The following is a 57,671-nucleotide window of genomic DNA, read 5'->3' as shown; positions in this document are numbered from 1 at the left end:
GCTGACGGACGCGGGGACCGTACAGCGGCTGCTGACGGAGGCGGTACGCGGGGGCCACTGTGAACCGGCGGCGGTGGTACGGGAGTTGAACAACGCCAAGTTGCTGAGCCGCCCGCATGTGGTGGACGCGGTGGACTCGCTGCTCGCGGAGGGACGCGCGATCGCGGAAGAGCGGCTGTACGCGATGGTGTACGAGTACGGCCTTCCCGACCCGGTCTGGAACGTGGACCTCCGGCTGCCGGGCGGTCCGCCGCTGGGAGGTCTGGACGCGTACTGGCCGGACCAGGCGGTGGCGGTCGAACTGGACACCCGGGCGCCGAGGCAGGACGAGGACGCCCTCTGGTCGGAGTACGCCCGCAAGCGCGAACATCTGGAGCGGCTCGGCATCACGGTCGTGTACATCACGCCGAAGAAGCTGCGGGACACGATGGAACAGCAGGCGGCCGTCGTCCGCACGGCGTTGATGGCCTCGGGCGACCGGGACCCGGCCGCGTATGTCGTGGTGCTGCCCCGTTAGTGACGGACCGGGGCAGGGCCAGGAGGGGAGAGGAGGGGCCGTCGGGCGCGACCCGGCGGCCCCTCCTCATGACGTCATACCGTCACGCCCGTCACGCCCGTCACGCCGTGCGCAGCGGGCAGCCCGTGCCGACGCGGTCGGCGAGTTCGGCGCGGAGGGCGGCGAGTTCCGCCATGCGGGCGTCGACGATCTGGATCTTCTGCTCGAAGAGGGCGGAGAGGGCGTCCGCGGAGTCGGGGGCCTCACGGAGTTCCTCGCCGTGCCGGGCGATCTCCGCGAGGGTGAAACCCAGGGTCTGGGCGGTACGGACGTAGGCCAGCCACTCCACCGTCTCCGGCGCGAAGTCGCGGTACCCGTTGGGCAGTCGGCGGCCCTCGACGAGGCCGACCCTCTCGTAGAAGCGGATGGTGTCCCGGGTGGTGCCGGTGCGGGCAGCCAGCTCGCCGATGCGCATGCGGGAGCCTCCTCAGGTAGCGGTCCGACGCTTGACCTTGGAGCGTAGTCCAGTGTTTAGCGTCGCCCTCATGACCACTTCCGCCCCGTTCCTCGATCCCGCCGGCCCCTCCTTCCTCCGTGTCGTCCGCGCGAGCGCCTGGTACGACCTCGTCGTCACGGCCGGCTTCGCGACGCCGTGGACGTACGCGCTGGTCCATGACGTGCTGTCGTCGTGGAGCCGGGCGTGGGGGCTGGGCGCGTTCCCGCGGACCGACCCGATCCAGATCCTGTTCGCGAATCTGATGGGGTCGGTCGTCATCGTCTGGGCCGTCCTGCGCCTGGCCCGACCGCTGGCGGTGCACGGCCTGCTCGACGGCGTCGCCCGCGCGCTGTTCACGGCGTGGATGGCGTACGCGCTGGCCCAGGGCGCCCCGGGGGTGCTGTGGCCCTTCCTCTGCGTGGAAGCGGCCTGGGGCGTGGCGCAGTTGGTGCCGTGGCTGCGGAAGAGGTGACGCTCGGGACGGATCGCCTCGGGCGGATCACCTCGGGCTGGCGGATCACCTCGGGCCGTTCACCTCGGGCGGATCACCTGCGGCCGCCCTTCCTCAGGAGCAGCTCCGTATTGCGGTCCTTCGCGTCGCCCGCCAGCCGTGCCCCGTCGAAGCGGGCGTTCGCGGACAGCTCGCGGTAGAGGGCCGCCAGGCCGGTCTGGGAGAGGTCGGCGTGGTCCGTGCGGTGCGGGGCGGACGACTCGATGAGGGTGGTGTGGATCGAGAGGGTGCCGTCCTTGTTGTCCACCAGCTCGACGACCCGGGCGAGCTGCGGGAACTCCACGTGGGAGGCGGTGGAGATCTCCCAGAAGGTGCCGCCCGCGGCGGATCCCTCGCCGGAGCCCTGGTGCGGGGTGATGTCGTTGCGGTGGATGTGGCCGTTGATCCAGGCCAGCACGTTGGGGTGGCGGCCGAGCAGGGCCGTCAGCTCGGCTCCGTCGTGGCGGCGCTCGGCCGGACGGGCTGGGTCGGGGCGGGTGTTGGACATGCTCTTGCCGGTGTGGTGGCTGAAGACGAGGGCGTACGCGTCCTTGTGGGCCCGCAGGGTCGCGTCCAGCCAGTTCAGCTGTGCCGTGCCGATGGAGCCGTCGAAGTGGCCGCCGGGGTCGGTGGTGTCGAGGCTGATCCCGATCACGCCGTCGGCCACGGGGAAGGTGTAGTACTGCGTGCCCGCGTCCAGGTTCGCGGCCGTGTAGCCGTGGCCGACCGGTCCGCCCACGCCCTTGTGGGCCGGGTCCAGATGGGCCCTGAGGTGGTCGGCGGGGGTGTAGGGGGCCCGTCGTGCGTCGGGGGTGACCGCGCGGGACGTGCGGGTGTGCGACTTCAGCAGGTCGCGGATGACCTCGCCCCGGGGGTCCTTGTCCTGGCTGATGCTCTGCTGGAGCCGCGTGGCCTCGGCGGGGCTCAGCTCCATCAGTTTGCGGCCGCCCACCGCGTACTCGGCGAGCCAGGGGTCGCCGTGCGCGTAGCAGCCCAGCGGCATCGCGTCGTGGTTGCCGACGGTGGAGTACCAGGGCAGGTTCAGGCCGGGGCTGCGCACCTCGCGGATCGCGGCGGCGAGGAAGCCGTCCAGGTGCGGGAACCCGCGCTGTTTGTAGGCGTCACGGGTGGTGGAGTCGGGCTGCCAGTACAGGGGCAGGCCGCTGTTCTGGACGCCCTCGTAGTGGCGCGGGTCCCCGGAGTTGGGGGTGATGCGGCCGCCGCTCATCACCTTCAGGTACCACTCCAGCTCGGTGTGGGCGTTGTTGTCGGTGTTGTCGCCGGTGGTGACGACGAAGTCCAGCGGGGCGCCGGTGACGGGGGCCGTCCGGAGGGCGTTGACCCGCTCCACCAGCGCGACCGCGCCCTGCACGGTGAGCGCCTCCTGCGGACGCCAGGCGATCTCGTTCGCGGCCCGCAGGTACTCCAGGCGCAGCGGGTGCTGGCTGTCGATCAGGTGCAGGTCGGTGAGCTGGACGAAGGCGGCGAGGGTCGTACGGCGGCCCGCCCGGCCCGACACGGGCGCGGCCAGGTCACCGCGGACGACGCGCTGCCAGCCCGGCGCGCTGCGAAGGCGCCGGTACCCGGAGCCGGTTCGCGGGGCGGCGACGGAGGCGAGGGTGGTGCCCTTGGTGTAGGGGGCGGAGGGCGCGGCGGGCACGGCGACCGGCGGCGCGGCTTCCCTGGCGGGGGCGGCCGAAGCCGGTGCGGCGGCGGGCGGCACCGCGGGGGCCGCCTCGCTGTCGGTGGGGCGCAGGGCGTAGCCGACGCCCGCGGAGACGGAGACGGCCGCGGCGGCGGCGAGGACGGTACGACGGTCGACCCCCAGGACGGAGGACGTGACAGAGCGTGTGCGCGGCATGGCGCGATCTCCCCGAGTACGAACGCGTCGACGGTGGGCGCGGGCGGTCGCGGCAGCGAACATCCCGCTCCCTCGGATGCTCGGCACCGGGAGTGGCCTGCGCGTGAACGCCTTCGCAACGGGCAACGCCGATCGCGTACGTGGATCTCGGGGGCCCCGATCGGACCGGGGCGGACCTCGACTGCTCCGCACACCGCCCGGAGCCGGTCACTCCGCGTTCATCTCACGGGGTATCGGTCACGGGGTACGAGTCACGGGATATCGCTCGGCGGACAGCGGACAGCGGTCGGCGGTCAGCGGTCAGCGCTCGGCGGACAGCGGTCAGCGGTCAGCGGTCAGCGGTCAGCGGTCAGCGGTCGGGAGATATCGCTCACGGAGTTCGGTTCAGGCCCCGGGGCCGGTCGGCGGGGGCGCGAACACCCGCCCGTGCACGGGCCGTTCCTGCCACAGCCGCAGCGCGACGTCGACCAGCCGGATCCGGGTGAGGCCGGGGACCGCGTCCAGATCGTGCCAGGCGGCCAGGTCGGTGGAGCCGTTCACCTCATTGCGCAGTTCGCCTCCGACGACCCGGCCCTCGTAGACGATCCGGACGCCGTGGTGGTCCACGGGCCGGCGTAGTCCCCCGCGGCGGAAGGTGTGACGGGAGGAGTCGATGCCGAGCAGGCCGGTGACCTCGACGCGGTAGCCGGTCTCCTCGTCCAGTTCGCGCACGACGGTGTCGAGGGGGTCCTCGCCGTGCTCCATGCCACCGCCGGGCAGCACCCACTCGAGGGTGCCGTCGGGGGCCGGTGAACGGGCGAGCAGGAGCTGTCCGTCACGGACGCAGACGGCATAGGCCGCCACCCTCAACTTCTTGCGCATGGGGGGACGTTAGCCGGTCGGATCCGGGTTCGCAGGGGAGTATTCGGGCGCGGACCAGCGCAGCGGGAGCGCGGCGGGGGTGTCGACCGCCTCCGCGACGGTGAAGTGGACCGTACGTTCGCCGTCGGGCGCGAACCGGGTGCGGGCCTCGCCCGTGAGCTGGAGCGTGCGGCCCGTCGTCCAGTCGAGGAAGAGCAGGCCGGCGCGGGGGTCCGTGGCGAGATTGCCCAGGGTGAGGAACATCGAGTTGCCGGGGTGGTCGCGCCAGGTGAGCGTGCGCGGTGAGGCCACGTGCACGAAGCCGGGGGCGCCGCCGCGGTGACCGAGTTCGGCCCCGGCGCCGTCGGGGTGGAGGGTGGCGAGGAAGAAGGTGTCGGCGGCGGCCAGGAACTCCCGCTGCCCGGACGTCAGTTCGGTGCTGCGGCGCGGGCTGCCGGGCGTTCGGTCGACGGTCTCGTAGGTCTCCCTGCGTTGCACGTACTTGGGGCAGTTGGCGAACACCCGGTCGGTCTCGACGGCGAAGCCGCGCGGGGTGGGCCGCAGTCGGCCGTTCACCCGGACCCGGCGTCGCGTGCGCGGATCGAGAACGGTCGTGCCCACGGGGGTCCCGGGGGTGGCCAGTGCCGCCGCGAGGGGGTCGGCCGGGGGCGGCGCGTCCGCACCGTCCGACGGGCAGGCGTGGGAGACGCCGGTGGCGACCGAGATCCGGCGGGGTCCGGTGGCCCGGACGAAGCCGGGGGCGCCCGTGAGCGCCGACGCCCACACCCGGCCGTCCACCGGGTCGGCCGCGCCCAGGACCAGCAGCGGCTGGAGCTCCAGGAAGGCGGCGACGACCGGCCTGACGCCCTCGCCGATCGCCCGGCCCATGTGATCGGCGAGGTCGCGGACCCCGACGCGGTCCTGAACCGCACGCGAGCCGGAGTGGTAGACGTCCATGACCTGCTCGACCTCCTCGGCCCCGGCAAAGCCCCTCGGGCCCCGCACACCGATCGCGAATTTAACCGCTCACATCGAGGTTAAGGGTTAGAATCAAGCGTGTCAACCGGTCACGTACTCTTGAGCGGTTAGCCCGGAAGGAGCCCCCGATGTCCGCCACCGCCCCCGATCTCCGCCCCCTCACCGGCGAACCCCTCGCGCTCGACCTGCTCAACACGCGGTGGGTACGGGAGGGCGCCGTCCAGGATCTGCTGCGGGACACGGACGGGCTCGCCGTGTGGCTCGCCGCGAACGGGCTGGACGAGCGGTTCACGGCCGACGCGGCGACCCTGCGGCACACCCTCCGCGCCCGTGACGCGCTGAAGGCCGCGGTGGACGGCCCGACGGACGGCCCGACGGACGGCCCGACGGACACCACCGGCGTCGACACCGTGCTCGGACACGGGCGGATCCGGCCCACCCTCACCGCCGAAGGACCCGGCGAGCGGGCCGAGTTCAGGGACGACGCCTGGGGGCCCGGCTGGCTGGCCGCCCGGAACTACCTGGAGCTGCTCTCCGCCGCCCCCGACCGGATCCGCGGCTGCGCGCACGAGGACTGCGTGCTGCACTTCTTCGACACCTCACGCAACGGCACCCGCCGCTGGTGCTCCATGGCGGCCTGCGGCAACCGCGCGAAGGCCTCCCGGCACTACGCCCGCGCCAAGGACGCCTGACCGAAGGACGTCCGACCGAGGACGTCCGACCGGAGGACCGACCGAAACCCGCACAACCGGCGGACAGCCCTCGCACAGGGGGCTCGTAGAGGGTTTTCCCCATACATCCATATCGATTCGGTCAACTCTCCCCAAACAGCTGTCCCTTAGGTAAAGCTTTGCGGTCATCCGGGACCGCATTCCGGACGATCGTGATCAGGCAGGAACGGCCTGGTCACGTGGTGCTCGTTCCTTTACCTACAAGGGATGCCGATGACCCTCACCCCTCAGCGTGAACCGATATCGGGCGCAAGACGTGTGGCCCGGATAGCCGTGGCCGCGGGCCTGGTGGCCGCGCTGTCCGCGGCCGGCCCGATACCCATGGCCTTCTCCGCCGACGCCGGCCAGACCCCGGCCGCGGCCGACCCGGGCGCGAAGTCCGCCCACGACAAGCTCGGCTCCGACGACGCCGACCTCCTCGCCGAGGCCAAGGCCGCCGGCGACAAGAACGTCACGCTGATGGTCGCGACCGCCCCCGGCCAGACCGAGCAGGTCGCCAAGGAGCTGGACGCGGTCAAGGGCGGCTCCGTGGGCCAGTCCTACGACAAGGTCGGCTACGTCCGCGCCACCGTCCCGACGGGCAGGGCCGACTCGGCGATCGCCGCCGCCGCCAAGCTGTCCTCGGTGCACGCCATCGACCTGCGGCAGGACATCGTCCTCGACGATCCGACGCCGAGCGCGGACACCGCGAAGGGCGCCAAGTCCGCCGCGAAGACGAAGACCTACTCCGCGCCGAACAAGAACACCCCCGCCGAGAACCCGTACAACCCGTCCTTCGAGACGGGCGCCGTCGACTTCGTGAAGAAGAACCCGAAGGCGGACGGCCGCGGTGTCACCATCGGCGTCCTCGACTCCGGCGTGGACCTGGCGCACCCCGCGCTCCAGAAGACCACCACCGGCGAGCGCAAGATCGTCGACTGGGTGACGGCGACCGACCCGATCCTCGACGGCGACGCCTCCTGGCGTGCGATGACCACCTCCGTGTCCGGGCCGAGCTTCACCTTCGGCGGCCGGACCTGGACGGCGAAGCCCGGGGCCTACCAGGTCAACCTCTTCCGGGAGTCCGCCACCGCGGGCGGCGACGCGAAGGGCGACGTCAACCGCGACGGCGACACCACCGACGCGTGGGGCGTCCTGTACGACGCGGCCGCCGGCACGGTCACCGTCGATGTGAACAACAACGGCGACTTCGCCGACGACACCGCGATGAAGCCGTACAAGGACGGCTACCAGATCGGGTACTTCGGCACCGACAACCCGGCGACCGACGTCGCCGAGCGGCAGCCGTTCGTCGTGCAGATCCGCAAGGACGTGCCGATGGACCCGTACGGCGGCGACTGGGTCGGCAAGAAGGCCGACTTCGCCAACATCGGTCTCATCGCCAGCGAGCACGGCACGCACGTCGCCGGCATCACCGCCGCGAACGGACTGTTCGGCGGCAAGATGAACGGCGCCGCGCCCGGCGCGAAGATCGTCTCCTCCCGCGCCTGCGTCTTCGGCCCGGGCTGCACCAACGTCGCCCTCACCGAGGGCATGATCGACCTGGTCGCCAACCGCGGCGTCGACATCGTCAACATGTCGATCGGCGGTCTGCCGGGTCTGAACGACGGCAACAACGCGCGCGCCGAGCTGTACACGCGCCTCATCGACACCTACGGCGTCCAGCTGGTCATCTCGGCCGGCAACGAGGGCCCCGGCGCCAACACCATCGGCGACCCCGGTCTGGCCGACAAGGTGATCTCGGTCGGCGCGGCCATCTCCAAGGAGACCTGGGCCGCCAACTACGGCTCGCAGGTGACGAAGAAGTACGCGCTGCTGCCCTTCTCCTCGCGCGGCCCGCGTGAGGACGGCGGCTTCACGCCGACGCTCGTCGCCCCGGGCGCCGCGATCAACACCACCCAGACCTGGCTGCCGGGCGCCCCGGTCGCCGAGTCGGGCTACCCGCTGCCGGCCGGCTACTCCATGCTCCAGGGCACCTCGATGGCCTCCCCGCAGGCCGCGGGCGCCTCGGCGCTGCTCATCTCGGCCGCCAAGCAGGCCAAGGTCGCGCTCACCCCGGCGATCCTGCGCACGGCGCTGACCTCGACCGCCGACCACATCAAGGGTCTTCAGGCGTACGAGGAGGGCGCGGGCGCCATCAACATCGTGGACGCCTGGAAGTCCATCAAGAAGGGCGCCACCGCCCACGACTACGCCGTCAAGGCGCCGGTCGACACCGCGCTCGACTTCGCGCTGAAGACGCCGGGCTTCGGCACCGGCATCTACGACCGCGAGGGCGGCCTGAAGGCCGGTCAGAAGAAGACGTACGACGTCACCATCACCCGTACGTCCGGCGCCGACAAGGCGATCCGCCACGAGCTGCACCTCGAGAACAACGCGGCCGGCACCTTCAAGATCCTCGGCTCGGACGAGGTGAAGCTGTCGCTGAACAAGCCGGTGACGGTCAAGATCCAGGCCCAGCCGAAGGCCGCGGGCATCGCCAGCGCGATCCTGGAGGTCGACGACCCGAAGACCGAGGGCCTCGACAAGCAGATCCTCAACACGGTCGTCGTCTCGACCCCGGTGAACTACACGTTCCACGCGTCGAACACCGTGCAGCGCAACAGCTCGCAGTCCTACTTCCTGACCGTACCCGAGGGCGCCAAGGCGTTCGAGGTCGCGATCGGCGGGCTGAAGGACAAGAGCCAGACCCGGTTCATCTCGATCCACCCGTACGGCGTCGGGGTCGAGGACAGCTCCACGATCTACTGCTACAACAACTACCTCGACGGCAACGGCTGCAAGCCCGACGCCCGTTCGTACCAGGACCCGCAGCCCGGGGTCTGGGAGATCGAGGTCGAGTCGCGCCGCACCTCGCCGCTGCTCGACAACCCGTACAAGCTGGACGCCACCGTCTACGGCGCGGCCTTCGACCCGGCGACCGTGACCGTGCCCGAGGCGAAGGTCGGCACCCCGGCCCCCGTCTCGTGGAAGGTCACGAACAACTTCGCCGCCATCGACGGCAAGCTGGCCGGCGGCCCGCTCGGCTCGTCCAAGGCGACCCGCCCGACCATCGCGAACGGCGCGACCGACACCACCACGGTCGAGGTCCCGGCCGGCGCCAAGTCGCTGGACGTCTCCATCGGCAACGTCTCCGACGCCTCCGCCGACCTGGACCTGACGGTCTTCGACGCGGCCGGCAACCAGGTCGCCCAGCAGGCCGACGGTGACTCGGAGGAAGCGGTCTCCATCCCGTCGCCCGCCGCCGGCACGTACACCATCGAGGTCGCGGGCTACTCGGTCCCGGCCGGCACGACGGCGTACGACTACCTGGACGTGTTCTTCTCGTCCTCGCTCGGCACCGTCACCGTCGACGAGTCGACGCCGGTGAAGCTCGGCACGGGCGCCTCGGCGTCGGTCTCCGCGACCGTCACCGCCGCGGCCGCCGCGCCCGAGGGCCGCGCCTTCTTCGGCCAGGTCCAGCTGGTGAACGCGCGGGGCACCGTCGCGGGCATCGGCAACGTGGCCATCGAGAAGGTCACTCCGTAACCGGTACCGGTTGACCGGTCGACCGACGGTGGTCGACCGGTAGGGGCCGACCGGCAGCGGTCGACAGGGGCGGGCGTCCACCGGGGCGCCCGCCCTTCGCCGTGTCACGGCGTGCCCCGCCTACTCGCAGGTGACGCCCTCCGTCTCGGGCAGGGCCCGGGTGAGCGCCTCACGTTCCTGGGCGATGTCGGGCTCGCCGACCGCCCAGACGTCGGGGGTGGTGGACCCCTTCGACAGGGCGACCAGGACGTGGTCGCCCTCGCGCAACAGCGGGTCCATGTCCTCCTCCAGCACGAAGTCGACCTCGGGCCCGCTCCCGGCCGCCGGCCGGTAGGCGTGGGTGACGTGCACGGTGACCCGCTCCCGGGCGGTGCCCGCCACCCGGCCGACGGCGGTGACGTCCCCCTCGACGACGAGCCGGGCGCAGGCCAGATAGCCGGGATCGCCGAGGAGACTCGACCCGTCGCCCGCCGACGCGTCGGCCTTCTCGTCGGAGCCGGCCGCGCTGTCGGCGCTCTTGCTCGACTCGACGCCGGCCACCCCCTGGCCGATCTGGACGACCACCCACCCGCCTCCGAGCACCAGCGCACCGGCGGCGGCCACGCCGGCGAGGCGCAGGGCGAGGGGACGGACCCGGCGCGGTGGACGCGGCCGTCGTACCGGGGCCGGCGCGGGAGCCCGCCTCCGCCCCGGTACGGCGGCCGGGGCGGGCGCGGGGGCCCGCGTCCGCTCGCTCACCGGCTCGGTCAGGACGTCCGCGAGGACGCCGAGCTGCTCGCGCAGGAGCGCCACGTCGGCGGTCGCCGAGCGGTGGGCGGCCAGGTAGGCGGAATCGGCGCGGGCCTCCTCGGAGAGGTCGGAGAGGGGCACGTCGAGGACGGCGGCCATCAACGCGTCCATGCCGTCGTACCCCTCCCGCCCGTCGTGGTCCTCGTACCGATCGTCGTCCCCGTACCGGTCGTGGCTCTCATGCCGGTCCTGGCTCTCGTGAGCGTTGTGGCTCTCGTCGTGCGGTTCGTCTCCGCGTTCGGGTCGTCCGGGTCGGGCGGTCATGTCACACCACCTCGTCTTCGTGCAGGCGGGCGCGCAGGGCCCGGACCGCGGTGTGCAGGCGGCTTTTGACCGTGCCCTCCGGGACGCCCAGCTCCTGGGCGATCGAGCGCACCGGCAGGTCGGCGTAGAAACGCAGGACGAGAACCTGGCGCTGGGCGTCGGGCAGGTCGTCCAGGCCCTGCGCGACGGCGAGGGAGAGCACGCTGGTGTCCTCTCCGGAGGGGTGCTCGTGCTGGCGCAGCGAGGCCAGCCGCTCCCCCAGCCGCTCCTGACGGCGCTTGGCGCGATGCCAGTCCATGGCGAGGTTGGAGGCGACGACCGCCGCCCACGCGGAGACGTCGCGCGGCGTCTCGTACCCCTTCGCCGCGCGCTCCAGGAGCCGCAGGCGGACCTGCTGCACCCCGTCCGGCAGGTCCGCCTGCGGCACCCCGCCCAGCGCGAGCACCGCCCGCACCCGGCGTTCCTGCGCCGCGTCCAGCGGATCGTCGCCCTGTCCGGCCCCGTCCCCCTGGGCGCGCCGGGCTTTTCTGCGCAGCACAGCCACCCCTCCCTACCGCGTTTCCCCTACGACGCCGTGGCGCGCGAAAACGTTCGGTGCGACCGTGGGAAATCCTCGGGAGGCGTACGTCACACCGGCGGGCGTCCCAGTCCTCGAGCATGGTGGGCAAAGAATTGGACAGGTGGGCCGGGGTCGGCCGCATGATGGAAAAAGCCCGTAAAGAGCCGTGAACAGAGCAAGGAGTCACCGTGAGGGTCGGAATCGTCGGAGCCACCGGTCAGGTCGGCACGGTCATGCGCAGGATCCTCAAGGAGCGTGACTTCCCCGTCACGGAGCTGCGTCTGTTCGCGTCGGCGCGTTCGGCGGGGACGGTCCTGGACGGCGTGACGGTGGAGGACGCGGCGACGGCCGACTACGCGAACCTCGACATCGTCCTGTTCTCCGCCGGCGGCGCGACCTCGCGGGCGCTGGCCGAGAAGGTCGCCGCGCAGGGCCCGGTCGTGATCGACAACTCGTCGGCGTGGCGCAAGGACCCCGAGGTGCCGCTGGTCGTCTCCGAGGTGAACCCGCACGCGATCGTGGACCGCCCCAAGGGCATCATCGCCAACCCGAACTGCACGACGATGGCCGCGATGCCGGTCCTGAAGCCGCTGCACGCGGAGGCCGGTCTGGAGGCGCTGGTCGTCGCGACGTACCAGGCGGTGTCCGGCTCGGGCCTCGCGGGCGTGGCGGAGCTGCACGGGCAGGCGCAGAAGGTCGTGCCCGACGCGGACCGGCTGACGCACGACGGCGAGGCGGTCGACTTCCCGGAGCCGCAGGTCTACAAGCGTCCCATCGCCTTCAACGTGATCCCGCTCGCGGGCTCGGTCGTCGAGGACGGCCTGAACGAGACCGACGAGGAGCAGAAGCTCCGCAACGAGTCCCGCAAGATCCTGGAGATCCCCGGGCTGAAGGTCTCCGGCACCTGTGTGCGCGTCCCGGTCTTCTCCGGCCACTCGCTCCAGGTCAACGCCCGTTTCGCGCGCCCGATCAGCGCCGAGCGCGCGACGGAGCTGCTGGGCGGCGCCCCGGGCGTGGCCCTCTCCGACATCCCGACCCCGCTCCAGGCGGCCGGCAAGGACCCGTCGTTCGTGGGCCGCATCCGCGAGGACGAGACCGTGGAGCACGGTCTCGCCCTGTTCATCTCCAGCGACAACCTCCGCAAGGGCGCGGCCCTGAACGCGGTGCAGATCGCGGAGCTGGTGGCGGCCGAACTCAGGTCCGCCTGACCTCGTAGAGGAAACAGCCGTACTCGACGGCCCGGACGTGCACGAACGCCACGTCCGGGTCGTCGAACGCGTTCCGGAACGCCTCGTCGAGCCCGCCGGCGCCGACGAGCGCGCCGCCCAGGATGCGGCCCTCGGCCGAGTACCGCCGCACGGTGCGGTGCGCCTGGGCGAAGGGGTACCCGTCCCCGGCGAATCCGGCGCAGCCGTCGGCGTGGACGAACACGGGCCCCTGCTCGTCATAGGCCCCCGGGTCGACGCCCGCCCCGGCCGCCCATCGACGCAGCGGCGCGTACGAGACGAGCGCGATCCGCTCCCCCACGGCACTGCGTCGCAGACAGCACCGCAGCGGGGCGCCGCCCTCCTCGTCGGTGAAGGAGGCCGTGCGCCGTCCGGCGTCGTCGACGACCCGGAGCTCGTCGAGCACACCATCCGGGACGGCCCGTGGCGCCCAGGCCACGTCGTTCACTGTGAAGGTCATACCTCCACCCTGGCGCCGGGCGGCCGAGGAGACCGGCGGCTTTTGGACGTCACGTTCGGGAGCGGTCCCGGCCACGTCCGCCGAGCGGACCAGCACCTCGGCGGACGGACGGGCCGGCCGCCCATAAGGTCGTCGCCTCAGGCAGGCGTCCCGTGGAAGGATGACGCAACCGACACATATCCGAGGAGATGACCGCGTGCCTGGCACAAACCTGACTCGCGAAGAGGCGCAGCAGCGGGCGAAGCTGCTCACCGTTGACTCGTACGAGATCGATCTCGACCTGTCCGGCGCGCAGGAGGGAGGGACCTACCGGTCCGTCACGACGGTGCGCTTCGACGTCGCGGAGGGGGACGCGGAGTCCTTCATCGACCTGGTGGCGCCCACCGTCCACGAGGTCACGCTGAACGGGGACACGCTCGACGCGGCGGCGCTCTTCAAGGACTCCAGGATCGCGCTGCCGGGCCTGCTGGAGGGCCGTAACGTCCTGCGGGTCGTCGCGGACTGCGCGTACACCAACACCGGCGAGGGTCTGCACCGGTTCGTCGACCCGGTCGACGAACAGGCCTACCTGTACACGCAGTTCGAGGTGCCGGACGCCCGCCGCGTCTTCGCGTCGTTCGAGCAGCCGGACCTCAAGGCCACGTTCCAGTTCACCGTGAAGGCGCCGTCCGGCTGGACCGTCATCTCCAACTCCCCGACGCCCGAGCCCAAGGACGACGTCTGGGCCTTCGAGCCGACCCCGCGGATCTCCAGCTACATCACCGCGCTCATCGTCGGGCCGTACCACAGCGTCCACAGCGTGTACGAGAAGGACGGGCAGTCGGTGCCCCTCGGCATCTACTGCCGGCCCTCCCTCGCCGAGTACCTCGACTCGGACGCGATCTTCGAGGTCACGCGGCAGGGCTTCGACTGGTTCCAGGAGAAGTTCGACTACGCGTACCCGTTCAAGAAGTACGACCAGCTGTTCGTGCCGGAGTTCAACGCGGGCGCGATGGAGAACGCGGGCGCGGTCACCATCCGGGACCAGTACGTGTTCCGGTCGAAGGTGACCGACGCGGCGTACGAGCTGCGCGCGGAGACGATTCTGCACGAGCTGGCCCACATGTGGTTCGGCGACCTGGTCACCATGGAGTGGTGGAACGACCTGTGGCTGAACGAGTCGTTCGCCACGTACACCTCCATCGCCTGCCAGGCGTACTACCCGCAGTCGCGCTGGCCGCACTCGTGGACCACGTTCGCCAACTCCATGAAGACCTGGGCGTACCGGCAGGACCAGCTGCCGTCCACCCACCCGATCATGGCCGAGATCCGCGACCTGGACGACGTCCTCGTCAACTTCGACGGCATCACCTACGCCAAGGGCGCGTCCGTCCTGAAGCAGCTCGTGGCGTACGTCGGCATGGACGAGTTCTTCGCGGGCGTGCAGGCCTACTTCAAGCGGCACGCGTTCGGCAACACGCGCCTGTCCGACCTGCTCGGCGCGCTGGAGGAGACCTCCGGCCGTGACCTCGGCACCTGGTCGCAGAAGTGGCTCCAGACCGCCGGCATCAACGTCCTCCGTCCCGAGATCGAGACGGACGCCGAGGGCGTCATCACGTCCTTCGCGATCCGCCAGGAGGCCCCGGCGCTCCCGGCCGGCGCCAAGGGAGAGCCGACCCTGCGCCCGCACCGCATCGCCGTCGGTCTGTACGAACTCGACGCCGACAGCGGCAAGCTGGTGCGCGATGAGCGCGTGGAGCTGGACATCGACGGCGAGCTGACGGCCGTACCGCAGCTGGTCGGCAAGCGCCGTCCGGAGGTCGTCCTGCTCAACGACGACGACCTGTCGTACGCCAAGGTCCGCCTCGACGAGCAGTCGCTCGCCTTCGTCACCGAGCACCTCGGCGACTTCGAGGCGTCCCTGCCGCGCGCCCTGTGCTGGGCGTCCGCCTGGGACATGACCCGGGACGGCGAACTGCCCACCCGCGACTACCTGTCCCTGGTGCTCTCCGGCATCGGCAAGGAGTCCGACATCGGGTTGGTCCAGTCGCTGCACCGCCAGGTCAAGCTGGCCATCGACCTGTACGCCGCCCCGGCCACCCGCGAGGCCCTGCTGACCCGCTGGACGGACGCCACGCTGGCGCATCTGCGGTCCTCGGCGGCGGGCAGCGACCACCAGCTGGCGTGGGCGCGCGCGTTCGCGGCCACCGCTCGTACGCCGGAGCAGATCGACCTCCTGGAGTCGCTGCTCGACGGAGGCCAGACGATCGAGGGCCTGGCCGTCGACACCGAGCTGCGCTGGGCGTTCGTCCAGCGGCTGGTGGCCGTGGGGACCTTCGACGAGGCGGACATCGCCGCCGAGTACGAGCGGGACAAGACGGCCGCCGGTGAGCGGCACGCGGCGACCGCGCGGGCCGCCCGCCCGACCCCGGAGGCCAAGGCCGAGGCGTGGGCGTCGGTCGTGGACTCCGACGAGCTGCCGAACGCCGTGCAGGAGGCGGTCATCGGCGGCTTCGTCCAGACCGACCAGCGTGAGCTGCTCGCGCCGTACACGGACCGGTACTTCGAGGTCGTCAAGGGCATCTGGGACTCCCGTTCGCACGAGATCGCCCAGCAGATCGCGATCGGCCTCTACCCGGCGGTCCAGGTCTCCCGGGAGACCCTGGACAAGACGGACGCCTGGCTGGCCTCGGCCGAGCCGAACGCGGCCCTGCGCCGCCTCGTCTCCGAAGCCCGCGCGGGCGTGGAGCGCGCGTTGAAGGCCCAGGCGGCCGACGCGCAGTAGTCCGGCGGTCCTTTACGCGACAGAGGGCGCCCGGTGCCACACCGGGCGCCCTCTGCCATGCCTGCCCTGTCCGGTCCTGTCCTGTCCTGTCCTGCGATGCCATGCCGGAGGTCGGGTCAGGTCGGGCTGGGCCGCGTAGGGTCGGGTCGGGGGCTGGTCTCGCTCACCGTCGGAGCGCCGGACCCGTCACCTCCGGCCGGTCCCCGTCTTCGCGGGCGTTGCTCCCCGCGGGCCCGAAGGTGCGTACGGTCCCTGCGCCGGCCCTCAGCTGGCCCGCCACCGTCGCGCCGAACGCCAGCGCCATACCCGTCAGCTGTACCGGTGTCAGCGCCTGGCCGAGGGCGGCCCAGCCGACGACGGCCGCGGTCAGCGGGGAGAGCGGGCCGAGGAAGGTGACCTGGGTGGCGGTGAGCCGGCCGATGCCGCGGAACCAGAGCCAGTACGAGACCGCCGTGTTCGCCAGGGCGAGGTAGAGGTAGCCGCCGACGGCGCGGCCGTCCAGGGCGGGCGGGGCGCCCTCGACGAGGAAGGCGAGCGGGGCGATGAGCAGGCCGCCCGCGGTGAGCTGCCAGCCGGCGAGGGCGAGCGGACCGACGCCGGCCGGGCGGCCCCACCGCTTGGTGAGGACCGTGCCGGTGGACATCGAGGCGGTGGAGGCGAGCGCCGCGAGTACGCCGAGCGTGTCCAGGGCCCCGGCCGCCTTCAGCACGACCAGGCTGACGCCGAACGCGGCCACGACCCCGGCCACCACGGTCCGGACGGTCGGCCGCCGGCCCAGCAGCGGCGCCGAGAGCCCGACGACGAACAGCGGTCCGATCGAGCCGACGACAGCCGCCAGGCCGCCGGGCAGCCGGTAGGCGGAGAGGAAGAGGAGCGGGAAGAAGGCGCCGATGTTCAGCGCGCCGAGTATCGCGGCCTTCCCCCACCAGACGCCGCGCGGCAGGGCCCGGCCGAGGGCGAGCAGCAGCAGCCCGGCGGGCAGGGCCCGCATCAGCCCGGTGAACAGGGGGCGGTCGGCGGGGAGGAACTCGGTGGTGACCGCGTACGTGGTGCCCCAGGAGACCGGGGCGAGAGCGGTGAGCAGGACGGTCGTGGACCTCTTCATGAGATTAGCTTAGCGCTAAGCGACTTAGCGTCAAGCGGATCACCCGTGATCTGCTTAGCCGTGAGTCACCTAGCGGTGATCCGCTTAGCAATAGTCCGCTTAGCGTCGAGCCACTTTCTCGTGGGTGAGCGGAATCGGGGGATACTCGTCCCATGAGCAGCCCGCAGCCCCCGCGCAAGGACCCCGTCGACGCGATCATCGAGCAGTGGGCGACGGTCCGGCCGGATCTCGACACGGGCGCCATGGAGGTCTTCGGCCGGATCTCCCGGCTCTCGCGCGCGATGGGCGACCGGCTGGAGAAGGCGTACGCGGCTCTCGGCATCGGACGCGGCGAGTTCGACGTACTCGCCACCCTGCGCCGCTCCGGCGAGCCCTACACGCTCTCACCCCGCGAGCTGTCGGCGACGCTCATGCTCACCACCGGAGGCATGACGGGCCGCCTCGACAAACTGGAACGGGCCGCGCTGCTGCGCCGCTCCCCCGACCCGCACGACCGCAGGGGCCTCCAGGTGACGCTGACCGAGAAGGGTCTCGAGCTGGTCGACCGGGCGGTCGGCGCGGGCCTCGCCGCCCAGACCGAGGCCCTGACCGCCGCCCTGGACACCGAACGGGCCGATCAACTCGCCGGGCTGCTGCGCGAGTTGCTGTCGACGACGGAGACGCCGAGAAGCTGAGCCGGGTCCGAACGGGGAGCCGGGCGAGGGCCGGACGGGGAGCCGGTCAGTCGTCGAAGGGCCAGGTGTAGCCGAGCTCTTCGGCGCGCTTCCGGGTGCCGCCGCTCACCCGGCCGTACTTCTTCGGGTCCTCCTCGGCCAGGCGGCGCAGGGCGACGGCGGCCTGCGCCTCGGGCGGGGTGCCGTCGTCCGGCACCGTCCAGCGGAACACGAGAGGGTCGCCTTCCGGGCGCCCCGCGCCGAGCCCCGGCTGGTACCAGAAGTGCACCTGGACGACGTCCGGGTCCTCCGTGCCGGTGCTGGTCCAGCCCCGGCGCGCGTCCCACCGGCTCAGCAGGTCCGGCCGTTCGACCAGCCCCGCCTTGATCAGCCGGGCCACCGCGCGGGCCCGCCAGGACCAGGCCCGGTCACCCTCCGCGCGAGCGATCTCCGCGTCGTAGGCGGTGGCGTCGAACCGAAGGGCCGGGAGTTCGGGCGCGGGCCCCCGGATGCCCGGCGGGGGCGGCCGCCGCCAGTCCTCCCACACGACCCGGTCGCCGTCGCGGCGGATGGTGACGTGGAGCGCGCCGCAGCAGCCCTCGCCGCACCAGGCCTCCGCCAGCCGCACCCGGCGGGGCTCCGGGGTGGCCCGCAGCAGACCCTCGTCGAGGAGGAGCTCCGGGCTGAGCGCGGGACCGTGCGCGAAGACCGCGGGGACGAGGGGCCGCCCGTCCACGAGGATGCGGGTCTCGACCGGCCCCCGGTCCACGGGGTCTCCGGCCACGATCTCGATGCGCAGCCCGCTGTCGGGCGCGGCGGGGCGAGTGAACGGCCGCCGTCCGGTACGCCGGATCCAGCCCGCCCGGAGCCGCCGGTCCGCGTCGGCCGAGCGCTCCGCGTCGAGGTCGGCCAGGACGGTCCAGGAGGGTTCGGCCAGCAGCCGGCCGAGGGATCCCAGGAGCGTCTCGCGGCAGCCGGAGGGCCAGTCCAGCAGCGCTCCGGGGCCGCTGCTCAGATCGAGGGCGAGGGAGAGAAGAGTGGCGTGCTGTTCGAGGGTCGGCGGCAGGAGACCGGCCCGGGTGACAACGGTTTCGTACACGGCGGGTGCCTCGCGGTAGGTGAGAAGTTCGGTCACGTCGTCGCTCGCGCACGCCATCCGGACGAGCAGCCGGGCCGCCCGGGCGAGCAGGGCAGGGTCGGCGGGACGCTCGGCGAGCAGGTCGGGCAACCCGGCGGCTTCCGCGATACGGCGGGCGGTCGCGGCGCCGAGGAAACGGGGTTCGGCACGGAAGGCCACCAGTTCCGAGCGGATGGCCGGTACGTTCCCCGTCCCCAACGCATGGACGAGCGGCCGCAGTTCGCCGCGGCGCACGGAGGTCACGAGCCAGAGGACGGCGGCGGACCGACGGTCGAGGGCGTCGAGGGCCTGGACGGCCGGCCCGGTGAGCGACCGGAGCAGGCCGAGGGTGGAGAGATACGGGACGTCCTCGGGCTCGCCGAGGCGGGTGAGAAGGGCGAGGCCCGCGGTGACGGCTGGCACGGTGCTGCCGCTCCGGGTCAGCTCCCTGGCCAGGGAGCGGGCGGTGGCGTGTTCGTCGGACGGCAGCGGCAGGGCGGCGACGGCCGACTGGATCAGGCGCCGGTGGCGGCCCCGGACGCCGAGTTCGGCGAAGCGGCGGTGCAGGGTCGCGGAATCCTCCGGCAGCGGGTTCAGCGCCTCCCGGATGACATCCGCCGCCTCCCCGCGGGACAGCCGGGTCTCACGGGGCTCCGAAGGAGACTCCACGGGGGGCTCCGACGGGAGGTCGGCGGGGAATTCGGTGCGGAGACCGGCGGGAAGACCGGGGAGATCGGTGCGGAGGTCGGCGGGGAGGTCGAAGCCGCGGCCGGGCGGGAGCCCGTCCGGCGACTCCTGCCGCAGGCGGAGCACCTGGTCGTACAGGGCGGACGGCGGCACAGCCGGGGCGCTCACCGAGCGGTGTGGAACTCGATTCGGCAGGTCATGCACAGGAGCCTGTCAGCCCGGCCCACGACCTGTCGACGCAATTAGCCGACGTGTATCCAACGGCACCCCACCCCTCGGGCCCGTATCCGGGCTGGGAGTCAGGGGGGGGCCGACGAGCTAGGCCTTGGCCTTCGCCTGGCCCTTGACGGTGATGTTGGAGCTGGTGGTGTCGCCCCGGTCCTTCGACTTGTCCAGGACCCACACCAGGCCGGCGATCAGCGCGAACAGCGCGAGGGGGGCCACCACATAGAGGCCCAGCGTCTCGCCGACGCTCAGACCCGGGCCGGGGTCGTCACCGTCGTCGCGGGTCAGCGCGAGCGCGGGGGACGACATGAGCAGCATCATCAGCGTCGTACCGGCAGCCAGGGCGCCGGCGCGCAGGGCGTTCTTCTTGTCCACGGTGCCCAAGTTAGCGAACGGTGTCGGGGAGCGCGCGCCCGGGGTGCCGTATGAGGCGCGGGGCGCTCGTGCGGCCGTCCCGGAGGCTGCCGCCGCCGAACCCCGGCCGGGGCGCCGAAAGGCCCCCTCCGCCCCGCTCTCGTACTCCCGTTCAGGCACCCGCAGAGGAGCTGCCTCCGGGCGGGCCGGGCTCCTCCCGCAGTACCTCGATCAGCGCCCGCAGCCTCGGCGAGGCCGCCAACTCCTCCAGGGTCACCGGGCGGCCCGTCGCGTCCGCGATCGGCAGCCGCCAGTTCGGATACTGGTCCCAGGTGCCGGGGAGGTTCTGCGGGCGGCGGTCGCCGACGCCGTCCGGGAGCCAGACGCCGATCATGCGGGCGGGGGTGCGCAGCAGGAAACGGTGGACGGCCTGGACCTCGGCCTCCTCCGAGGAGAGGTCGCTGCCGCCGCCGATGCCGGCCAGCAGTCCCAGACGGGTGAGCAGGCCCAGCCACTCCGCCGTGTCGTTGGCCGCTTCGGCGCGCTCCTCCTCCACGGACCGGGCCAACAGGCCCAGCCGGTCACGGAGTTCGACGTGCTCGCCGGTGAGCCGGGCGGCGGTGGACGGCAGGTCGTGCGTCGTGGCGGTGGCCAGGCAGTCGTCGCGCCAGCGGTCGGGGGGCAGGGGGCTCCCGTCGCCGTCCCAGTCCCGTTCGAACCACAGCACGGACGTACCGAGCACCCCCCGTTCGCGCAGCGTCTCCCGCACGCCCGGCTCGACGGTGCCCAAGTCCTCGCCGATCACCACCGAACCGGCCCGGGAGGCCTCCAGCACCAGGACGGCGAGCATGGCCTCGGCGTCGTAGCGGACGTACGCACCCTCGGTCGGCGGCTCGCCCTGCGGGACCCACCAGAGGCGGAACAGGCCCATGACGTGGTCGATGCGCAAGGCGCCGGCGTACCGGAAGAGGGCCTTGAGGAGCCGCCGGTAGGGGGCGTAGCCGGAGGCGGCCAGCCGGTCCGGGCGCCAGGGCGGCAGGCCCCAGTCCTGGCCACGCGCGTTGAAGGCGTCCGGCGGGGCGCCCACCGACATACCGGCGGCGAAGTACTCCTGCTGCGCCCACGCGTCCGCGCCCTCGGGGTGCACGCCGACCGCCAGGTCGTGCACGATCCCGACGGGCATGCCCGCCTCGCGCGCGGCGCGCTGGGCGGCGGTGAGCTGGGCGTCGGTGAGCCAGGCGAGGCGGGAGTGGAAGTCGACGCGGTCCATCAGCTCGCGGCGGGCGCGGGTGGTCTCGGCGGAACGCGGGTCCTGGAGCCCGGTCGGCCACCGCCGCCACTGCGACCCGTGCACCTCGGCGAGCGCGCACCAGGTGGCGTGGTCCTCCAGGGCCTGGCCCTGTTCGGCGAGGAAGTCGCAGTAGGCGGCGCTGCGGCCGGGCCCGAGCGGTACCCGGGCGACCAGCTCCAGCGCCTCCCGCTTCAGCTCCCACACGGCGTCCCGGTCGATCAACTCGCCCTTTTCCAGGACGGCTTCGCGCAGTCGTGCGGCGCGTTCGAGCAACGCGGAACGCGGATCCCCGTCGTCCCGGACGTATGCGAACTCGGGGACGTCCTCGACCCGCAGATGCACCGGGTCGGGGAAGCGGCGCGAGGAGGGACGGTACGGGGAGGGGTCGGTCGGGGTGCCGGGCACGGCCGCGTGCAAGGGGTTGACCTGCACGAACCCGGCGCCGAGTGCGCGTCCCGCCCAGGCGGTCAGCTCGCCGAGGTCACCGAGGTCGCCCATGCCCCAGGAGCGCCGGGAGAGGAGCGAGTACAGCTGGACGAGGAGTCCGTACGAGCGTCCCGTGGGCGTGGGCAGGCGGGGCGGGGCGACGACGAGATGGGCGCGGCCGGTCCGCCCGTCGGGCGCGGTGACCGTCAGCTGATGCACCCCGAGCGGGAGTTCCTCGACGGAGTCGCGGGACTCGCCCTGCTCGGTCTCCACCCGTAGGCCGGTGCCCTCGGGCAGTGCGGCGAGCGCTTCGCAGGGGCTCCCGCGCCAGCACACCACGGTCGGCGGCAGCAGCCGCTCGCGCAGTTCCCGTTCCCGGGCGGCGAGCGCGGCACGCACGGCCTTCGGGGTGCCCGCGTCGACGCCGAGGGCGGCCAGGGCGCGGGTGACGGCACCGGCCGAGGCCGTGACCGTGCGGTCCGGGGAGGGCTGGTAGGAGGTGGCGACGCCATGCAGCACGGCGAGCCGGGCGAGCTCCTCTCCGGGGGGCACGGTCATCTAGGGCCTCGTGGAGTCGGAGTCCGCGACGGCGAGCGGCGGCTCGCTGGTCAGGGGCTCGGCGTCGGGCAGCGGGGGTTCGCTGGTCAGCGGGGGTTCGGCGTAGGTGCCCTCGGCGCTGAAGTCGGAGAAGCGGGGGTCTTCGAGCTCGACGGGGGTGGCGGCGGAGTGTTCCGCCAGGCGTTTGGAGCGGGCCGGTGCGATCACCGTGGCCTCCTCATCAGTACGGCATCGGATACCCCAGCCCTACCCAGCGGACGCGGGGACAGACGTCCTCACGTCATTACACGCCGCCGTCCCCTCCCACGGCCCGCGCCGACACGGCGAACCGACACACCGAAACGCCGATGCACGACGGGCACACCACGGCAGCCCCGGCACACACGGCACACACGGCAGTCACGGCAGTCACGGCAGTCACGGCAGTCACGGCACACGACGAACGAGACCGCCGTGCGAGGCGCGGGGCGCGGTTCCCGGCCGGGCCCCATGCTCTAGACCACCCTCCGCCCGCTCTCCGACCGCCCTCCGCCCGCCCTCCGCCCGGTCTCCACCCGTCCTCAGGCAGCTCTCGAGTCGCCCTCCGGCCGCCCTCAGGCGCGCAGAGCGGCGTCGAGAGCGCGTAGGAGTTCTCCCACCCGCCCGCCTCCGGGAGGTGCGGCCGGCAGCCGGCCGAGCACCGCGGCCACCGCCGCCGGCGCGTGATGGCATGCCCACTCCAGGGTCCCCACCCCGACTGGGCTCCCCCCGGCGGCAGCGCTCCCCCCGATGGCAGCGCTCCCCGCGGTGACCGGCCGGGCTTCCCCCGCTGCCAGCTCTTCCGCTCGCGCCGCGTGGGCCGCCGCACCGAGGATGTGCTTCACCTGATGAGCGTTCGCCAGGGGATGCAGATACGCGGCGGCGGCCGCGTGACTCGCCGCTCGTGCAGCGTCGACCGCGGCAGGTGCGGTGGGTGAGGCAGATGAGGTGGGTGAGGCAGGTGAGGCGGCCTCCTGCGCCGCCCGGTACGCCGCCCACGCGCTCTGCCGCAGGGCGCCCGTGCGCCGGCCGCCCCTGGCGAATGCGTCCGCCGCTGCGACGGCGTCGCGCGGGCGCGGGTCCGTGGGAAGGCTCTGTTCGAAGATCGGCAGCGCTCTGCGCGCGCAGTCGGCCGCGTAGCCCGCGATCTCACGCAGTTCGTGTTCGGTCAGCTCGATCTTGTCCGACGTGGTGGGCACGGCCCCATCCTGCCGCCGCCCGAACCCCGCAGACCAGACCAGCGCCCCTCAGACCAGCGCCACTCAGACCCCACTCAGGCCTGCGCGCCGTTCAGACCCGCACGCCGCTGCGACCCGCGCCGTTCGGACCGGCACGACGATTCGGCCCCGGGGGCACAGGAGACCCCCGGAGCCGGTCACAGCCGGCTCCTGATCCGGGCCGTGGTGACGCGGTGCGACAACGCGGGCGACGCAATACGAAGACCCGGGTCGTCAGGCGGAGATGCCGTCGATCCGGGCCAGAGCGTCGTCCGCGCCGTACGGCTGCAAGTACGGCAGCCAGCGCGGGTCCCTATGCCCGGTGCCGATGATGCGCCAGGCGAGTCCGGACGGGGGAGCGGGTTTGTGGCGCAGCCGCCAGCCGATCTCGACGAGGTGCCGATCGGCCTTGGTGTGGTTGCAGCGACGGCAGGACGCCACGACGTTGTCCCACACGTGTTTGCCTCCGCGACTGCGCGGGACGACGTGGTCGACGCTGGTTGCGACGCCACCGCAGTACATGCACCGGCCCCCGTCCCGGGCGAAGAGCGCCCGACGGGTCAGAGGAACGGGCCCCCGATAGGGAACCCGGACGAATCGCTTGAGCCGGACCACGCTGGGTGCGGGGACTGTGACGGTCGCGCTGTGCAGGAAGGCGCCGGATTCCTCGAGGGAGATCGCCTTGTTCTCCAGGACGAGGACGAGCGCGCGGCGGAGCGGTACGACGCCGAGCGGCTCGTACGACGCGTTGAGGACCAGGACATGCGGCACGGATGCCTCCTTGGGCGTCGGCGGCGCGTGGCTCGCGCCGGGACGATCTGTGGTCAGTGTCCCCTCTTGCCTGGTGGACGCGCCACCATGTCCCGGTAACGGGCTGGGAGTGTTTTCGACCACACCCTGTCGTCTCCCCAGGATCATGGCCTGTTCAAGCCCAGGTGAGGACCGTCTCTCCTTCACGGAACCGGCCGGACCACACACAATGCCCCGTTAGTGTGGTGGTTCTGCCCGTCCGGTGACCTTTCCGTGACCTTGCAGCGCGTGTCGTCCTTGACCGCCGCACCGAATGGGGCAGTGCAGCACCTGGAGGTACCTGCCGTGTCCTTGCCCGCCGTCCTACTGGCCGCCGACGCGTCGCCGTCGCCGACTCCCTCGGAGTCGCCGACCGCGGTGACCGTCCCGTCCCTCCAGGACGCCCAGGAGAGCGCGACGAACGCGGCCAGCTGGGTCGAGCAGAACTGGTCGACCTGGCTGGCGATCGGTCTGCGCGTCCTGCTGATCCTGGTGATCGCGGTGGTGCTGAGAGTGGTGGTGCAGCGGTCGGTCACCAAGCTGATCGACCGGATGAACCGCACCGTCTCCTCGGTCGACGGCACGGCGCTGGGCGGGCTGCTGGTCAACAACGAGCGGCGGCGTCAGCGCTCGCAGGCGATCGGCTCGGTGCTGCGTTCGGTGGCGAGTTTCGTGATCCTCGGCACGGCCGCCCTGATGGTGCTGGGCACCTTCGAGATCAATCTGGCCCCGCTGCTGGCCTCCGCCGGTGTCGCGGGTGTGGCGATCGGTTTCGGCGCGCGCAACCTGGTCACGGACTTCCTCTCCGGTGTGTTCATGATCCTGGAGGACCAGTACGGCGTCGGCGACCAGATCGACGCGGGCGTGGCCACCGGTGAGGTCATCGAGGTGGGGCTGCGCGTGACGAAGCTGCGCGGCGCCAACGGTGAGATCTGGTACGTCCGCAACGGCGAGGTCAAGCGGATCGGCAACCTCTCGCAGGGCTGGGCGACGGCCGGCGTCGACGTGACCGTCAAGGCGTCCGAGGACCTCGACCTGGTCAAGGCCACCCTGGACGAGGTCGCCGAGAAGATGAGCAAGGAGGAGCCCTGGAACGAGCTCCTGTGGAGCCCGATCGAGGTGCTCGGCCTGGACAGCGTGCTGCTCGACTCGATGGTCGTCCGCGTCTCCGCGAAGACGATGCCCGGCAAGGCCCTGGTCGTCGAGCGGGAGCTGCGCTGGCGCGTCAAGCGCGCCTTCGACGCGGCCGACATCCGCATCGTGGGCGGCGCGACCGCCACCGTCACGGAGGACCCGGCCGATCCGACGGCTGGGGTCGCGGCCCCGTCGGCGTTCTCCAACGCGGACTCGCCGCAGGTCGCGGCGGCGGCGCCGATCGCGCAGCCCCGGACGGCGGCCCCGGCCACGCCGGCGAAGTAGCGCGTACGCCGGAAGGCCGTACCCGGAAGGCCGTACTCGGAAAGCCCCGGGTACGGCCTTCCGGCTTTTCCGGGCCCCGACGAACGCCACGCCCCCGGTAACGACTCTGTTGCCTCGGGGGCGTTTCCCATTTCACTCCTTGACGTCCCCTTCGTGACGGGTCTACGTTCCTGCCAGCCGATAGGAAACTTTCCTAACAGTAGCCGGATGTGGACTTGCGTCCGGCGGACTTGAGAAGCTGGGCAGTTCAGAAAGGCAGGTGTCGACCCATGGCAGGAACCGCCGGTACGCCGGGCACCCCGCGCGTCCTGCGCGCCATGAACGACCGCGCCGCCCTCGACCTCCTGCTGGCGCACGGCCCCCTGTCCCGCACCCGCATCGGCAAGCTCACCGGCCTGTCGAAGCCCACCGCCTCACAGCTGCTGGCCCGGCTGGAGGCGGCGGGACTGGTGCTCGCGACCGGCACCACCGAGGGACGCCCCGGCCCCAACGCCCAGCTGTACGAGGTCAACCCGGCCGCCGCGTACGCCGCGGGGCTCGACGTCACCCCCGAACGCGTCCTGGCGGCCGTCGCCGACGCCGCCGGCCGGACCGTGGGCGGGTTCGAGGTGCCCACACCCGGCCGCAAGACCGCCGACGCCGTCGTACGGCAGGTCACCGACGCCCTCGACGGCGCGGTGAAGGCCGCGGGCCTCACCCGGGACGACGTGCGACGGCTCGTCGTCGCCACCCCCGGCGCCTTCGACCCCACCACCGGTCGTCTGCGCTACGCCTCCCACCTGCCCGGCTGGCACTCCCCCGCGCTGCTCGACGATCTCGCCGCGGCCCTGCCGATGCCGGTCGAGTACGAGAACGACGTCAACCTCGCCGCCGTCGCCGAGCAGCGCCTGGGCGCGGCACGCGGGCACGAGGACTTCGTCCTGCTGTGGAACGAAGGCGGTCTCGGCGCCGCCCTCGTCCTCGGCGGCCGACTGCACCGCGGCTGGACCGGCGGCGCCGGGGAGGTCGGTTTCCTGCCGGTTCCGGGCGCACCCCTGGTGCGGCAGGTGACGAAGGCCAACAGCGGCGGCTTCCAGGAGCTCGCGGGCTCCCAGGCCGTCCCCCGGCTGGCCCGGGAGCTCGGCGTCACCGACATCCCGTCCGGGCCGTACGCCGAGGTCGCCGCCGCGCTCGTCGAGCGGGCCGCCGCCGAGGACACCCCTCTGCACCGGCAGCTGCTCCAGACGTACGCGACCCGGCTCGCGACCGGTCTCGCCTCGCTCGTCTCCGTACTCGACCCCGAGCTCGTCGTCCTCAGCGGCGCCTCCCTGACGGCCGGCGGCGAGGTGCTGCGCGCCCTCGTCCAGGACGAGCTGGAGGAACTGGCCGCGTCCCGGCCGAAGTTGGTCATGAGCGACGTCACCGAGCGGCCCGTGCTGCGCGGCGCGCTGGAGAGCGCGCTGGCGGCCGCCCGCGACGAGGTCTTCGACACCTCGCGCTAGCCGCACCACCACCCACTCCCGCCAACCCGCACCTCACCCCTCTCCTCACGTCCCTCACCCCCCTGCTTCCCCCCGCTCCACTGCTCCACCCTGCTCCGCCGCACCTCGCCTCACCGCATTCCACTCACCCTGCCCTGTCCCTGGAAGGCTCCGCCATGCCCACACGCATACCCGTAGTCGTCCGAAAGGCGGCTTTTGCCCTCACCGCCTCCACGGCCCTCCTGCTCAGCACCACCGCCTGTACCGGCCAGTCCGCGACCGGCTCCGAAGACGACGCGTCCAAGGAGACGACCCTCACCTTCTGGCACGCCTGGAGCGCGCCGAACGAGGTGGCGGCCGTGAAGTCACTGATCGCGGGCTTCGAGAAGGCACACCCCAACATCCATGTGAACGTCGTCGGCAACATGACCGACGACAAGATCAACCAGGCGCTGCGCGCGGGCGGCACCAAGGCGCCGGACGTGATCTCGTCGTTCACCACCAACAACGTCGGCAAGTTCTGCTCGTCGGGCGCGCTCGTCGACCTCAACCCGTACTTCGAGAAGGCGGACATCGACCCGTCCACGACCTTCCCCAAGGCCATGAACGAGTACACCCAGTTCGACGGCGACCGCTGCGCCGTCCCGCTGCTGGGCGACGCCTACGGCCTCTACTACAACAAGACGGCGTTCGAGAAGGCGGGCATCACCACTCCCCCCAAGACCTGGTCCGAGTTCGAGGCCGACGCCAAGAAGCTGACGATCACCCAGGGGAACACGTTCAAGCAGCTCGGCTTCATGCCGAACTACCACGGCTGGGAGACGACCACCGAGCACTACCTCGGCCAGTTCTCCCCGACGTACTTCGACACGGCCGGCAAGTCGACCATCGCCACGGACCCGGCCGTCGCCTCCGCCTTCACCGTCCAGAAGAAGCTCGTCGACGACCTCGGCGGCTTCAAGAAGCTGGAGACGTTCCGCTCCACCCTCGGCGACGAGTGGGGCCCCAAGCACCCCTTCCAGACCGGTCAGGTCGCCATGCAGCTCGACGGCGAGTGGCGTCTCGGCATGGCCCTGGAGGCCAAGCCGGACTTCGAGATCGGCGTCGCCCCGCTGCCCGTCCCGGACGACCAGGCGGCCCAGTACGGCAAGGGCTACATCACCGGCACCATCGCCGGTATCGCCGCCACCAGCAAGAAGCAGAACGCGGCCTGGGAGCTGGTGAAGTACATGACCACCGACACGGACGCGGTCGTCGCCTTCTCCAACGCCATCCACAACGTGCCGTCCACGCTGGCCGCCCTGAAGTCCCCGGACCTCAAGTACGACGCGCGTTTCAAGACGTTCCTGGACATCGCCGCGAACCCGAACTCGACCACCTCCCCGGCGTCGATCAACGGCGGCGTCTACCTCACCACCGTGCAGCAGCTCGGCTACGACTACGAGAGCGGCAAGGTCACCGACCTGAAGGCCGGCCTGAACAAGGCGGCCGCGCAGATCGACACGGACATCGCGCAGGCGAAGTAACGATGACCACCCACACGTTGAGGGCGAAGCACCGGCGCTCGGCGCTGCGCACCCTCGCCTTCCTCTCGCCCTGGCTGATCGGTTTCGCGGTCTTCTTCGCGTACCCGATGATCTCGACGGTCTACTTCTCGTTCATGCACTACGACGGCTTCAAGCCGCCGACGTGGAGCGGCACGAAGAACTGGACCTACGTCTTCGAGCACTACCCCTTCTTCTGGCCGGCCCTGCGCAACACGCTCTGGCTCGTCGTGATCATGGTGACCATGCGCGTCCTGTTCGGACTCGGCATCGGCATGCTCATCACGAAGATCAAGACCGGTACGGGGGTCTTCCGCACCCTCTTCTACCTGCCCTACCTGGCCCCGCCGGTGGCCGCCACCATGGCCTTCGCCTTCCTCCTCAACCCCGGTACGGGCCCGGTCAACTCGATCCTGGAGAAGATCGGCATCCCGGCCCCGGGCTGGTTCAACGACCCGAGCTGGTCCAAGCCGGCCCTCACCCTGATGTTCCTGTGGGGGGTCGGCGACCTGATGGTCATCTTCATGGCCGCGCTGCTCGACGTACCGAAGGAGCAGTACGAGGCCGCGGAACTGGACGGCGCCTCGGCATGGCAGCGGTTCCGGTTCGTCACCCTCCCCAACATCTCGCCGATCATCATGTTCGCGGTCGTCACCGGCGTGATCGCGGCGATGCAGTGCTACACACAGCCCCTGGTCGCCGGAAAGGTCGCCTCCGGTGTGATCCAGGGCGCGGGCACCATGTTCGAGCCCGGCTATCCGGAGCACTCCACGCTCACCCTTCCCCAACTCGTCTACAACCTCGGCTTCCAGCGTTTCGACTACGGCTCGGCCTGTGTCGTGGCCCTGGTGCTGTTCGCCCTGTCGATGGCGTTCACCGCGCTGTTGATGCGACGCCGGGGCGGTCTCATCCAGGCAGGTGACTGACCCCTATGACCCAAGTACTGGACCGCCCGGCGGAGTTGCGGACACCCGCCACGCCCGCCGAGCGCACCGCCCGCCGCAGGGCGCTGCTGGAATGGATCGCGGTCCACTCCCTCGGCGTGGCCGCGGCCCTCTTCTTCACCCTCCCCTTCGTGTTCGTGTTCCTGACCTCCCTGATGAGCGACTCCCAGGCGCTCAGCCGGGACCTGATCCCGCACACCTGGGAGTGGGCCAACTACAGGAAGGTCTTCGACACCCCGGGCTTCCTCACCTGGTGGCGGAACACGCTGGTCTACGCCGGACTGGGCACGGTCCTCACCGTCGTCTCGTCCGTGCCCGTGGCGTACGCGCTGGCCAAGTTCCGCTTCCGGGGCCGGAATCTGACGCTCATGCTGGTGATCTCGATGATGATGCTGCCCCCGCAGGTGGTCGTCATCCCGATGTACCTGTTCTGGGCGAAGCAGCTGGACCTGTCGGGCACCCTGTGGCCGATGATCATCCCGCTGGCGTTCGGCGACGCGTTCTCGATCTTCCTGCTGCGCCAGTTCCTGCTGACCATCCCGAACGAGTACCTGGACGCGGCGCGGGTGGACGGCTGCGGCGAGCTGCGCACCCTGCTGAAGGTCGTGCTGCCGATGGCGAAGCCCGGCATCGCCGCCGTCGCCCTCTTCCAGTTCTTCGCCGCCTGGAACGACTACTTCGGTCCGCAGATCTACGCCTCCGAAAATCCGAACGCGTGGACCCTCTCCTACGCCCTGGAGTCCTTCAAGGGCGCGCACCACACCGACTGGAACCTCACCATGGCGGCCACCGTGCTGGTCATGGCCCCCGTGATCCTCGTGTTCTTCTTCGCCCAGAAGGCGTTCGTCGAAGGTGTCACCCTCACCGGAGTAAAGGGTTAACAAGCCATGAAGCCACAGACTCCCGGGGGACGACCCCCGGCCCCCCGGCCGGCGAACACCGCCCCCGCCACCCGGAAGCGAGGCGCACACCGGTGAAACTCACCGTGGTCGGCGGCGGCTCGACCTACACACCCGAACTCATCGACGGCTTCGCCCGCCTGCGCGACACCCTCCCCGTGGAGGAGCTGGTCCTCGTCGACCCGGCGGCCGACCGCCTGGAACTCGTCGGCGGCCTCGCCCGCCGGATCTTCGCGCGGCAGGAGCACCCGGGCCGCATCGTGACGACGTCCGATCTGGACGCGGCCGTCGAGGGCGCCGACGCCGTGCTGCTGCAACTGCGCGTCGGCGGCCAGGCGGCGCGCCGGCAGGACGAGACGTGGCCGCTGGAGTGCGGCTGCGTCGGGCAGGAGACGACGGGGGCGGGCGGCCTCGCGAAGGCGCTGCGAACCGTCCCTGTGGTCCTGGACATCGCCGAACGGGTCCGCCGGACCAACCCGCACGCCTGGATCATCGACTTCACCAACCCGGTCGGCATCGTCACCCGCGCCCTCCTCCAGGCCGGCCACAAGGCGGTCGGCCTGTGCAACGTGGCGATCGGCCTCCAGCGGAAGTTCGCCGCCCTGCTCGACGTCACCCCCGCCGACATCCACCTGGACCACGTGGGCCTCAACCACCTCACCTGGGAGACCGGGGTGCGGCTGGGCGGTCCCGAGGGCGAGGACGTCCTGCCGGGCCTCCTGGCCGCCCACGCCGACACGATCGCCGCCGACCTGCGCCTGCCCCGCGTACTCCTGGACCGGCTGGGCACGATCCCCTCCTACTACCTGCGCTACTACTACGCGCACGACGAGGTCGTACGGGAGCTGCGCACGAAGCCGTCGAGGGCGGCGGAAGTGGCAGCGATGGAACGCCAGTTGCTGTCGCTTTACGCCGACCCGGCCCTGGACGAGAAGCCGGAGCTGCTGGCGAAGCGCGGCGGCGCCTACTACTCGGAGGCGGCGGTGGACCTGGCCGCGGCACTGCTGACCGGCTCCGGCAGCCCGTACCAGGTGGTGAACACCCTCAACCACGGCACGCTGCCCTTCCTCCCCGACGACGCGGTGATCGAGGTGCAGGCGGCGGTGGGCCCCAAGGGCCCGTCCCCGCTCCCCGTGCCGCCCCTCGACCCGCTCTACAGCGGCCTGATGGCGAACGTGACGGCGTACGAGGACCTGGCCCTGCGGGCGGCCCTGCACGGTGGCCGCGACCGGGTCTTCAAGGCCCTGCTGTCCCACCCCCTGGTCGGCCAGTACGAGTACGCCGAGCAGCTGACCGACCAGCTGATCGCACACAACCGGGAGCATCTCGCGTGGGCCTGACGGCAAGCGTGCTCGCCATCGACGCGGGCAACAGCAAGACGGACGTCGCGGTCGTGGCGGCCGACGGGGAGGTCCTCGCCACCGCTCGCGGCGACGGCTTCCGCCCGCCCGCGGTGGGCGTGACGGCGGCGGTGGACGCCCTCGCCGACACCGTCACGCGCGCGTACACGGCGGCCGGCGTCGACTCGGCGGTCCATGTCTCGGCCTGTCTGGCCAACGCGGACCTGCCGGTGGAGGAGGAGCAGCTGGCGGCGGCCCTGCACGCACGCGCGTGGGGCGCCTCCGTGGACGTCCGCAACGACACGTTCGCCATCCTGCGGGCGGGCGTCGCCGAACCCCGGGGGGTGGCCGTCGTCTGCGGCGCCGGCATCAACTGCGTCGGGATGCGCCCCGACGGCCGCACCGCCCGCTTCCCGGCCCTCGGCCGCCTCTCCGGCGACTGGGGCGGCGGCTGGGGCCTGGCCGAGGAGGCGATATGGCACGCGGCGAGGGCGGAGGACGGCAGGGGCGGACCGACGGCCCTCACCGACGCGCTCCCGTCCCACTTCGGTCTGCCGTCCATGTACGCCCTGATCGAGGCCCTCCACCTGGAGCACATCCCGCCGTCCCGCCGCCACGAACTGACCCCGGTCCTCTTCGGGACGGCGCGGGACGGGGACGCGGTGGCGCGCACGATCGTCGACCGGCTGGCGCAGGAGGTGGTGTCGATGGCGACGGCGGCCCTGACCCGTCTGGACCTTCTGGAGGAGGAGACACCGGTACTTCTGGGGGGAGGCGTTCTCACGGCCGGCCACGCGCGGCTGGACGACGGGGTAAGGGAGCTCCTGGCCGCGCGGGCGCCGAAGGCGGTGGCGAGCGTCGTACGGGAGCGCCCGGTGCTGGGGGCCGCGCTGCTGGGCCTGGACCGGCTGGGGGCCGGCGCCGACGTGCAGCGAAGGCTGCGGAGGCACTTCGACGCGGGGTGAGTGACCGCAGGTGTCCCCGAACACAACACGGGCCCCCACGACGGAACCGAACACCCACCCGACGCGTTTTCATGGACAGGGGTGACTGCGATCTGATCAAGATCCAGTGAAGGCCGGTGCGCATGACCGGTCCCGCCAGCGATACTGGCGGCGGTAGATGACCATGGGGGAGGTCAAAAACGTGGCCAACCAGGCACCAAGCAGCACCGTAGCGCCACTTGCGCCGGCTTCGCCGGTCGCGCCGGTCTCGGCGCCGTCGTCGACGCGCCGTACGGCGTTCGCCGAGGGCGTCGACAAGGCGCGCGCGGCGGCGACCACGGAGCCGGGCCGGCTCCGCATCATCGGCGCCTTCCTCGCCCTGCTCGTCCTCGCCTTCGGGGCCGTGACGGCCTGGCAGACGACCGACCGCGCGGCCGCCGCCGACGACGTGCTGCACAAGAGCCAGCCGCTCAGCACGGCCGCGGCCGACATCTACCGTGCGCTGGCCGACGCCAACACGGCGGCCTCCAGCGGCTTCCTGGCGGGGGGCCAGGAGACGGCGGAGTCCCGGCAGCGTTATGAGAAGGACATCGACGAGGCCGCCTCCAAGCTCGTCACGGCGGCCAACAACGCCGACCCCGATTCGCCCTCCACGGCGTTCATCACCAAGCTGAACACTCTGCTGCCCGAGTACAAGGGCCTGGTGGAGCGCGCGCGGACGTACAACCGGCAGGGTTTCCCGGTCGGCGGCGCCTATCTGCGCTACGCGAACCAGAAGATGCAGGGGGAGATGCTCCCGGCGGCCCAGGATCTCTACACGAAGGAGAACCAGCGCCTCGAGGACGACTACGCCGATGCCACCCCCTACCCGTGGGCGGCGATCGCGCTGGGCGTCCTCGCGCTGGCCGGTCTCTCCTGGGCGCAGCACCGCAACTACCGCCGTACGAACCGCGTCCTCAACCACGGCCTGGTCGCGGCCACGGCGACCACCACGGTCGTCCTGCTCTGGCTGGTCGTCGGCCACAGCGTGGCCCGCGCGGGCCTCAACGACTCCTACGACCACGGCGTCCGCTCGCTGAACGTCCTGCACGACGCCCGGATCGCCTCGCTCAAGGCGCGCGGCAACGAGAACCTCACCCTGGTGGCGCGCGGCGCCGAGACGGTGAAGGTGACGGCCGACGGCGAGGAGGTGACGCTGGACAAGTACGACCACGACTTCAGCACCGAGATCACCACCCTCGGCAAGGGCCTCACCCTCGCGGCGAAGCTCGCCGACGACCAGGCGGGCGAGAAGCCGGTCGCCTCGGCCGAGAGCAACATGGCCGAGTGGAAGAAGCGCCACACGGCGGCCCGCGAGCAGGACGACAACGGCAACTACGAGCAGGCCCTGGCCCTGGTGATCGGCGGCAAGGACGCGACCGGCGCCTGCTTCGACGGCGTCGACGAGAACCTCGCGAACGCGCTGGCGCACGAGCAGACCGAGTTCCGGCAGGCGGCCGGGGACGGTCTGGACGCGATGACCGGCCTGCCGATCGGCGCCGCCGTGCTCGCCGTGCTGGGCGCCGCGGGCGCGGTCGTCGGCATCGGCCGCAGGCTGTCGGAGTACCGGTGAACAGGCGTGGGCCGGTGAACGGGCGCGGATCGGTGAACAGGCCTCTGCCGGTGGGCAGGAGCCTGTCGGTGGGCGGCGGCGAACCGGCGGAAGGAGGCGCACCGGTGGAAGGGGGCGTGACGATGCGTGTGCGACGGGTGCGAGCCGGCCTCAGGGGCTGGGGCGGAGTGGGCGCGATGGCGGCCCTGTGCGCCCTCGCGCTGGCCTTCGTCCTGCTGCTGCCGTGGACGACCCGGTCGCCCGGCGACGGAAGCACCGGCCAGGCCGGCCAGGGCGTCGCCGCGGGCACCCAGGCGGCCGACGCCGACTGCACGGACCCGGAGAAACGGACGCCGGCGCCGTCGAGCGCGGACGGCACGACGATCGCTGAGATCAAGGCCCGGCAGGGCGAGAAGCGCAAGCTGATCGTCGGCGTCGACCAGAACAGCTACCGCTGGGGCTACCGCGACCCCAACAACACGGGCGCGGAGCTGGAGGGCTTCGACATCGACCTGGTCCACCGGATCGCCCAGGACATCCTCGGCGACCCGAACGCGGTCCAGTTCAAGGCCATCCCGACCAACCAGCGCATCCCGGCCATCCAGGAGGGCCGGGTCGACATGGTCGTACGCACCATGACGATCTCCTGCACCCGCCTCGACGACGTCGCGTTCTCCGCGCCCTACTTCAAGACGGGACAGCAGGTCCTCGCGCCCAAGTCCTCCACGATCAAGGGCTACGACGACACCCTGGCGAAGAAGAAGGTCTGCACGGCGACCGGTTCGACGGCCAACACCAAGCTGGTCGACGACAAGAAGTCCGGCAAGATCGCCTCCAGCGTCGTGATCGCCGCCCCCGTGCCCAACCAGCTCGACTGCCTGGTGCGGTTGCAGCTCGGCGAGGTCGACGCGGTGGTCACCGACGGCGCGCTCGCGGCCAGCCAGGCCGCCCAGGACCCCACGGTCGAACTCAAGGGCGCCCCCTTCACGACCGAGTACTACGGCGTGGCCATGGATAAGAAGGCCACGGATCTGGTACGCCGGGTCAACCAGATCCTGGTGGAGTACCGCGCGACCGGCTGGCAGGCGTCGTACGACAAGTGGCTGTCGGCGACACTGGGCACGGACGCGACCAAGTCGAAGCCGCCCGCGCCGCAGTACCTGAGCACGAGCTGACGGACCGGCGGGCAGGGCGGCAGGGCAGACGGCGGACAGAGCCGAGAGACCGACAGCAGCGAGAGGTGATCGATGGGCGTCACGGGACCCCCCGGGCCGGTGATGGACCGGGACGAGGTCGACCGTGCGCTGGCGCGGCTCGGCGCGGAGCACGAGGCGATCGAGACCTCGCTCCTCGCCCTCCAGGACCACGCGGGCCGCAGACTGCTCGAAGGCGCCGAACTCACCGGTGTCACCAAGGAACGCTGGGCGACCGCGGAGGCGTCGATCACGCTGCTGTGGACGTACTTCGACGCGTACACGGACGCGCTGCGCGGCGCCCGCGACATCCGCTCGCGCCGCCGCTGGTCCAGCCGCGAGGACCTGGCGGAGCTGACGGAAATGCTGCGCGGGGAGTCGGTCACGGTGGCGGGCTCGGCCGCCGGTACGGCCGCCACCGCCAACGCGCCCACGCTGCACGGCGCCGGCAGGCTCAGCCACAGCTTCTCCCTCACCACCCTCGTCGACCGGATGAACGAGCTCTACGCGTCCTCGCTCGACATGGTGGTGACCGCCGACGCGGTGTGGTCGGCGCTGCCCGCCCGGATAGATTTACTGGCCGCGGAGCTCCAGCGCACTCGCCGGCTCGCGCACTCCGTCGGCGTCCGACCGGGCGAGCACCCGGCGGGCGACGACCTGGAGCACATCACCCACACCCTGACCTCCCTGCGTGAGCAGGTGGTGTCGGACCCGCTCGCCTTCTGGGTGCCCGCGCAGGGCAGTTCGGCGCCGGGCGGCGGCCGTCCGGACACCACGGTGTACGACCGTGAGGCGCGCGCCCTGGAGGACGTGCGCCGGGAGATCGACGCCGTACTGACGGTCCGCCAGGACGCCGAGCAGCGGCTGGTGAAGCTGCGGGACGTCCTCAGCCGGGCCGACCGGACGCTCGCCGAGGCGCGCACCGCGCGCGGCGAGGTGCTCGCGAAGATCGCCGCGACGGAGGTACCGGTGGTCAGCGGACCGCCGACCGCGCTCCAGGAGCAGCTCGCGACGGCCGCCGAGTACCGCCGACGCGCGCAGTGGCACCGTCTGTCGCCGCTCCTGGAGTCCCTGGAGCAGAAGGCGGAGGACGAACTGCTGCGTGCCCGCGAGTCGTTGTCCGCGGTCACCCAGCCGCTGGCGGTCCGCGCGGAGCTGCGCGGCCGTCTCGACGCGTACAAGGCGAAGGTCGCCCGGCACGGGCTCGCCGAGGACCCGTTCCTCATCGAGCGCTACGACGCGGCGCGGCGCATGCTGTGGAGCGCGCCCTGTGATCTGCGCGTCGCCGAACAGGCCGTCCTGCGCTACCAGCAGGCGGCCGCCGAACTGCTCACGGCGCCCCGCGTGCCGGAGCAGGGCGGCTTTGAGGACCGTAGGGGGGAGCAGTAGCCATGAGTCAGGCAGGGCAGGCGTGTCAGCGGCCGGGCTGCGAGGGGGCGTACGAGGATGTGGGCGGCGGCGAGCTGTACTGCGACACCTGCGGTCTGGCCCCGGTCGTCTCGTCCGGGGGTTCCGGGGAAGGCCTGCTCGGCTCACCGCCGACCGGGGTGACCGGGGGCGGCAAGGGCTCGGCGGGCAGCGCCGGTTCACGTGCCAGCGGGCGCAGCGCCCGCAGTACGCGTACGTCGTCGCAGTCGTCGAAGTCGCGCCGCTCGGTGTCCGGGCGGCTGTCGCGGTCGGTGTCGGGCAAGTCGACGGGCCGTTCGGTGTCGGTGCGCAGCTCCGGCTCGACCGCCGGGTCCTCCGGGCGGGCCAGGCTCGGCGTCGGCCTGGTCACGGTGCCGCAGGTGCCGAGGCCCGACCCGCGCGTGATGGTGCAGGAAAACCCGGAGGTGCCGGAGCGCAAGCGGTTCTGCTCGCGCTCCGACTGCGGTGCCCCGGTGGGCCGTTCACGCGGCGAGCGGGAGGGACGCACGGAGGGCTTCTGCACCAAGTGCGGCCACCCGTACTCCTTCGTGCCGAAGCTGAAGGCCGGCGACGTCGTGCACGGCCAGTACGAGGTCGTGGGCGCTCTGGCGCACGGCGGGCTCGGCTGGGTCTACCTGGCGGTCGACCGCGCGGTCTCCGACCGGTGGGTGGTGCTCAAGGGCCTCCTGGACACCGGTGACCAGGACGCGATGGCCGCGGCGATCTCCGAGCGGCGCTTCCTCGCCGAGATCGAGCACGCCAACATCGTGCGGATCTACAACTTCGTCGAACACCTCGACCAGCGCACCGGCTCGCTCGACGGCTACATCGTCATGGAGTACGTCGGCGGCAAGTCCCTCAAGGAGATCGCCAACGACCGGCGCACCGCGCAGGGCAAGCGGGACCCACTGCCCGTGGAGCAGGCGTGCGCGTTCGGCATCGAGGCGCTCGAGGCGCTCGGCCATCTGCACAGCCGCAACCTGCTGTACTGCGACTTCAAGGTCGACAACGCGATCCAGACCGAGGACCAGCTCAAGCTGATCGACATGGGCGCGGTCCGGCGAATGGACGACGACGAGTCGGCCATCTACGGCACGGTCGGCTACCAGGGCCCGGAGGTCGCGGAGGTCGGCCCGTCGGTCGCGTCCGACCTGTACACGGTGGGCCGCACGCTCGCCGTCCTGACCTTCGACTTCCAGGGCTACACGACCGTCTTCGCCGACTCGCTGCCCGACCCCGACAACATCGAGGTCTTCCGCCAGTACGAGTCGTTCTACCGGCTGCTGGTCCGCGCGACCGACCCCGATCCGGCCCGCAGGTTCGCCTCCGCGCAGGAGATGGCGGAGCAGCTGACGGGCGTGCTGCGTGAGGTCGTCTCGCTCCAGAGCGGCCGGGCCCGGCCCGCGCTGTCGACCCTGTTCGGGCCGGAGGTCAAGGTCACGGACACGGAACTGTTCCCGAAGCAGACCGGCGAGGTGTCACGGCTGGGGACGCGGGTCGCCGTCAAGTCGTCGCGTGCGTTCGGCGGTTCGGGCTCCGCTCCGGCCCTGCCCGGCGCCGCTCCCGCCCTCGTCGGCGCCGCTCCCGCCCTCGCCGGTGGCTCCGTGCCGCCGGGTGTCGGCGGTGTCGCGTCGCACGGCGCCGGGAGCACCGTCGCCGTGCGGGCTGTCACCCCCGGCCTCGTGAAGACCGTGCCCGCTCCCGCCGCCGCGCTCGCGCTGCCCGCGCCGCACGTCGACGCCACCGACCCCAACGCGGGTTTCCTCGCCGGTCTGCTGGCGTCCGCGCCGGCCGAGCTGATCACGGCTCTCGCGGCCGCGCCCGCGCCGTCGGTCGAGACCCGGCTGCGCCAGATCCGCGCCTGGCTGGAGAACGGCGACCACCAGGCCGCCCTCATGTCCCTCCAGAAACTGGAGGGTGAACGGCCCGACGACTGGCGGGTGGTCTGGTACCGGGGCGTGACCTCGCTGGTCACCGGCGACCACGAGGGCGCGGCGCTCGCCTTCGACGCCATCTACGACGCCTTCCCCGGCGAACCCTCGCCCAAGCTGGCGCTCGGTCTGTGCGCGGAGGTGCTGGGGCAGCTGGACAACGCCGCCGAGTACTACCGCCTGGTGTGGTCGACCGACCCGAGCTTCGTGAGCGCCGCGTTCGGCCTGGCCCGCGTGCAGCTCGCGGCCGGGGACCGCCGCAGCGCCGTACGGACGCTGGAGTCGGTGCCGGAGTCCTCCATCCACTACACGGCGGCCCGGGTGGCCGCCGTGCGGGCCCGGCTCCGGGACCGGACCGCCCTCGCCTCCGACGTACCCTTCCTGGAGGACCTCACCGCCGCCGCGGCCCAGGTCGAGGCGCTGGACGCGTACGGTCTGGATCCGACGCGGCGCGAGCAGTTGTCCGCCGAGGTCCTCGGCTGTGCCCTCGACTGGATACTCTCCGGTGGCCAGGGCGCGGGCTCGGCCGCCCGGGTGCTGCTCGGCAGCGAACTGGACGAGCGGGGGCTGCGCTTCGGCCTGGAGCGCTCGTACCGCACGCTGGCCCGGCTGGCGACCGGCGGCGAGGAAAGGATCGACCTGGTGGAACGTGCCAATCGTTACCGCCCCCGGACGTGGGTGTAGTTGATGTCCCAGATGCCCCGGCAGGCCGCTCTGCCGACGTGTCCGAGCTGCGCGGAGCCGCTCGACGCGGGTGACCGTTTCTGCGGTGCGTGCGGATACGACCTGTCCGCCGTACCGGCGCGCCCGGACGACCACCCGACCCTCACGATGAACGGCTCGACCCTGCCGGCTCCCGCGGAAGCGGCGGCGGGGCCGACGGTGAGCGGTACGGCCGCGCCGGGAGCCGGCCTGAGCGGCATCGCCGCGAACGGACCCGGTGCGAGCAGTGCCGCTGCGCGAAGTGCCGGTGCGAGCAGTGCCGGTGCGCGTGGTGTCGCCACTGCGGCGCTGCCTCCGGACGGCGCGCTGCCGTCACCGGGCCCCGGCGTGCCGCCGCCTTCGGGTTCCGGAGGACCGGTCCCGCATTCGGGTTCCGGAGGACCGGTGCCGCCGCGGGGTTCCGGTGTGCCGGCTCCCGGCTCCCCGGTCCCGCCGCGTCCGGCCGCGTCCTCCGTTCCCGGCGCGTCCTCCGTTCCCGGCGCATCCGGTGTCACCGAAGGCGCCGGCGTCTCCGGCGTCCGGTTCGACCGGCCCTCGGAGCCCGACGAGTACGCCCTCCAGGCGCCGGACCCCCGGGTGGCCGCCGAGGCCGCCGCGGTGGCCGAGACCGCCCAGGTGTGCGTGGCCTGCCGGGCGGGCCGGGTCGACGACGACGGGTACTGCGAGAACTGCGGGCACGCCCAGCCGCGCGAACGCGACCACATGGAGCTGGAGTCGGGCCCCATGGCCGCCGTCAGCGACCGCGGTCTGCGCCACCACCGCAACGAGGACGCCTTCGGCCTCGCCCGCGCCGCCCTGCCCGACGGCTCGCCCGCGCTCGTGGCGATCGTCTGCGACGGCGTGTCCTCCGCGACCCGCCCCGACGACGCCTCCCTCGCCGCGTCCAAGGCGGCGAGGGAGGCGCTGCTGGCCGCCCTGCCACAGGGCACGCATCCGCAGCAGGCCATGCACGAGGCGATCGTCGCCGCCTCGTACGCGGTCAACGCGCTGGCCGACGAGCCGGCCACGGCCCGTGAACACGTCCCGCACCAGAACGCCCCGGCCTGCACCCTCGTCGGGTCGATCGTCACGCCCGCGCTGCTCGTCGTCGGCTGGGTCGGCGACAGCCGCGCCTACTGGGTCCCGGCGGACCGCAGTTCGCCCCCGGCCCGGCTCACCGAGGACGACTCGTGGGCCGCGCAGATGGTCGCCGCGGGCCTGATGAGCGAGGCGGAGGCGTATGCCGACGAGCGCGCCCACGCGATCACCGGCTGGCTCGGCGCCGACGCCTACGAACTGGAGCCGCACACCGCTTCCTTCAAGCCGGACCGGCCTGGTGTGGTGGTGGTGTGCACGGACGGCCTGTGGAACTACGCGGAGGCGGCCGAGGACATGGCCGAGGTCGTCCCGCCGGACGCCACCGCGCGCCCTCTGCACAGCGCACGCGTCCTGGTCGGCCACGCCTTGGACGGCGGGGGCCACGACAACGTAACAGTGGCCGTCGTGCCGTTCCCCGCCCCCGCGCAGGGGGCAGGATCGGCCTGAGGCCGCAAACAGGGAAACACCGGAGAACACCGGAAAACACGGGGAAACACGGGAAGCACGGGGAAGCACGCGTACGGACCGGTGGGGACCGGTCCGTATTCAGACATCGCCCCGCGAACGTGGGGTTTCCGAGGGGGATTTGAGTAGGCATGGCCATTTTCTCGAAGTCGAACGTGCCGCAGTTCTCGGTGGACGTCTATCAGAACGAGTACCTGCCCGAGGGCGGCCGCGAGGTCAACGCGATCGTCACGGTCACCGCCACCGGCGGCGGCACGGTGGGCAGCGCGGCAGCCGCGCCGCATCTGTACTCGCCGAGCCAGGGCCCGTCCGCCGCCGTGGCGATCATGGTGGACTGTTCGGGCTCGATGGACTACCCGCCGACCAAGATGCGCAACGCCCGCGACGCCACCGCCGCCGCCATCGACACCCTGCGCGACGGCGTCCACTTCTCGGTGATCGGCGGCACCCACGTCGCCAAGGAGGTCTACCCGGGCGGGGGCCGGCTCGCGGTCGCCGACGCGACCACCCGCGAGCAGGCCAAGCAGGCGCTGCGCCGGCTGAGCGCGGGCGGCGGCACGGCGATCGGCACCTGGCTGCGGCTGGCCGACCGACTGCTGTCGACGGCGGACGTCGCCATCCGGCACGGCATCCTGCTCACCGACGGCCGCAACGAGCACGAGTCGCCGCAGGACCTCAAGACCGCCCTCGACGACTGCGCCGGACGTTTCACCTGTGACGCCCGCGGCGTGGGCACCGACTGGGAAGTGAAAGAAGTCACAGGGATCGCCTCCGCCCTGCTCGGCACCGCCGACATCGTCGCCGACCCGGCCGCTCTCGCCGCCGACTTCACGCAGATGATGGAGACGGCGATGGGCAAGGAGGTCGCGGACGTCGCGCTGCGGCTGTGGACCCCGGTCGGCACCGCCATCAAGTTCGTCAAGCAGGTCGCGCCGACGGTCGAGGAGCTGACCGACCGCCGTACGGAGGCGGGCCCCCGCGCGGGCGACTACCCCACCGGTTCCTGGGGCGACGAGTCCCGCGACTACCACGTGTGCGTCGAGGTCCCGGCCGCGAACGTCGGCCAGGAGATGCTCGCCGCCCGGGTCTCCCTGGTGATCCCCCAGCCGGACACCACGGTCCAGAACCTCGGCGCGCAGGGTCTCGTACGGGCCGTGTGGACCGACGACATGTCCGCGTCCACGTCGATCAACCCTCAGGTCGCGCACTACACGGGCCAGGCCGAACTGGCACAGGTCATCCAACAGGGGCTGGATCTTCGCAAAGCGGGCGATATGGATGGAGCAACGGCGAAACTGGGCCGGGCCGTTCAGCTCGCGAGCGCCTCGGGTAACGGTGATACTGCGAAACTGCTTGCGAAGGTGGTGGACGTCGTCGACGCCACGACAGGTACTGTGCGACTGAAGGCGAAGGTCACGGACGCCGACGAGATGACGCTCGAGACCCGGTCCACAAAGACTGTTCGTGTAAAGAAGTGACCTGAACGCGCTTGAGGGACACCGAACGAGAGAGGGGGACGCGCCGACATGCCGACCTGCCCGAACGGACACCAGTCGGGTTCCGACGACTGGTGCGAGGTCTGCGGTCACCGCATGGCCGGTGCCGTACCTCCGCCCCCTCCCCCGCCGCCCCCGCCCGCCGGCGGCTACGGCTTCCCGCCGCCCCCGCCCGGCCAGGGCGGCCAGCCCGGCGGACGGCACCTGTCCTCCGTGCCGGACCACGAGCCCGAGCTCTGCCCGCAGTGCCGCACACCCCGTGAGGGCGGTGCGCCGTTCTGCGAGGAGTGCCGCTGGAACTTCCTGACCAACACGGCCACCTCGTACACCCCTGCCGCCCCACGCTCACCGGTGCCGGGCCAGGGTGCCCCGGGTCCGGGTGGCCAGGGTGGTCCGGGCCAGAGTGGTCCGGGTGGTCCGGGTGGCCAGGGTCCTGGTGGTCCTGGGGGTCCGGGCGGTCCCGGTGGGCGCTTCCAGCCGCCGCCCCCCTCCTACGGGGGCAGCGACTCCTTCGAGTACCAGAGCTCCCGCCCGTCCCAGATGAACCGTCCCGCCGAACCGATCCCGCCGTTCGGCGGCGAGCCGTCGGGCCCGGGCGGTCAGGGCAGGCACGGTGGACAGGGCGGTCCTGCCGGTGGTCCGCCGCCGGGCGCCTTCGGGCGGGACCCCTCCGGCCAGGGCGGCGATCCCTTCGGGCGCGAACCGTCCGGCCCCGGCGGCCGTCCTCCCGGCCCGCCCGGCGACCCCTTCGGACGTGAGCCGTCGGGTCCGCCCTCCGACCCCTACCGACGTGAGCAGACCGGCCAGGCCTCCGATCCCTTCGGCCGCGAGCCCGGCGGTCCCGGTGGCGGCCAATTCGGCCGCGAGCCCGGCGGCCCAGGCGGTCCCGGCGGCGATCCCTTCGGGCGCGGCCCCGGCGGCCCCGGCGGCCCAGGCGGTCCCGGTGGCGATCCCTTCGGGCGCGAGCCGTCCGGACCCGGCGGCCGTCCTCCGGGTCCGCCCGGCCCCGGCGGCCAGTCCGGCTTCGGTGCCGACCCCTCGCGACCGGTTCCGCCGCCGCCCGGGCCCACGCCCACGGCCGGTCCCGGCATACCGGGCCAGGGCGGCTTCGGCGGCGTCCAGAACGACCCCAGGAACCAGAACCAGGGCGGCCCCGGGGCTCCGCAGGCCTTCCAGCCGTCCGGCCCGACGGCCCCGTCCGGCTTCCCGCAGGAGACGGGCCGTCCGCAGCCCTTCGGCGGCGCCGACGACGACTGGGTGATCTCGCCGCCGTCGCACACCGGCCCCGGCCAGGGCATGCCCGGCGGCCCCGGCCCGGCTCAGGGCGGCGGCTACGGCTACCCGCAGCCCGGCGCCACCCAGGCACCGCCGCCCGGCCCCGCCTACCAGCAGCAGCCGGCCACCTGGTCGGTGACCATCGGCCCGGACCGCGCGTACTTCATGGCGATGATGCACCGCTCGGGCCCCGAGGCCGCGGGGCTCAACCTGCCCGCGTACTCGCCCGAGCAGCAGCGCACGCTCACCGGCAACCAGTTCACCATCGGCCGCCGCCGCCACTCCACCGGGGAGACGCCAGACCTGGACCTGTCGGTGCCGCCGGAGGACCCGGGCGTCTCGCACCAGCACGCGGTGCTGGTCCAGCAGCCGGACGGCAGCTGGGCGGTCGTCGACCAGAACTCGACGAACGGCACCACGGTCAACGGCTCGGAAGAACCGATCCAGCCGTTCGTCCCGGTGCCGCTCCAGGACGGCGACCAGGTGCACGTCGGCGCCTGGACGACGCTCACGATCCGCCGCGGCTAGGCCTCGACGAGGCCCGGACCGGACGTACCCGACGAGCCCGACGAACCCGGCAGGGGCCACGCGTACGGCCCCTCCGGTTCGTCGAGCCACGCCCACGCGTGCTCGGCGCCGACCGTGATGCCGTACCGCTCCCGCCCCGGCATCCCCTCGCGCTCCCACAGGACGGACGCCTCCTGGGGGTCGAGGGCGCCCCGGGTCAGGGCCAGCAGGAAGCGGAACAGGTCGCTCTCCCTGGCCCGGTGCGGCACCCCGGTCAGCGCCACCGGCTCCGGCTCGGGCCGGTCCGACCCGCGCAACGGCACGAAGTAGGCCGGGGTCCGCAGGAAGTGGCCCTCGGCGTGTCCGGCGTCCCGGACGGTCAGCGCGATCAGCCCGGTGGCCAGCGGCGCCAGGATCAGGGCTCCGGGGGTGCACTGGGCGAGCCAGACGCGCGGGACGGACGCCAGCGTGCAGGTCGCGATGATCCGGTCGAAGGGGGCGCGTTCGGGCACCCCGCGCGCGCCGTCCCCGGTGACGACGGTCGGCCGGTACCCGGCGTCGTCGAGGTGCCGACGGGCGGACTCGGTGATCTCCGGATCCAGGTCGACGGTGGTGACGTTCCCGTCGCCCAGCCGGTACGACAGCAGCGCCGCGTTGTACCCGGTGCCCGCGCCGATCTCCAGGACCCGGTCGCCGTCCTCGATCCGCAGCTCGGCCAGCATCAGCGCCATCAGCGAGGGCTGGCTGCTGGAGGAGAGCAGCACGCCGTCACGCAGCCTGGTGGCCAGCGGGACGTCCTCGTACGCCCCCCGCACCCATTGCTCCCGGGTACGCGGGTCGGGGCTCCCGCCCCAGCGCCGCTCATAGCCGCCGAACCCGCCGACGTAGTAGTACGGCACGAAGAGGTGGCGCGGGACCGCCGCGAAGGCCTCCGCCCAGCGCGGATCGGCGGCGAAGGCCCCGCTCGCCTCGATCTCGCGCAGCAGCGCGGCCCGCGCCGATGCCGCGAGGCCTGCCAGCTCCTTGTCGAGTGCGTCCGCGCTCATGACTCCACTGTGCGGCGCGCGGCTCCGGGAAGCGAGCTGCTGGGAGGGGCCGAAAGGGCGGTCCTAAGCCTCAAGTCCTCCGTCTTCCGGTCTGAGACCATGGGAGGCGTGAAAGAGATTCGGCGCGGCACGCTTCAGGAGCAGACCTTCTACGAGCAGGTCGGTGGGGAGGAGACCTTCCGCCGACTGGTCCACCGTTTCTACGAGGGAGTCGCCGAGGACCCGATCCTGCGGCCCATGTACCCGGAGGCGGACCTGGGTCCGGCCGAGGAGCGTTTCGCGCTGTTCCTCATGCAGTACTGGGGCGGTCCGACGACCTACAGCGAGCACCGCGGCCACCCGCGACTGCGTATGCGGCACGCCCCCTTCGTCGTGGACCGGGCCGCGCACGACGCCTGGCTGAAGCACATGCGGGTCGCGGTCGACGAGCTCGGTCTGTCCGAGGAGCACGAGCACACCCTGTGGAACTACCTGACGTACGCGGCGGCGTCGATGGTGAACACCCCGGAGTAGACCCCGACGGGAAGTACGGGCCGGGGAGGTCCGGGGCACGTCGGAGGGCGTGACGGGGGGCGCCTCAGGGGACGGGACGGGACGGGGGACCTGGCGCGGCGGACGACGAGGGTCAGCGCACGCTGACGTCGAGCATCCCCAGCCGCCCCGCCCGCCGGACGGCGATCGACCCGTACGGTGTGCGCAACCGCAGCCACGCGCCGAAGGAGAGCAGTTTCAGCTCGCCCGAAGCCGTCGAGGGCCGCAGGAATCCGAGCGACTGGGCCGCGTGCACGGCGCGCACGGGAAGTCCGGTGTCCCCGACCGTCCGGGACCAGATCTCCCGCCCGATCCGGTCGAGTTCGGCCCGGGTCCGCAGTTCGGCCGTCAACTCCTCGGTGCGGGACCGGAATTCGGCGACGGCCGCGCCGACCATCGCACGCAGCGCGTCCGCGGCGGGCAGCCCCGCCTCGGGCCGCCATCCACCGCGCGGCGGCAGCACACCGGCCCACGGCGGCCCGGTGACGGCCGCGGGAACGGCGGCCGTCGCGGCACTCTCGTCGACGGACTCCAGCAACTCCCCCGCAGACACGGTCACGTCGAGCATGACGTCGAGGCCGTTCTCGTACGGCTTGGCCAGCCGGACCGCGCGGATCGCGAGCACCTCGAAGGAGGGCGGCCGGCCGAAGACGGCGAGCGCGGTGCCGGACGCCTGGAGCCGCACTGCCGCTCCACGGTCGTAGTGGAGCAGCCGGGAGAGGAAGGCCGCGAAGTCCGCCGCCTCCCCCTCGTCGGCGAGGTGGAGCACCGTCATGCGGCGACGGCCTCCTCGTCGTCGTCCCGGTACTCGGCGAGGAAGTCACGCTCCTCGGCGGTGAGCCGGCGCGGCCGCTGCGCCTCGAAGTCGAACGGCACGATCACCGTGGAGGCGGTGACATAGACCTGGTCGCCGTCCTTCACCTCGTAGGTGATGGTGAAGGACGCGGCCCTGATCTGCGTGATCCACAGTTCGATGTCGACCGGGGAGTGCCGGTGGACGAGCTGCCGCTTGTAGTCGATCTCGTGGCGCGCCACCACGGACCCCTGCTTGAAGTTTTTCTCCGGGCGGAACAGGAAGTCGATACGTGCTTCCTCCAGGTAGCGGAGGAAGACCACGTTGTTGACGTGGCCGTACGCGTCCATGTCCGCCCAGCGCAGTGGGCAGCGGTAAGTGTGCCGCAAGATCGATCAGCCCCGGGTCAGCTTCTTGTAGGTGGCGCGGTGCGGACGCGCGGCGTCCGCGCCCAGCCGCTCGATCTTGTTCTTCTCGTACGACTCGAAGTTGCCCTCGAACCAGAACCACTTGGATTCGCCCTCGTAGGCGAGGATGTGCGTGGCGACCCGGTCCAGGAACCACCGGTCGTGGGAGACGACCACGGCCGCGCCCGGGAACTCCAGCAGCGCGTTCTCCAGGGAGGACAGCGTCTCGACGTCGAGGTCGTTCGTCGGCTCGTCGAGGAGGAGCAGGTTGCCGCCCTGCTTGAGGGTGAGCGCGAGGTTCAGACGGTTGCGCTCACCACCGGAGAGCACACCGGCCGGCTTCTGCTGGTCCGGGCCCTTGAAGCCGAACGCGGAGACGTACGCGCGGGACGGCATCTCCACCTGCCCGACGTTGATGTAGTCGAGCTCGTCGGAGACCACGGCCCACAGCGACTTCTTCGGGTCGATGTTCTCGCGGCTCTGGTCGACGTACGAGATCTTGACGGTCTCGCCGACCTTGATGGAACCGGAGTCCGGATCCTCGAGCCCCTGGATCATCTTGAAGAGGGTGGTCTTGCCGGCGCCGTTCGGGCCGATGATCCCGACGATGCCGTTACGCGGCAGCGTGAAGCTGAGATCGTCGATGAGCACCTTCTCGCCGAAGGCCTTGGAGAGGTTGTTGACCTCGACGACGATGGAGCCCAGGCGCGGGCCCGGCGGGATCTGGATCTCCTCGAAGTCCAGCTTCCGCATCTTGTCGGCCTCGGCCGCCATCTCCTCGTACCGGGCGAGACGCGCCTTGGACTTGGCCTGACGCCCCTTGGCGTTGGACCGCACCCACTCGAGCTCTTCCTTCAGACGCTTCGCGCGCTTGGCGTCCTTCTGCCCCTCGACCTTGAGACGGCTCGCCTTGGTCTCGAGGTAGGTGGAGTAGTTGCCCTCGTAGGGGTGGGCGCGACCGCGGTCGAGCTCCAGGATCCACTCGGCGACGTTGTCGAGGAAGTACCGGTCGTGGGTGACGGCGACGACGGTGCCGGGGTACTTCGCCAGGTGCTGCTCCAGCCACTGCACGGACTCGGCGTCCAGGTGGTTGGTGGGCTCGTCGAGCAGCAGCAGGTCGGGGGCCTCGAGCAGCAGCTTGCACAGCGCGACACGGCGGCGCTCACCACCGGAGAGGTTGGTGACGGGCCAGTCGCCGGGCGGGCAGCCCAGGGCGTCCATGGCCTGCTCCAGCTGGGTGTCCAGGTCCCACGCGTTGGCGTGGTCCAGGTCCTCCTGGAGCTTGCCCATCTCGTCCAGCAGCGCGTCGGAGTAGTCGGTCGCCATCAGCTCGGCGACCTCGTTGAAGCGCTTGAGCTTGCCCATGGTCTCGGCCGCGCCGTCCTGCACGTTCTCCAGAACGGTCTTGGACTCGTCGAGCGGCGGCTCCTGGAGCAGCATCCCGACGCTGAACCCGGGCGACAGGAACGCGTCACCGTTGGAGGGCTGCTCGAGCCCCGCCATGATCTTCAGAACGGTGGACTTACCGGCACCGTTCGGCCCGACCACACCGATCTTCGCGCCGGGCAGGAAGCTCAGCGTCACGTCGTCAAGGATGACCTTGTCGCCGTGCGCCTTGCGTGTCTTGCGCATGGTGTAGATGTACTCAGCCAAGAGAAACCGTCCGGCAGCTTGAGATCTGGCAGTGGGCAGAGGGCAGATACACCCCATCTTGCCTGAGGTCCAGCCCTGGGTGTTAACCCATTCGGCCGGGGGGCTGTGACCTGGGGTTTCACGGTCGACGGTGGCGGCTCGTCCGTCACTGTGCGTCGTCGGCCGAGTGGCTTCGGACAGCCGGGTCAGTGGCGGGGTTCGTTCTCCTTGCGGCCCACGAGCAGCAGAGCCGCTCCGCCGATGACCACCAGGCCGATGGCGGTGCCCGCGATGAGGGGGGTGGCGCTGGTGCCGCCCGTCGCGGCGAGGTTGGTGTCGTCGGCGGTGGAGGTGCCGCCCACGGTGGCCGGGCTGGGCTCGCTGAGGGTCTGGGTGGTCAGGCCGGCGGTCTCGTCGGCCTGGGTCTCACAGTCCAGGACGCCGGTGAAGTGGCTTTCCACGCCTTGCGGGCCGTTGATCGTGAAGGCGTAGGCCTGGTCCTCCTGGAGCGGGATCGTCACCGTCCGGGACGCGCCGGCCGGAATGGTGTACTCGGTCTCCATCAGCTCGAAGGCGAAGACCTGGTCGCCCTGGTTGACGGCCGTGATGTCCACCCCGGTCTTCGCGCAGTTCTTCGCCGCGGACAGTGCCGGTATGGCGCCCTGCTCCGCCCAGGTCGCGCTCGCCGCCGCCGACACCGTCGACTCGCTGGAGCCGGCCAGGATCTGGGTCTGGCTGCGGCTCTCGGAGGTGAAGGCGCGGCCGACGGGGACGGTGGTCGAGGCCTGGACGGTCAGCTCGGCCGAGCCGTCGGCCGAGTCGGCGGGCACGTCGAAGAACAGCTGGCTGCCGTCCGTCACGGACGTCACCACCTTGCCGTCCTTGCCGACGATCCGTACGCCGCTGGTGGCGGCGTCCAGCGGAGGCGTCACCGTCACGCCGCTCGCGTTGGTGCGCACGGTCACCGGGCCGAGCAGTTCGCCGGGGTGACCGGAGACCGCGGGCGCCTCGAGGGTGAGCGACGCCTCGGGCTCCGCCACGGGGCGGGCCGCCTTCTGGAGGTAGTCCGCGAGCCGCTCGGCCTGCGGGTCGGCGGCGTCGACGTCCGCGCCGTCCGAGTAGCGCCAGATGGCCACCTGGGTGCCGGTGGCCGCGTCCTGCTCGGTGAGGCCGCCGTCGATGCCGGCCTTGTCCGCGAGCGAGGCCAGGTCGTTCACCTGGGGGTAGGAGTGCTGAAGGATCCAACGGATGCGGCCCGCGTCCTTGTTGGCGCCCAGCGAGGTGCCGCTCCAGGGTGTCTCCTGGTACTTGGCGTCCCTCTGCGTGGGGTTGTAGAGGTCGACGCAGTAGGTCTGCAGGGTGCCGCCGCCCTCGACGGACATCTCGAACAGCCCGGCCGAGACCTCCTGGTCGCCGCCGTCGGCGTGGATCACCGCGGCGCCGTAGGTCTTGAGGCCGCCTATCGTCGCGGTGGCGCCGCCCTGACTCTGCGTCACCTCGGCCGCGACAGCCGCGCCCGCACCGGCGATCACACCGACGGCGACGAGGCCGGACACCAACGCCGCCGCGCCGAGGCGGACCGCCCCTCGCCCACGCGCGAACGGCGCGGAGAACGAACAAATCACGCAATTCCCCTTCGAGCAGGACCCGTTGATGTGGGGGGTACGGGTCCCACCAGCAGAATCAGAAGCCCCGTGAGCCACGTCCGGCATCCTAGAGACGTCGCGCACCTCGCTTACCGGTCATCTCATCGGATCGCCGATCCGACTCGGAATCGTTATCCCCAAGATCGTCCAGAGGTCCGAGTTATCGACAAATCCCCTTGGTCACCCAAAGCGCCCGCGCCGACCAGTCGCCGTTCGGTCGGTGCCGGCCCGGTGCGGACGTTGACGCTCCGTCACCGCTCCGTCGCATGACCTCGCACCCCGCACCGCCCACACCGAGCCGACACCGCCCCGTCCTGCCCTCAGCTCACGTCACCGCCACCGGCTCACGACGCCGACGCCGCGGGGTGTCGGGTTCCGGCTCGGTGGCGTCGGCGGCCGGTGTCTCCCAGTCGGGCTCGGGCCGCGCCGGTGCGCCGACGGCCGTCGGCTCGGGTCGGCCGGACCGCCGGAAGGCGGAGGTGCCCCGTGAGATGTCGTGGCCGATCGCCACGGCGTCGATGTCCGCCGACGTCCAGTTCTGCTGTCCCTCGCGCGGCTCCGTACGCACCCTCAGCCTGCCCTGCACCATCACCGGGTCGCCGACGTTCAGCGAGGCCACCGCGTTGACGGCCAGTTGCCGGTTGGCCCACACCGTGAAGAAGTTGGTGTGCCCGTCGGTCCAGGTGCCCTTCTCGCGGTCCCAGTAGCGCGAGGTCACCGCCAGCCGGAACCTCGCCGACGCGCCCGCCGCCAGGTCCCGGTAGACCGGCTGCGTCGCCACGTTGCCGACCGCGCAGACCATCGTCTCGTTCATCGTGAACCCCTCCTCGCCGGACGGTCCCCCGCCCGGATACACGTACGGGCCCGTCCCGCACGGCTGCGTCCGCCGTGACGGCCGCGGCCCCTTCACCGCGTACCGCCACCGCCCTCGCGGCGACCGCATCGTCGCGATCACCGCGAAGCCAGACTGCCTCCGTCGGACCGGGCCCGCCGAGCCCTGTGGATCACCCACCGCCTGTGGAAAACTCCACCACCCGGACGAGTGATCCACGCCCTGCCACCTGTGGATCACTCCCGTTGGATCAATCCATGTGGATCACCCGTGCCGGGACAGACAACTCCTCGTGGATCACCCGTGTGGATCACCCCCCGTGGACCGCCGAACGGCACCTCACCGCGCGGCCGCCCCCACCCCCGTGACCCGCCCGTACTGCTCCCGGACCTCCCGGTACCGCAGCAGTTCCGCGGCGACGGGATCCAGTACGCGGGCCCGGCCGCACCCGGCCGCCGCCTCGCGCAATCGCCGCTCCGCGTCCTGCCCGTACCGCCGGGCCGGTCCCCGTGCCGCCAGCCGGCAGCTCCACTCGACGAGCGGGCCGCCGATGATGCCCGTCACCATCAGCAGCACCGGAACGCCGAGGTTCGGCGCCATCACCCCGATGATCTGTCCGAGCAGCCACAGCCCGCCGACCACCTGGAGCAGGGTCATGGACGCCTGTGCCAGCACGGCCACCGGCCACCAGCCGGGCCGCGGCGGCCGCCCCGGCGGCAGTCCGGCCCGCGCCGCCAACTGGTCCAGCGCCTCGGGCAGCCCTTGGGCACCGCGTACGGCCGACTCCCGCACGGCCTGCGCCCACGGCGTGGGCAGCCCCGCCGAGGCCCGTTCGGACACCGTGCGCACCGCCTGCTCGACGCGTTGCCGTGCCGTGGCCTCCTCGTCGGCCTGGGCGCGGGCCGGCAGCCGTCCGGTGGGAGGGTCGCTCCGGTCCTGTTGCCACCGCCACAGCCGCAGCCACGGCGTTCCGCACGCCCGGCCCGCGTTGCGCAGCCAGGCACGTTCGGCGGCCTCGCCCGCGGCGGTGGCGCCCACGGCGTCCGCCAGGCAGTCCGCGAACTCGTCCCGAGCCTCCTCGCTGAGCCCGATGCGCCGCCCGGTGGCGTAGACGGGCCGCAGCCGCCACGCGGCGGCGTCCACGTCGGCGGCGATCCGCCGGGCCGCCGCACCGCGCTCCATGACGAACTGGCCGAGCGCTTCGCGCAGTTCTCCGATGCCGTCGCCGGTCAGCGCGGACAGGGCGAGCACGGTCGCGCCCGGTTCACCGAACTCGCCGAGGGCGACGCCGTCCTCGTCGAGCAGGCGTCGCAGGTCGTCCAGGACCAGCTCGGCGGCCTCGCCGGGCAGCCGGTCGACCTGGTTGAGGACGATGAACATGACCTCGGCGTGGCCCGCCATGGGCCGCAGATAGCGCTCGTGGAGGATGGCGTCGGCGTACTTCTCGGGGTCGACGACCCAGATGACGGCGTCGACGAGCGCCAGAACGCGGTCGACCTGCTCGCGGTGCTGCACGGCCGCCGAGTCGTGGTCGGGCAGGTCGATCAGGACGAGCCCGCGCAGCTGCGCCTCCGCGTCCTGACTCTGCACCGGCCGCCTGCGCAGCCGGCCCGGGATGCCGAGCCGGTCGATCAGGGTCGACGCGCCGTCGCTCCAACTGCAGGCGATGGGCGCGGAGGTGGTCGGGCGGCGTACGCCGGTCTCCGAGATGTTCACTCCGGCGAGGGCGTTGAACAGCTGCGACTTGCCACTTCCGGTGGCGCCCGCGATGGCGACGACGGTGTGCTGACCGGAGAGCCTGCGCCGGGCCGCCGCCTCGTCGAGCACCCGGCCGGCCTCGGCGAGCGTCCGGCTGTCGAGCCGGGTGCGGGAGAGCCCCACGAGTTCGCGCAACGCGTCCAGCCGGGACCGTAGAGGCCCGTCGTACGTGAGCGGGGTCGAGGGCAGGGCGTTCCCGCCGCCACCGCCGACCCGGGTCTCCATGACGGCGGCCTGCTCGGCGGCGGAGGCCTCGCTCACGCGGCGGGCGATGAGCCCGTCGTCCCAGGCCCCGGCGGGGTCCGCACCTGGTTCCGCACCCGGCTCCGTACGCGCTTCCGCACCTGGTTCCATGTCGGGCTCCGTGTCGGGCTCCGTGTCGGGCCCCGGCCGGGGTTCCCTGCGGGAAGTCGCGGGTGGGCCGGCGCCGGGGGCCGTGCGAGGGGAGGTGATCCCGTCGGCGTCGGGTACGCGCGGGTGGACGGCCCCCTCCTGCGCCTGGGGCTTCTGCGCGGACACCTTCGCGGATCCCTCCGCGGCACGGCCGCCGTCCGCGTCCGCACGGTCCAGCGCCGACATCTGCGCCTGCTCCTGCACCCTGGCCTCCGAGTTCTCCCCCATCCCCAAGCTGCTGTCCTCCGCCCGCTCCAGATCCCTGCTGTCCCTGCTGTCCCTACCGTCCCGGCTGTCCCGGCTGTCCCTACTGTCGTTGTCCGTGTGGTCCTGGTCAGTGACGGCGGTCACCGGTCACCTCTCCTTCTGAAGTACGGACAGCGCGGCGATGAGTTCGGCCTGGGGTTCGGGGTGGACTTCGAGCCCGTCGAGGGGCGCGAGACGCCGCTCGCGTTCGGCGTGCAACACACGGTCGAGGTGTTCGGTGAGCAGCCGTCCGGCACGGTCGCGCAGCCGCAGTGCCCCGTGGGCGCCGATCCGTTCGGCGAGCCCCTCGCCGGCCGAACGCGCCCTGCGGCCACCCAGCAGGGCGGTGGCGACGAGGGCGGCGACCGATTCCGGATCGGGCGCGGCACCGCGTTCGAGGCCGCGTACCTCGTCCTCGGCGTACTCCTCGAGCTCGCGCCGCCACCGTCGTACGGCCAGGCCGATCCGGTGCTCGGTGCTCTCCGGCGAGCCGTCCTGGTCCGTCAGCTCCGGCGCGTCCGACGCCGGTTCGCGCCGCCAGGCGTCGTCGATGCGCTCGTCGGCGGCGGTGACGGCACACAGCAGGAGTGCGGCGAGGCTCTCCACCAAGGCGTCGAGGAGTTCGCCGGCGGTGCAGTCCAGCGGGAAGGCCCGCCAGCGTTTGAGCGCGTCGCCCGCGAGCACGGCACCGCTCTGCAGACGGCCCCGCACGCGCGTGTACTCGGTGTCGTACGCCGCGTCGACGGCCGAGGTGAGGCGCAGCGCGGCGGCGTACTGCGAGGCGGCGGCGCCCGCCAGCTCGGGCATCCGGGCCTTGAGGGAGTCGAGGACGCCCTGGGCCGTACGGGCCAGCGCGTAGCGGCGCGAGCCGGGGTCCTGGGCGTGGTGGACGAGCCAGTTCCGCAGCGGCGCCACGGCGGTGGCCGGGAGGAGCCCGCCGCCCCAGGCGGACTCGGGCAGTTCGGGCACCGTGAAGCGCGGTACGTCGCCCAGCCCCGCCTTGGTGAGCAGCGCGCCGTACTGCCGGGATACCTCGGAGACGACCTGGTGGGGTACGCGGTCGAGGACCGTCACCAGCATGGCGTCGTACTCCTTGGCGGTGCGGAGCAGGTGCCAGGGCACGGCGTCGGCGTAGCGGGCGGCGGTCGTGACCATCACCCAGATGTCGGCGGCGCAGATCAGTTCGGCGGCCAGCACGCGGTTCTCGGCCACGAGGGAGTCGATGTCGGGTGCGTCCAGGAGGGCGAGGCCCGGCGGGAGGGTGTCTGCGGTCTCGATCCGCAGCACATGTCTGCTGTCCTCGCCGGGCAGCAACAGGTCGTCCGCGGACTCCTGATGGGGCGCCCACACGCGCGTGAGTCGCGGGAGAACCCGCATGCCGCTGAACCAATGATGGTCCTCCGGATGGCACACGAGCACCGGAGTCCGTGTCGTCGGTCGCAACACGCCCGCCTCGCTGACACGCTGGCCCACCAGGGAGTTGACGAGGGTCGACTTCCCGGCGCCGGTAGAGCCGCCCACGACGACCAGCAACGGTGCGTCGGGCTGCCTGAGCCGGGGCACCAGGTAGTCGTCGAGCTGGGAGAGCAGTTCGTCGCGGTTGGCACGCGCGCGTGGGGCCCCCGCCAGGGGAAGCGGGAAGCGTGCGGCGGCGACACGGTCGCGCAGGGCGGAAAGTGCGTCGAGCAGCTGAGGCCGTACGTCCAAGGTCACCACATGCGAAGAATGCCCAATTTTAGGGGATTTATGAAGCATATAGGCATGTCTGCGCGCCGATAGGACACAAGGGACGGAAGGTACGACTGGGACAGAGGCGCAGCGCAGGCATAACGAGTGCACAACACCCGTGGCCCGGGACGCGAAAAGCGATGCACGATTCGCACCTGCCTGCGATTATCAGGACCGCTTCACCGAACCTCCACATTGAGCCACGGAGGCGAAGCAACCGGGACAAGGAACCGGGAGCCCTATCCTTGTCCCCGGCAACGTCACGGATCAGCCCACACCCGGGCAGCACGTACGAGGCCACCACACCCGGCCCCCGTAGCTCAGTGGATAGAGCAGGCGCCTTCTAAGCGCTTGGCCGCAGGTTCGAGTCCTGCCGGGGGCGCAAGTCTCCGCCCTCCCTTTGGGAGGGCTTTTTTGCTGGTCAGAGCACGTGTGGCGCGACACGCCAAAGCCCCGGACCCTCCCCCGATGATCATGGGGAGGGTCCGGGGCTGTCCGGCTGTAACCGGGTTTTCGCGGGTGGCTGTGTCGAATACGTGTCGAAGTTTTCGGCGAGAGGCCTCAGCCCGCGCCGGGCAGCTCGGGAAGATCCCCCGCGGCCTCCAGGCGCCGTTTCAAGTCAGGAAGCTGCCCATCGACGCACCGTGCGTAAGTGGCCAGCAGCACCGGAACGCTGTTTCCGGCCCAGTCGGCCACCTGGGCGGGTGGAATTCCGTCATTGAGCCACTTCGTGAGGCGCGTGTGCCGGTTGTCGTACACCCGCCTGCCCGTGGGCGACTCGAAAACGTGCGGAGGCAGGACAGCCTTCCGCGCGCTGCGCCACGCCCGACGGATGACCGAACCCGCGAGAATGCCACCCGTCTCCCCCTGGAACAGCAGATCGCCGGGCTTGAGCTGTTCGTCCGCGACGTGCTGCCGAAGAATGCGCGTCAGGGCCGGATGCCCCGGCACCGTGCGCGTCTCGCCCTCGGCACGGCCCTTGAGATCACGTTCCTCGTGGATCTCCCCGGTATCGGTCCACTGCTTGCCGACCTCCGGAGTCGCCGTGTGGATCAGCAGCTCACACCACTGGTCCCCCGCACCGACGGCGGGCAAGGTCACGTCCTGCACGCGCATGGCTACGGCCTCCTCCGGCCGCAGGGCGCAGTAGTACAGCGTGGCGAAGAACGCGTGCAGCCGCTTCCCTCCCCGCGGCCGGCGCCGGATCCAGTCGAGGAGGGCCGCCGCATGGTCCGCATTCAGCAAGGACCGCTTGTCCACGGCGTTGCTGGTCCTGGTGACAGCCGTCGACTCCTTTCCCTTGGGGAGCGGATTGGTCCGCAGGACGCGCCGCCGGATCGCGTGCTTCATGACGACGTTGAGGATCCGACGGTGCCGCTTCTTGGACCAGGCCGCCGCCTGCTTGCCGTCGAGGCGCGTGTCGACGGCTCGCAGCACCTCATCGGCCTTGTCCGGTTCCTCCCAGGCCGAGACCGGCAGGGAGTTGCGCTCCACCCACCTGAGGATGGTCACCACGTCCCGCGGGGCGTCCGCACGGCGGGTGGCGTTGAACGCCCATTCGCGCAGCGCGGTCCGCACGTCCACCGGGGCGAACTGGGTCGGCTGGGCACGCAGCAGCGCGATGGTGACCGCTGTCAGCGTCTTGGCGGTGTTCTTCCGGCTGTTGCCGCCGAGCTCCGGCCAACGGGCGTCGACGTACCCGACGGCGAAGGCGTACCAGGTCATCGAAGCCGACTTGGAGCGGTGGGAGACCGGCAGCCCGGTCGCGATGACGAAAGCCTCGCCCTTCCCCATGGCCCGGATCAGTTCGGAGCGGAAGCCCTCAGCGAGAGCAACGGTGCCGAAGGGCTCACGCCAGCGCTTGCCCGCGACAGACCAGCGCACGGCGTACGTGGTCTTCCGAGCACCGTTGTAAGTGAGGATCTTGTAGACCTTCACGTTGTACGTGGTCTCCATCAGGCGGCGTCCTCACGGTCGTCGAGCCAGTGGTCGAGATCGCTCCGCCGGATCCTGAGGTCGCCGTTCGGGAGCTTGATGCAACGCGGTGCACGCCTCTTCGCTCGCCAGTCGTAGAAGGTCGACCGCGAGACGCTCAGCTCTTCGCAGACTTCGGCGAGAGTGAGCATGCTGCGTGACCGGACGGCCGTGATCATGCCGCGCTCCCTTCGCTGAGCAGGGCGTCGCGGGCGGTCTCGCGGTTGGTCTGGAGGTCACGCGCGATGGTCGCGGCGAGGGCGGCTTCACCAGGGGTGTGGCCGTGGCCGGCGTACTGCCAGTCGGTGAGGACGAGGACTGTGTCCGGTTCGCGGTCGTCGAGGCCGAGGACGGACGCCTCCTGTGCGGCCCGGTAGTCGGCACGCTCCTGGCGGAGAGCGCCGAGGGTGGTGGAGTACGTACGCGACTTTGACGAGAAGTGCCCGCGGAAGCCCAGCATGTGAGCCCAGACCCACAGGCGCCGGTCCGGATAGAGACTGTCCAGGTCGCGGCATGCGGTGATGAGCCGCCGAGTGTGGTCGGGTACC

47 protein-coding genes and 1 tRNA gene (2 of these 48 running past the window's edge) are annotated in these 57,671 nt (G+C 71.9%); 23 read left to right on the top strand and 25 right to left on the bottom strand.

From position 1 onward, the window contains the following. Nucleotides 1-517, top strand: partial view of a hypothetical protein gene (locus ACIRPU_RS01580; protein ID WP_403860192.1) — the end only. Its footprint begins 551 nt before the window's first position; 517 of the gene's 1,068 nt are visible here — the last part of the coding sequence; its start codon lies beyond the left edge, outside the window; it ends in the stop codon at nt 515-517. 100 nt (nt 518-617) lie between these two features. Here ACIRPU_RS01580 and ACIRPU_RS01575 read toward each other — a convergent pair whose 3' ends face one another. Then, nucleotides 618-971, bottom strand: coding sequence for a MerR family transcriptional regulator (locus ACIRPU_RS01575; RefSeq protein WP_355701374.1), 354 nt, complete (start codon nt 969-971; stop codon nt 618-620). A 70-nt stretch (nt 972-1,041) separates the two neighbouring features. Here ACIRPU_RS01575 and ACIRPU_RS01570 point away from each other — a divergent pair, with 70 nt between their 5' ends. Continuing rightward, nucleotides 1,042-1,464 carry a hypothetical protein gene (locus ACIRPU_RS01570; RefSeq protein ID WP_403860189.1) on the top strand — a complete coding sequence of 141 codons (423 nt, stop codon included), beginning with the start codon at nt 1,042-1,044 and terminating at the stop codon, nt 1,462-1,464. Nucleotides 1,465-1,537: 73 nt separating this feature from the next. Here the strand turns inward: ACIRPU_RS01570 and ACIRPU_RS01565 are convergent, their stop codons facing one another. The 3 genes from ACIRPU_RS01565 to ACIRPU_RS01555 all read right to left on the bottom strand — a co-directional run bounded on the left by ACIRPU_RS01565 (nt 1,538) and on the right by ACIRPU_RS01555 (nt 5,140). Next, a complete protein-coding gene (locus ACIRPU_RS01565) occupies nt 1,538-3,343 on the bottom strand; it encodes a TIGR03767 family metallophosphoesterase (protein WP_403860186.1) in 1,806 nt (601 codons plus the stop codon). 384 nt (nt 3,344-3,727) lie between these two features. Next, a complete protein-coding gene (locus tag ACIRPU_RS01560) occupies nt 3,728-4,204 on the bottom strand; it encodes an NUDIX hydrolase (RefSeq protein ID WP_403860183.1) in 477 nt (158 codons plus the stop codon). A gap of 9 nt (nt 4,205-4,213) precedes the next feature. Beyond that, entirely contained in the window at nt 4,214-5,140 is a 927-nt protein-coding gene (locus tag ACIRPU_RS01555; protein WP_403860180.1) for a pyridoxamine 5'-phosphate oxidase family protein, read from the bottom strand. Nucleotides 5,141-5,289: 149 nt separating this feature from the next. On the opposite strand from ACIRPU_RS01555, the gene ACIRPU_RS01550 reads away from it, so the two are divergent. After that, nucleotides 5,290-5,853, top strand: coding sequence for a CGNR zinc finger domain-containing protein (locus ACIRPU_RS01550; RefSeq protein WP_403860177.1), 564 nt, complete (start codon nt 5,290-5,292; stop codon nt 5,851-5,853). Nucleotides 5,854-6,105: 252 nt separating this feature from the next. Then, entirely contained in the window at nt 6,106-9,420 is a 3,315-nt protein-coding gene (locus ACIRPU_RS01545) for a S8 family serine peptidase (RefSeq protein ID WP_403860174.1), read from the top strand. Between the two features lie 120 nt (nt 9,421-9,540). Here the strand turns inward: ACIRPU_RS01545 and ACIRPU_RS01540 are convergent, their stop codons facing one another. Together ACIRPU_RS01540 and ACIRPU_RS01535 are read right to left on the bottom strand one after the other, a co-directional pair. Beyond that, the gene (locus ACIRPU_RS01540) at nt 9,541-10,473 is read right to left on the bottom strand and encodes a hypothetical protein (RefSeq protein ID WP_403860171.1); all 933 of its coding nucleotides are present in this window, start codon (nt 10,471-10,473) and stop codon (nt 9,541-9,543) included. Between the two features lies 1 nt (nt 10,474). After that, nucleotides 10,475-11,017 carry a sigma-70 family RNA polymerase sigma factor gene (locus tag ACIRPU_RS01535; protein WP_171397279.1) on the bottom strand — a complete coding sequence of 181 codons (543 nt, stop codon included), beginning with the start codon at nt 11,015-11,017 and terminating at the stop codon, nt 10,475-10,477. A 203-nt stretch (nt 11,018-11,220) separates the two neighbouring features. On the opposite strand from ACIRPU_RS01535, the gene ACIRPU_RS01530 reads away from it, so the two are divergent. Then, nucleotides 11,221-12,240: an aspartate-semialdehyde dehydrogenase gene (locus tag ACIRPU_RS01530; RefSeq protein ID WP_403860168.1), complete on the top strand. Its 1,020-nt coding sequence runs from the start codon at nt 11,221-11,223 to the stop codon at nt 12,238-12,240. Here ACIRPU_RS01530 and ACIRPU_RS01525 read toward each other — a convergent pair. After that, nucleotides 12,227-12,718, bottom strand: a complete 492-nt coding sequence (locus ACIRPU_RS01525) for a DUF1203 domain-containing protein (RefSeq protein WP_403860165.1) — start codon at nt 12,716-12,718, stop codon at nt 12,227-12,229. The genes ACIRPU_RS01530 and ACIRPU_RS01525 overlap by 14 nt on opposite strands. A gap of 196 nt (nt 12,719-12,914) precedes the next feature. On the opposite strand from ACIRPU_RS01525, the gene pepN reads away from it, so the two are divergent. Next, complete coding sequence (gene pepN / locus ACIRPU_RS01520) at nt 12,915-15,482, top strand: aminopeptidase N (RefSeq protein ID WP_403860162.1); 2,568 nt, start codon at nt 12,915-12,917, stop codon at nt 15,480-15,482. A gap of 163 nt (nt 15,483-15,645) precedes the next feature. On the opposite strand, the gene ACIRPU_RS01515 is transcribed toward pepN, so the two are convergent. Then, nucleotides 15,646-16,587: an EamA family transporter gene (locus ACIRPU_RS01515; protein ID WP_403860159.1), complete on the bottom strand. Its 942-nt coding sequence runs from the start codon at nt 16,585-16,587 to the stop codon at nt 15,646-15,648. Nucleotides 16,588-16,739: 152 nt separating this feature from the next. Between ACIRPU_RS01515 and ACIRPU_RS01510 the strand changes: the two genes are divergently transcribed. Then, nucleotides 16,740-17,261, top strand: a complete 522-nt coding sequence (locus ACIRPU_RS01510) for a MarR family winged helix-turn-helix transcriptional regulator (RefSeq protein ID WP_403860156.1) — start codon at nt 16,740-16,742, stop codon at nt 17,259-17,261. Between the two features lie 46 nt (nt 17,262-17,307). Here the strand turns inward: ACIRPU_RS01510 and ACIRPU_RS01505 are convergent, their stop codons facing one another. The 6 genes from ACIRPU_RS01505 to ACIRPU_RS01480 form a co-directional block, all read right to left on the bottom strand. Then, nucleotides 17,308-19,212, bottom strand: coding sequence for a hypothetical protein (locus ACIRPU_RS01505; protein WP_403860153.1), 1,905 nt, complete (start codon nt 19,210-19,212; stop codon nt 17,308-17,310). Between the two features lie 150 nt (nt 19,213-19,362). Beyond that, nucleotides 19,363-19,644 carry a hypothetical protein gene (locus ACIRPU_RS01500; RefSeq protein ID WP_314225819.1) on the bottom strand — a complete coding sequence of 94 codons (282 nt, stop codon included), beginning with the start codon at nt 19,642-19,644 and terminating at the stop codon, nt 19,363-19,365. 151 nt (nt 19,645-19,795) lie between these two features. After that, nucleotides 19,796-21,898, bottom strand: a complete 2,103-nt coding sequence (gene malQ / locus ACIRPU_RS01495; protein ID WP_403860150.1) for a 4-alpha-glucanotransferase — start codon at nt 21,896-21,898, stop codon at nt 19,796-19,798. Next, nucleotides 21,899-22,105, bottom strand: a complete 207-nt coding sequence (locus tag ACIRPU_RS01490; RefSeq protein ID WP_403860147.1) for a hypothetical protein — start codon at nt 22,103-22,105, stop codon at nt 21,899-21,901. It abuts the gene before it with no gap. A gap of 386 nt (nt 22,106-22,491) precedes the next feature. Continuing rightward, on the bottom strand, nt 22,492-23,115 hold the full coding sequence (locus tag ACIRPU_RS01485) for a putative immunity protein (protein ID WP_403860144.1): 624 nt from the start codon (nt 23,113-23,115) through the stop codon (nt 22,492-22,494). Between the two features lie 252 nt (nt 23,116-23,367). Continuing rightward, nucleotides 23,368-23,904 carry an HNH endonuclease gene (locus ACIRPU_RS01480; protein ID WP_062650383.1) on the bottom strand — a complete coding sequence of 179 codons (537 nt, stop codon included), beginning with the start codon at nt 23,902-23,904 and terminating at the stop codon, nt 23,368-23,370. A 324-nt stretch (nt 23,905-24,228) separates the two neighbouring features. On the opposite strand from ACIRPU_RS01480, the gene ACIRPU_RS01475 reads away from it, so the two are divergent. From ACIRPU_RS01475 to ACIRPU_RS01410, 14 genes are all read left to right on the top strand, one after another. Continuing rightward, nucleotides 24,229-25,341 carry a mechanosensitive ion channel family protein gene (locus ACIRPU_RS01475; protein WP_403860141.1) on the top strand — a complete coding sequence of 371 codons (1,113 nt, stop codon included), beginning with the start codon at nt 24,229-24,231 and terminating at the stop codon, nt 25,339-25,341. Nucleotides 25,342-25,610: 269 nt separating this feature from the next. After that, nucleotides 25,611-26,822, top strand: coding sequence for an ROK family transcriptional regulator (locus ACIRPU_RS01470; RefSeq protein ID WP_403860138.1), 1,212 nt, complete (start codon nt 25,611-25,613; stop codon nt 26,820-26,822). Nucleotides 26,823-26,977: 155 nt separating this feature from the next. Beyond that, complete coding sequence (locus ACIRPU_RS01465) at nt 26,978-28,327, top strand: ABC transporter substrate-binding protein (RefSeq protein WP_403860136.1); 1,350 nt, start codon at nt 26,978-26,980, stop codon at nt 28,325-28,327. Between the two features lie 2 nt (nt 28,328-28,329). Continuing rightward, on the top strand, nt 28,330-29,271 hold the full coding sequence (locus ACIRPU_RS01460) for a sugar ABC transporter permease (protein ID WP_355701391.1): 942 nt from the start codon (nt 28,330-28,332) through the stop codon (nt 29,269-29,271). 5 nt (nt 29,272-29,276) lie between these two features. After that, nucleotides 29,277-30,170, top strand: a complete 894-nt coding sequence (locus tag ACIRPU_RS01455; protein ID WP_355701392.1) for a carbohydrate ABC transporter permease — start codon at nt 29,277-29,279, stop codon at nt 30,168-30,170. A gap of 92 nt (nt 30,171-30,262) precedes the next feature. Then, entirely contained in the window at nt 30,263-31,528 is a 1,266-nt protein-coding gene (locus tag ACIRPU_RS01450) for a 6-phospho-beta-glucosidase (RefSeq protein ID WP_403860132.1), read from the top strand. Beyond that, nucleotides 31,519-32,493, top strand: a complete 975-nt coding sequence (locus tag ACIRPU_RS01445) for an N-acetylglucosamine kinase (RefSeq protein WP_403860129.1) — start codon at nt 31,519-31,521, stop codon at nt 32,491-32,493. Before ACIRPU_RS01450 ends, ACIRPU_RS01445 begins: the two co-directional genes overlap by 10 nt. 163 nt (nt 32,494-32,656) lie before the next feature. Then, nucleotides 32,657-34,084 carry a hypothetical protein gene (locus ACIRPU_RS01440; RefSeq protein WP_403860125.1) on the top strand — a complete coding sequence of 476 codons (1,428 nt, stop codon included), beginning with the start codon at nt 32,657-32,659 and terminating at the stop codon, nt 34,082-34,084. Nucleotides 34,085-34,206: 122 nt separating this feature from the next. Then, nucleotides 34,207-35,238 carry a glutamate ABC transporter substrate-binding protein gene (locus tag ACIRPU_RS01435; RefSeq protein WP_403860122.1) on the top strand — a complete coding sequence of 344 codons (1,032 nt, stop codon included), beginning with the start codon at nt 34,207-34,209 and terminating at the stop codon, nt 35,236-35,238. Nucleotides 35,239-35,310: 72 nt separating this feature from the next. Then, nucleotides 35,311-36,645: a hypothetical protein gene (locus tag ACIRPU_RS01430; RefSeq protein WP_403860119.1), complete on the top strand. Its 1,335-nt coding sequence runs from the start codon at nt 35,311-35,313 to the stop codon at nt 36,643-36,645. Nucleotides 36,646-36,647: 2 nt separating this feature from the next. Further along, entirely contained in the window at nt 36,648-39,278 is a 2,631-nt protein-coding gene (locus ACIRPU_RS01425) for a tetratricopeptide repeat protein (RefSeq protein WP_403860116.1), read from the top strand. 3 nt (nt 39,279-39,281) lie between these two features. Next, a complete protein-coding gene (locus ACIRPU_RS01420; protein WP_403860112.1) occupies nt 39,282-40,841 on the top strand; it encodes a PP2C family serine/threonine-protein phosphatase in 1,560 nt (519 codons plus the stop codon). Between the two features lie 149 nt (nt 40,842-40,990). After that, nucleotides 40,991-42,337, top strand: a complete 1,347-nt coding sequence (locus ACIRPU_RS01415; protein WP_403860109.1) for a VWA domain-containing protein — start codon at nt 40,991-40,993, stop codon at nt 42,335-42,337. A 48-nt stretch (nt 42,338-42,385) separates the two neighbouring features. Further along, nucleotides 42,386-44,158, top strand: a complete 1,773-nt coding sequence (locus tag ACIRPU_RS01410; RefSeq protein ID WP_403860106.1) for an FHA domain-containing protein — start codon at nt 42,386-42,388, stop codon at nt 44,156-44,158. Here ACIRPU_RS01410 and ACIRPU_RS01405 read toward each other — a convergent pair. After that, nucleotides 44,155-45,183 carry a methyltransferase domain-containing protein gene (locus tag ACIRPU_RS01405; protein ID WP_403860103.1) on the bottom strand — a complete coding sequence of 343 codons (1,029 nt, stop codon included), beginning with the start codon at nt 45,181-45,183 and terminating at the stop codon, nt 44,155-44,157. The two genes, ACIRPU_RS01410 and ACIRPU_RS01405, sit on opposite strands and share 4 nt — an antisense overlap. Nucleotides 45,184-45,282: 99 nt before the next feature. Here ACIRPU_RS01405 and ACIRPU_RS01400 point away from each other — a divergent pair, with 99 nt between their 5' ends. Next, complete coding sequence (locus ACIRPU_RS01400; protein ID WP_384114277.1) at nt 45,283-45,696, top strand: globin; 414 nt, start codon at nt 45,283-45,285, stop codon at nt 45,694-45,696. A 112-nt stretch (nt 45,697-45,808) separates the two neighbouring features. Here the strand turns inward: ACIRPU_RS01400 and ACIRPU_RS01395 are convergent, their stop codons facing one another. From ACIRPU_RS01395 to ACIRPU_RS01365, 7 genes are all read right to left on the bottom strand, one after another. Beyond that, nucleotides 45,809-46,489: a hypothetical protein gene (locus ACIRPU_RS01395; protein WP_403860099.1), complete on the bottom strand. Its 681-nt coding sequence runs from the start codon at nt 46,487-46,489 to the stop codon at nt 45,809-45,811. Beyond that, complete coding sequence (locus tag ACIRPU_RS01390) at nt 46,486-46,896, bottom strand: acyl-CoA thioesterase (RefSeq protein WP_403860096.1); 411 nt, start codon at nt 46,894-46,896, stop codon at nt 46,486-46,488. Before ACIRPU_RS01390 ends, ACIRPU_RS01395 begins: the two co-directional genes overlap by 4 nt. A gap of 6 nt (nt 46,897-46,902) precedes the next feature. After that, on the bottom strand, nt 46,903-48,567 hold the full coding sequence (gene ettA, locus ACIRPU_RS01385; protein ID WP_355701404.1) for an energy-dependent translational throttle protein EttA: 1,665 nt from the start codon (nt 48,565-48,567) through the stop codon (nt 46,903-46,905). 185 nt (nt 48,568-48,752) lie between these two features. Then, on the bottom strand, nt 48,753-50,171 hold the full coding sequence (locus tag ACIRPU_RS01380; protein ID WP_403860093.1) for a Cys-Gln thioester bond-forming surface protein: 1,419 nt from the start codon (nt 50,169-50,171) through the stop codon (nt 48,753-48,755). Between the two features lie 346 nt (nt 50,172-50,517). Next, nucleotides 50,518-51,006: a single-stranded DNA-binding protein gene (locus ACIRPU_RS01375; protein ID WP_403860090.1), complete on the bottom strand. Its 489-nt coding sequence runs from the start codon at nt 51,004-51,006 to the stop codon at nt 50,518-50,520. A 357-nt stretch (nt 51,007-51,363) separates the two neighbouring features. Then, nucleotides 51,364-53,136, bottom strand: a complete 1,773-nt coding sequence (locus ACIRPU_RS01370) for a YfjP family GTPase (protein ID WP_403861545.1) — start codon at nt 53,134-53,136, stop codon at nt 51,364-51,366. Between the two features lie 393 nt (nt 53,137-53,529). Further along, nucleotides 53,530-55,137 carry a dynamin family protein gene (locus ACIRPU_RS01365; protein WP_403860087.1) on the bottom strand — a complete coding sequence of 536 codons (1,608 nt, stop codon included), beginning with the start codon at nt 55,135-55,137 and terminating at the stop codon, nt 53,530-53,532. A gap of 321 nt (nt 55,138-55,458) precedes the next feature. Here ACIRPU_RS01365 and ACIRPU_RS01360 point away from each other — a divergent pair. Next, nucleotides 55,459-55,531 (top strand) — tRNA-Arg (locus ACIRPU_RS01360). 179 nt (nt 55,532-55,710) lie between these two features. On the opposite strand, the gene ACIRPU_RS01355 is transcribed toward ACIRPU_RS01360, so the two are convergent. The 3 genes in view from ACIRPU_RS01355 to repSA are tightly spaced (each overlapping or abutting the next) and all read right to left on the bottom strand, a layout consistent with a single transcriptional unit that may run on beyond the window. After that, nucleotides 55,711-57,105 carry a tyrosine-type recombinase/integrase gene (locus ACIRPU_RS01355; protein ID WP_403860084.1) on the bottom strand — a complete coding sequence of 465 codons (1,395 nt, stop codon included), beginning with the start codon at nt 57,103-57,105 and terminating at the stop codon, nt 55,711-55,713. Further along, on the bottom strand, nt 57,105-57,302 hold the full coding sequence (locus ACIRPU_RS01350) for a helix-turn-helix transcriptional regulator (protein ID WP_403860081.1): 198 nt from the start codon (nt 57,300-57,302) through the stop codon (nt 57,105-57,107). The genes ACIRPU_RS01355 and ACIRPU_RS01350 overlap by 1 nt, the downstream gene beginning before the upstream one ends. Then, nucleotides 57,299-57,671, bottom strand: partial view of a replication initiator protein RepSA gene (repSA, locus tag ACIRPU_RS01345; RefSeq protein WP_403860078.1) — the final stretch only. 1,034 nt of this gene lie beyond the right edge of the window; the window shows 373 of its 1,407 coding nt (coding positions 1,035-1,407); the start codon falls outside the window, past its right edge; the stop codon is at nt 57,299-57,301. Before repSA ends, ACIRPU_RS01350 begins: the two co-directional genes overlap by 4 nt.

Origin of the sequence: Streptomyces sp. NPDC102259 (assembly GCF_044766465.1) — a bacterium.
Classification (GTDB): Bacteria; Actinomycetota; Actinomycetes; order Streptomycetales; family Streptomycetaceae; genus Streptomyces.
This window is presented reverse-complemented; position numbering and strand designations above follow the sequence as displayed.

What these genes read in the sequence shown, in the direction of transcription:
- ACIRPU_RS01575 (WP_355701374.1), bottom strand. Translation starts at nt 971, where the DNA reads ATGCGCATCGGCGAGCTGGCTGCCCGCACCGGCACCACCCGGGACACC.
- ACIRPU_RS01570 (WP_403860189.1), top strand. Translation starts at nt 1,042, where the DNA reads ATGACCACTTCCGCCCCGTTCCTCGATCCCGCCGGCCCCTCCTTCCTC.
- ACIRPU_RS01565 (WP_403860186.1), bottom strand. Translation starts at nt 3,343, where the DNA reads ATGCCGCGCACACGCTCTGTCACGTCCTCCGTCCTGGGGGTCGACCGT.
- ACIRPU_RS01560 (WP_403860183.1), bottom strand. Translation starts at nt 4,204, where the DNA reads ATGCGCAAGAAGTTGAGGGTGGCGGCCTATGCCGTCTGCGTCCGTGAC.
- ACIRPU_RS01555 (WP_403860180.1), bottom strand. Translation starts at nt 5,140, where the DNA reads ATGGACGTCTACCACTCCGGCTCGCGTGCGGTTCAGGACCGCGTCGGG.
- ACIRPU_RS01550 (WP_403860177.1), top strand. Translation starts at nt 5,290, where the DNA reads ATGTCCGCCACCGCCCCCGATCTCCGCCCCCTCACCGGCGAACCCCTC.
- ACIRPU_RS01545 (WP_403860174.1), top strand. Translation starts at nt 6,106, where the DNA reads ATGACCCTCACCCCTCAGCGTGAACCGATATCGGGCGCAAGACGTGTG.
- ACIRPU_RS01540 (WP_403860171.1), bottom strand. Translation starts at nt 10,473, where the DNA reads ATGACCGCCCGACCCGGACGACCCGAACGCGGAGACGAACCGCACGAC.
- ACIRPU_RS01525 (WP_403860165.1), bottom strand. Translation starts at nt 12,718, where the DNA reads ATGACCTTCACAGTGAACGACGTGGCCTGGGCGCCACGGGCCGTCCCG.
- ACIRPU_RS01515 (WP_403860159.1), bottom strand. Translation starts at nt 16,587, where the DNA reads ATGAAGAGGTCCACGACCGTCCTGCTCACCGCTCTCGCCCCGGTCTCC.
- ACIRPU_RS01510 (WP_403860156.1), top strand. Translation starts at nt 16,740, where the DNA reads ATGAGCAGCCCGCAGCCCCCGCGCAAGGACCCCGTCGACGCGATCATC.
- malQ (WP_403860150.1), bottom strand. Translation starts at nt 21,898, where the DNA reads ATGACCGTGCCCCCCGGAGAGGAGCTCGCCCGGCTCGCCGTGCTGCAT.
- ACIRPU_RS01470 (WP_403860138.1), top strand. Translation starts at nt 25,611, where the DNA reads ATGGCAGGAACCGCCGGTACGCCGGGCACCCCGCGCGTCCTGCGCGCC.
- ACIRPU_RS01465 (WP_403860136.1), top strand. Translation starts at nt 26,978, where the DNA reads ATGCCCACACGCATACCCGTAGTCGTCCGAAAGGCGGCTTTTGCCCTC.
- ACIRPU_RS01460 (WP_355701391.1), top strand. Translation starts at nt 28,330, where the DNA reads ATGACCACCCACACGTTGAGGGCGAAGCACCGGCGCTCGGCGCTGCGC.
- ACIRPU_RS01455 (WP_355701392.1), top strand. Translation starts at nt 29,277, where the DNA reads ATGACCCAAGTACTGGACCGCCCGGCGGAGTTGCGGACACCCGCCACG.
- ACIRPU_RS01440 (WP_403860125.1), top strand. Translation starts at nt 32,657, where the DNA reads ATGGGGGAGGTCAAAAACGTGGCCAACCAGGCACCAAGCAGCACCGTA.
- ACIRPU_RS01435 (WP_403860122.1), top strand. Translation starts at nt 34,207, where the DNA reads ATGCGTGTGCGACGGGTGCGAGCCGGCCTCAGGGGCTGGGGCGGAGTG.
- ACIRPU_RS01430 (WP_403860119.1), top strand. Translation starts at nt 35,311, where the DNA reads ATGGGCGTCACGGGACCCCCCGGGCCGGTGATGGACCGGGACGAGGTC.
- ACIRPU_RS01425 (WP_403860116.1), top strand. Translation starts at nt 36,648, where the DNA reads ATGAGTCAGGCAGGGCAGGCGTGTCAGCGGCCGGGCTGCGAGGGGGCG.
- ACIRPU_RS01420 (WP_403860112.1), top strand. Translation starts at nt 39,282, where the DNA reads ATGTCCCAGATGCCCCGGCAGGCCGCTCTGCCGACGTGTCCGAGCTGC.
- ACIRPU_RS01415 (WP_403860109.1), top strand. Translation starts at nt 40,991, where the DNA reads ATGGCCATTTTCTCGAAGTCGAACGTGCCGCAGTTCTCGGTGGACGTC.
- ACIRPU_RS01410 (WP_403860106.1), top strand. Translation starts at nt 42,386, where the DNA reads ATGCCGACCTGCCCGAACGGACACCAGTCGGGTTCCGACGACTGGTGC.
- ACIRPU_RS01405 (WP_403860103.1), bottom strand. Translation starts at nt 45,183, where the DNA reads ATGAGCGCGGACGCACTCGACAAGGAGCTGGCAGGCCTCGCGGCATCG.
- ACIRPU_RS01400 (WP_384114277.1), top strand. Translation starts at nt 45,283, where the DNA reads ATGGGAGGCGTGAAAGAGATTCGGCGCGGCACGCTTCAGGAGCAGACC.
- ACIRPU_RS01395 (WP_403860099.1), bottom strand. Translation starts at nt 46,489, where the DNA reads ATGACGGTGCTCCACCTCGCCGACGAGGGGGAGGCGGCGGACTTCGCG.
- ACIRPU_RS01375 (WP_403860090.1), bottom strand. Translation starts at nt 51,006, where the DNA reads ATGAACGAGACGATGGTCTGCGCGGTCGGCAACGTGGCGACGCAGCCG.
- ACIRPU_RS01370 (WP_403861545.1), bottom strand. Translation starts at nt 53,136, where the DNA reads ATGGAACCAGGTGCGGAAGCGCGTACGGAGCCGGGTGCGGAACCAGGT.
- ACIRPU_RS01355 (WP_403860084.1), bottom strand. Translation starts at nt 57,105, where the DNA reads ATGGAGACCACGTACAACGTGAAGGTCTACAAGATCCTCACTTACAAC.
- ACIRPU_RS01350 (WP_403860081.1), bottom strand. Translation starts at nt 57,302, where the DNA reads ATGATCACGGCCGTCCGGTCACGCAGCATGCTCACTCTCGCCGAAGTC.